This is a genomic window from Caulobacter sp. AP07, assembly GCF_000281955.1.
GTDB lineage: Bacteria > Pseudomonadota > Alphaproteobacteria > Caulobacterales > Caulobacteraceae > Caulobacter.
The window spans coordinates 1-44,066 of the sequence record NZ_AKKF01000149.1; the positions used below are offsets into that span (position 1 = coordinate 1).

Below are 44,066 nucleotides of genomic sequence, written 5' to 3' on the forward strand. Positions count from 1 at the left end.
GGCGGGCCTCCGCAGGACGAACCTGAACCGATCGCCGCATCGAGGGACGGGTGGCGCGACGGCCGGTTGCAGGAATGGTTTAGGCCTTCACGGCTGAATGGCGGCTGAATGGAAATGGCGCCTGAATGTCAGCCAAACCTGGTCGCCCGGAATGACGGTGGAGAGGGTGGTTACAGCGCGCCCTGCTCCCGCAGCGCCCCGATCGCCTCGGGCGAGAAGCCCCAGTCGGCCAGGGCCCCGTCGTTGTCGGCGCCGATCTTCGGCGGCGGCCCCTGGATCGCGCCCGGCGTGGCCGAGAAGCGTGGGGCCGGGGCCGGCTGGGTGACGCCGGCGACCTCGACGAAGGTCTGCCGCGCGGCGTTGTGGGGATGGGCCGGGGCCTCGTCCATGGTCAGGACCGGAGCGAAGCAGACGTCGGTGCCGTCCATCAGGGCGCACCATTCGTCGCGGCTCTTGGTGGCGATGACGGCGGCCAGCTTGTCGTGCAGCTGCGGCCATTCCTCGCGGCTCATCTGGTGCTGGAACTGCGGGTCGGTGATCCCCGTCTTTTCAAGCAGCAGCAGGTAGAACTGCGGTTCGATCGAGCCGATCGAAATCCACTTGCCGTCACCGCACTGGTAGGTGTCGTAGAAGTGCGCGCCGCCGTCGAGCAGGTTGGAGCGCCGCCCCTCGCCCCACATGCCGCCGGCCTTGAAGCCGTAGAACATGGCCATCAGCGAGGCCGCGCCGTCGCTCATCGCGCAGTCGATCACCTGGCCCTGGCCGGTCTGGCGGGCATGGATCACCCCGGCCAGCAGGCCGAACGCCAGATAGAGCGCCCCGCCGCCGAAATCGCCGACCAGATTGAGCGGCGGCACCGGCTTGTCCTGCGTACCGATCGCCGCCAGGGCCCCGGTGATGGCGATGTAGTTCATGTCGTGGCCGGCGGCCTTGGCGTAGGGTCCGGTCTGGCCCCAGCCGGTCATCCGGCCGTAGACCAGCCTGGGATTGCGGGCCAGGGCCACGTCCGGTCCCAGGCCCAGCCGCTCCATGACGCCCGGCCGGAAGCCCTCGATGATCCCGTCGGCGCCTTCCATCAGCTTCAGGCAGGTCTCGACCGCGGCCGGCGACTTCAGGTCCAGCGCCACCGAGCGCCGGCCCCGCGCCGTGACGTCGGCCGGCGAACTGCGCCCCGAGCCCTTGCGGTCGATGCGCACCACGTCCGCGCCGAGGTCCGACAGCAGCATGCCGCAGAACGGCCCGGGGCCGATCCCGGCGAATTCCAGCACCTTCAGGCCGGACAGCGGTCCCTGCGCCATGACGTTCCTCCCGGCCGACTCTCGCGGCGTTGTCTCGCTCGAACTAGAACGACCCTGACGTTCGGTCACGCAAGCGAGATGTCAGTTTCGCCCCTGCGGCGATGCGTACCTATGAGCGCCAGCGGCCTCTGCTATGTTGCGACGTCGAATCTCGATGACGCCGCGTCGTCGGGCGATAGCCGGTATCCGGGGCGGAGGCTTGAGTTGGCGGTGAACGCCCGAATCCTGATCGTGGCGCGCGACGACTCCCGCGCGGGACCGCTGTCCGAAGGGCTCGACAAGCTCGGGTGGCGGACCATCACCGCGCGTGGCCCCTATGCCGCCCTCGCCGCGCTGGGCGACCTGAACATCGAGGCGGTGATCGTCGACCTGGAGAGCGCCGGTCCCGACGCCCAGTCCCTGTCGCGTCGCCTGAAGGCGGCCGTGGCCCCGCGCCGCCTGCCCGTCATCGCCATCGGCGAGCCGGGGACCGAGCCCAACCACCAGGCCTTCGACCTGACCCTGTCGCCGCCGCTGCACCCCTCGCAGGCCGTGCTGCGCCTGGAGTCCCTGGTCCGCACCGCCATCGCCGAGGAGGAGTTCGAGCTTCGCCTGGCGACCTTCGGCGATCGCGGCCGGCGGCTGGACCTGCCCGAGCCCCAGGCCGAGCCGTTCCGCATCCTGGCGATCGGCGAGCCCGCGCCGCAGTTCCTGGCCTTGTCCAACGCCCTGACCCGCAGCGGGGCCGATGTGGTCGGCGCCTTCACCGCCTACACCGCCTTCGACTACCTGCACGAGCGAGCCTTCGACGCCGTGGTGCTGTGGGCCGGCGACAACCAGCAGGAAGCGCTGTCGATCGCGGCGGGCATGCGGCGCAACACCCGCCTGTTCCACATCCCGGCCCTGCTCTACCTGAAGGCCGAAAGCTACGTGACCATGTCGGAGGCCTTCCATCGCGGGGTGTCCGACGTCGCCTCGCCGGAAACCCCCGAGATCGAGACCGCCAAGCGGGTCGTCGAGCTGGCGCGCAACTACCGCCGCGGCGAGTCGATCCGCGGCGCGCTGGAGAAGGCCCGCAGTTCGGGCCTGATGGACGCCGCCACCGGCCTGTTCACCCGCGACCTGTTCGCCGCCCATCTGGTGCGGCTGGCCGGCGCGGCTCGCGAGCGGGCCCGGCCGCTGTCGATCTGCGTGCTGCGCGTCGCCGACAAGCCCGACACCGTCTGGGCCCGGCAGAACGGCTGGCTGGACCGCGCCATCCCGCAGATCGGCTCGATGGTCGGCCGGCTGGTGCGCGTGGAAGACACCGCCGCCCGCCTGGCGCCGGAGGTCTTCGCCCTGGCCCTGCCCGCCACCAACCAGGCCTCCGGCCGCGCCGCCGCCGAACGGATCGCCGCGGTGATCGGCTGCACGGCCTTCGACGCCGGCGACGACCGCGCGCCCTTCGTCTGCGAGTTCGACATCGGCGTCGCCCAGATCGAGGCCGGCGAGAGCGCGGTCCACGCCTTGGAGCGGGCGGCGGCGCGGGCCCTGCAGCGCGACAGCGCCTGAAGGCTTGTCGAAGGGGCGTGACGCCTCTACGTGCGTCGCGGAACAGAGCATCCGAGAGACCGCGCCATGGGCCAGCCCCTGTTGATCGACCTCGTCGCCGACGTCGTCTGCCCCTGGTGCTATCTGGGCTGGCGGCGCGTGAAGTCCGCGGTGGCCCTGCGGCCGGACGTCGAGCCGCTGATCGTCTGGCGGCCCTATCAGCTGGACCCGACCCTTCCCGAGCAAGGCGTTGATCGCAAAGCCTATATGGCTGGCAAGTTCAAGGACCCGCTCAAGCTGAAGGCCGTGCACACGGCCCTGGTCGAGGCGGGGGCCGAGGAAGGCATCGTCTTCGATTTCGAGGCCATCGCCCTGTCGCCCAACACCAGCGCCGCCCACCGGCTGATCCGCTGGGCGCATGGGGCGGGCCGGCAGGACGCCGTGGTCGAGGGCCTGTTCGCCGCCTACTTCACGCAAGGCCGCGACATCGGCGATCCCCAGGTGCTGGCCGACATCGGCGAGGCGGCCGGCATGGACCCGGTGGTGATCCTGCAACTGCTGTCGGAAGGCGCGGACAAGGAAACCATCGCCCGCGAGCACGCCATGGCCGTCCAGGGCGGGATCACCGGCGTGCCGTTCGCGATCTTCGGCGGCAAGCTGGCGATCGTCGGCGCCGAGAGCCCGGAGAACATCGCCGAGGCGATCGACAAGGCCCTGGAAGCCGCCTGAGGCCGTAGCGGCGGACGGGGACAGGCCCATGGGCCTGTCCCCCAGCCATGCCCCTACCCTTCCAACGTCGCCTTCATCGCCGCGCAACCGGCCTCCATCAGTCCGGCGACCTGCGGCGCGGCGTCGTGCGGCAGCAGGTCGGCGGTCCAGACGATGCGGCTGCCCTGCCCTTCGGCCAGCACCTGCATGGCGCCGTTGTGGTGGCTGAGCAGCTGTGTCCCGACCACGGCCCAGACCAGGCGGCGGGCGTCGTCGTCGACCGCGACGATCAGCTCCTTGGCGACCAGGCCGTTGGCGAAGGTGACGATCCGCGCCTCGCCCTCGACCTTGGTGTCGGTCAGGACTCCGGGACACAGCCGCTGGTGCACGGCGCCCCAGTCGCGCACCGCGTCCCAGACCTGCTGCGGCGCGACGTCGATGCTGACCCGCTTGACGATGGTGGCCATCGGAAATCTCCTTTCGAGGTTTCCCTGACTCTGACAGGTCGGCGCGCCTCGGGCTGGCGGGATCCGGACGCGGTCATCTCAGTCGCGACCGGGCTGTCGGGGTCAGGCGCAACCGCTGGATCACGCCCTTGGTCGAGGTCACGCCGAAGCCGTCGACCAGGTCGGTTCGGGATGCGCCAAAGCTAAAATCTATAGCCCATGCGCGCGCCAAAGGTGCGCTTGTCCGGCAATCCCAGGAACAGGACATTCAACGTCGACACACCGGGGGAAACAATTGGCGGCGCGGCCGCCGTGAAGCACGGGGGGCAGGCGCCACTCGCGGCGTAAGCTCCATCCCCGGTACGCGCCGCTTCTATCAGGTGATCATCGTTGAACAAGTTCTTGACGTAGAAAGAGACCTCAAGGTTGCGATCGTTCAAGACGCTGAAGTGCGCATTTACGAGGCTGCGCCCACCGATCCACGCTATATTGGTCGGATCGATGAAGAACTTGCTGCGATATTCGTAGTCCAAGCCCACGACACCGCTCCAGTGATCCGATAGCTCGTGCCTGTAGGTGGTCGACAGACTGAAGGTCAAATGCGGCGTGTGGTCGAGTTCATTGCCAATGACGTCGGTGTTGTTGCGGATCAATAGACCATTAGGCGAATATACGTATGCAGAAATTTTATTGTGAACATAGTTGAAAGTGCTCGAAATAGTGAGCTTCTCAGTGGCGGAAAATTCAGACGTCAATTCGACGCCTCTTAGAGCAACCTTCCCGGTGTTTTTGACGACAGTGGTCGAGCCGTTGGCGCCGTTGGGGTTGACATAAAACGCCGTATTCGACACCTGGCCGTTGCTCCAATTCATGGAGTAGGCCGCTATTCTCGTGCGCAGGCGGCTATCGAACCACGTCCCCTTATGGCCGATTTCGAAGTTGGTCAGCTTTTCTTGCTGAAAGGGGATGTTGATGTTGGTGCTGGCCAATTGATCCAACACCGATTGTGGAAGACCAACGAGCGCCGCATTGAAGCCGCCCGGCTGATACCCTTGTGAGAACGTCGCATACAGCAGTGAGTCCGGAGCGACCTTGAAGTCCGCGGTCACACGCGGCGAAAAGCTTTCGAATACATCGTGAAGCCGGTTCGTGAGTGTCGGGAAGGTTTGTTGCCGGGCGATCCCGTCCCATTGATAACGTGCCTCGGCATTCAGCGTCAGGCGATCGGTCACATCGAAATAGACGCCGGCGAAGACCGCCGGCGTACTTATCGTGGTCTTGATGCCTCCGCCGGATGCATTGGCCAAACGACCGGAATTTTGAATGCCGAAGCCCGCCGTCGGTGGCCCCCAAACTCTGTAATAGCTGGCTCCCAGCGTCGCGCGAAGACGCCGGTCCTGCGGACTGGAGACCCGCACCTCTCCGCTGAAATCGTTGACAATGCTGGCGGCGCTGGCCGCCAGTTGGAGCGTCGGTGGTCGGAAGCAAGCGGCGTTCGCCGCGCTGGTCGATGGCGCGGCGCAAGCGGCGGCGCGCGCTGCGGGGTCCGACAAGTACATCGGATTGGGCACGTTGGATAAGTCTCGGCCCAGCAGTGCGCGAAATTGTTCGGTCTTTGTATTGTTGTAGGAAACTTGCGACGCCAGCAACCAACCGGAATCGGGCGTGAATTCCCCCTTGATCAGGACGTGATTGACCACGCGCTTCAGGCCGAAATGGTCGAGCCAGGTGAGGTTGAACGGAACCGGATACCCTCGGGCGTTATTGACCAGTTCATTGCGGGTCAGCGTGTCCATATAGACATGGTCGCCGATGTAAGCCGGATTGAGACCGGACAACCTTGGTAGCGCGCCGCACCAGTAGCCGCCGCCCGTGCCGCCGAGATTGCAGTTGAACGTCGGACCCGTGGCGACGTTGCCGATCGCCGCGAGAGCGGGCGCGCCATCCTCATCGCGGGTGTAGGAATAGTAGGTGGAGAATTTGAGGGTGTCGGTCGGTGTGGCGGCCAACGCGACTGACACGAAGGTCGTTGTTTCCTTACCCAGAGATTGCCCGTTGACGCCGCTCTTGTATTGGCCACCGAAGCTGTAGCGATGGGCGCTGACGCGCGCCGTAAGACGATCGCGAACGATGGGCCCCTCCACGGAGCCGGAATAGTCCTGCCCATCATCGCTGGAGAGATCGACAATGGCCTGGCTGCGGAAATCGTTGCCCGGCGTTTTGGTGATGTAGTTGATCGCTCCTGCGAAGGTGGACCGGCCGAAGTACACGCTTTGCGGGCCGGTCATGACTTCGACACGCTGAAGGTCGGTGAAGTCCGGCGTCCCGGTGCCGGCGTAGGGCGCGCCGTCGATGAACACCGTGCCCAGGCTGGTGGCGAGGCCGCGAAACACCAAGCGCGGACGCGAACGGTCCGACACCGAACCGATGCCCTGAGACTCGACGAACAGGCCGGGCGTGAAAGCCGCAAGGTCGGTGAGGGTCTTCAATCCCGCGTTCTCGATGGTCGCCGCTGACACCACCGAGACCGCGACTGGCACGTTCATCAAGTTCTCTTCACGCCGGCGCGTCGTGACCTTGATGAGTCCCAACTGCTCAATGTCCAGGGATGCCAGGTCGTCGATCGACTCGGCCTGGACATCGCAAGATTGGGTCGCGAAATATAGGAACGCCGCGGCGGTGCATTGAGCAAACCAGTGGTTTGTTTTCATCATTGCCCCTCCCATAGGTTTCCTAGGGAAAGAATGCCCGCGCGAAGCGCCCACAACCACGACGACAGTCGTCGCTTGCCCACGTCCCGTCAAGTTAGGTGGGGCATGCGGTTTGAAGACCGCTAGAGGCTGTAGCTCGCTCGTAGCTCCGCATGAACGTTGGCGCGGACGGGCGCCGTCGTCGCGTCGGCTCCGCGGTCCACGCCCTACAAACTCCACGCGGTTTTCGTCGAGAATTGGGACGGCGACGCTCCGCGCGCCTTCTTTCCCTAGGCCTTGGCCAGCTTCACCAACTGCGACAGGATCTTCTCCGCCGCGTCCAGCCGGGCCGCCGGGGTCTCCCACTCGCCCTTGATCACCAGCTTCTGGTCGGGACGCACCTTCCAGATGATGGCGTTCTTGGCGACGAACTGCACCAGGGCCAGAGGATTGGCGAAGGTGTCGTTGCGGAAGCTGGCGACCGCGCCCTTGGGGCCGACGTCGATCTTGGCGACATTGGCCTCGCGGCACATGCCCTTGATGGCCACGACCTTCAGCAGGGAGTCGGTCTCGGGCGGCAGCGGGCCGAAACGGTCGATCAGCTCGGCGGCCAGGGCCTCGCGGTCGGCGGCCCGTTCGGCTTCCGACAGGCGACGATAGAGCGACAGGCGCACGTTGAGGTCGGGCACATAGTCGTCGGGGATCATCACCGCCGCGCCGGTGTTGATCTGCGGCGACCAGCCCCGGTCCTCGATCAGGGCCTCGGCCCCCTGGCGCTCGCGCAGCTCGGCCACGGCGTCCTCCAGCATCTGCTGGTACAGCTCGACGCCGATCTCCTTGATGTGGCCGCTCTGCTCGTCGCCCAGCAGGTTGCCGCCGCCGCGCTGGTCCAGGTCGTGGCTGGCCAGCTGGAAGCCCGCGCCCAGGCTGTCGAGCGACTGCAGCACCTTCAGGCGCTTCTCGGCCGACAGGGTGATGGTCTTCTCGTTGGGCGTGGTCAGGTAGGCGTAGGCCCTCGCCTTCGACCGGCCGACCCGGCCCCGGATCTGGTAGAGCTGGGCCAGGCCGAACATGTCGGCGCGGTGGACGATCAGGGTGTTGGCCGACGGGATGTCGAGCCCACTCTCCACGATAGTGGTCGCAAGGAGCACGTCGTACTGCCCCTCGTAGAAGGCGGTCATTACGTCTTCCAACTGGGTCGGGGCCATCTGCCCATGCCCGACCACGTACTTGACCTCCGGCACCTGGACGCGGAGGAACTTCTCGATGTCCTCCAGGTCCTTGATGCGCGGCACCACGTAATAGGCCTGGCCGCCGCGATACTTCTCGCGCAGCAGGGCCTCGCGCAGGGTCACCGGGTCGAAGGGGCTGATATAGGTGCGCACCGCCAGGCGATCGACCGGCGGGGTGGCGATGATCGACATCTCCCGGATGCCCGACAGCGCCATCTGCAAGGTGCGCGGGATCGGCGTGGCGGTCAGGGTCAGCATGTGCACGTCGGCGCGAAGCTCCTTGAGCTTCTCCTTGTGCTTGACCCCGAAGTGCTGCTCCTCGTCGACGATGACCATGCCCAGGTCCTTGAACGACACCTGCTTGGACAGGATGGCGTGGGTGCCGACCACGATCTCGAACTGGCCGTTGGCCAGGCCCTCGCGGGTTTCCGACGCCTCCTTGCCGGTCACCAGGCGCGACAGGCGGGTGACCTTGACCGGCCAGCCCTGGAAGCGGTCCTTGAAGGTCTTGTAGTGCTGGCGGGCCAGCAGGGTGGTCGGGCAGACGATGGCCACCTGCTTGCCGCTCATCGCCACCACGAACGCGGCGCGCAGGGCGACCTCGGTCTTGCCGAAGCCGACGTCGCCGCAGATCAGCCGGTCCATCGGCTTGCCGGAGGAAAGGTCCTCCAGCACGTCGGCGATCGCCGACAGCTGATCGTCGGTCTCCTCGTAGGGGAAGCGGGCGCAGAACTCGTCGAACACCCCGTGCGGCGGGTCGGTCTCCTCGACCGACTTCAGCTGGCGGGCGGCGGCGATCTGGATCAGGCCCTCGGCCATGACCCGCAGCCGTTCCTTGGCCTTGGCCTTGCGCCCCTGCCAGGCCGCGCCGCCCAGCTTGTCCAGCTGGACGTTCTCGCCGTCGGTTCCATAGCGGGTCAGAAGGTCGATGTTCTCGACCGGCAGGTAGAGCTTGGCCTCGCCGCCATACAGCAGGTCCAGGCAGTCGTGCGGCGCGCCCTGCACGTCGAGGGTCTTGAGGCCCTCGTAGCGGCCGATGCCGTGGTCGACGTGGACCACCAGGTCGCCGGGCGTCAGGGCGCTGGCCTCGGCCAGGAAGTTGGCGGCGCGGCGCTTCTTGCGCGGCCGGGCCAGGCGGTCGCCCAGGATGTCGGTCTCGGAGATCACTGCCAGGGTGTCGGTCTCGAAGCCGTTGTCGAGCGGCAGGACCACGCGCTGCGGGATCTTGGGGTCGTTGGCCTTGGCCGCCTGCCAATAGGCGGCGTAGGGGATCTTGGTCAGGCCATGGTCGGCCAGCATGGTCCCCAGGCGTTCGGACGAGCCGTCGGACCACGAGGCGAACAGCACCCGCTTTCCGGCAGCCGTCAGGTCGCGGGCGTGGGCGGCGGTGGCCTCGAACAGGTTGACGCTGTCCTGGGCCCGCTCGGCGGCGAAGGCGCGCCCCATCTGGGCGCCCATGTCGACCACGTCCAGGCCCTGGGGCTGGAACGGGGTGAACTGGCGGTTGGAACGGTCGGCGATGGCCGCGTCCCACTCCTGGGCGGTCAGGTAGAGGGCGTCGGGCTTCAGCGGGCGATAGGCCGAGCGCCGGTCGGCCGAGGCGCGGGCGTCATAGGCGTCGGCGATCATCGCCAGGCGCTCGTCGCGGCTCTCGGTCACCTGGTGGTCGACGCCGATCAGCGCGCCGTCCGGCAGGTAGTCGAACAGGGTCGCCATCCGTTCGTAGAACAGCGGCAGCCAGTGCTCCAGGCCGGCCCGGCGACCGCCCTCGCTGACCGTGGCGTACAGCGGGTCGTCGCCGGGCGCGCCGAAGATGCGGACATAGCCCGATCGGAACCGCGAAATGCCGTCGGCGTCGAGCAGCGCCTCGCTGACCGGCAGCAGCTCGATGGACTTCAGCTGCCGGGTCGAGCGCTGGGTCTCGGGATCGAAGGCCCGGATGCTTTCCAGGGTGTCGCCGAACAGGTCCAGGCGCACCGGCTCCTCGGCGGCCGGCGGATAGACGTCGATGACGCCGCCGCGGATGGCGAACTCGCCGCGCTCGGAGACGGTGGAGGCGCGGCTATAGCCGTTGATGGCGAAATAGCGCTCCAGGTCGGCGACGTTGACGACATTGCCGACCCGGGCCGCGTAGCTGGCGCGCAGCAGCACGGTCTTCTCGGGCACGCGCTGCAACAGGGCCGGCGCGGCGGTGACCAGGATGGCCGGCTTGTCCTTGCCCAGGCCCAGGGCCAGGCGGTGCAGGGTCGCCATGCGGGTGGCCGCGACCCCAGCCGATGGGCCGATGCGGTCATAGGGCAGGCAGTCCCAGGAGGGGAACAGCACCGCCTCGATCTCGGGGGCGAAGAACTTCAGGGCGTCGATGAAGGCGCTGGCTCGGGCGGTGTCGCGGGCCACGAAGGCCGTCAGGCCGCCGCGCGCCCGGGCGATGTCGGCCATCACCAGGGCGTCGAAACCTTCCGGCGCGCCGGCGAGGATCAGGCCCCCGGCGGCCTTGGCGATCTGTTTGGCGTCGTAGGCCATTCAACTCTTCGAATGCTGAGCCAGCGACAACGCCGCCGGTGTGAATGCTGTTGCTTGGCGTGGCCCCCGACTTCGTCGGAATGAGCGGATCGGAGGCTAAGCCCCGTCTCCGATCGGCCGCACCGCATGAGCTTCATAACGGAAAGTCTTGATCAGGTTCAGGACTTCGGTGTCGAACTTGGCCGGCGTCGGCTCCTGGCCGACGATCCACGCATAGATCTCGCGGTCGGACTCCTCCATCAGCGCTTCGAAGGCGTCGAGCTGGTCGGGGGTCAGGTTGGGGCCATGGGTGTCCGCGAACGGCCCCAGAATGAGGTCCGCTTCCCGAAATCCGCGATGCCAGGCCCGGAACTTCAGCCGCCGAAGGCGGGAGTCGTGATCGATGCTCATGTGACCGGGGATATAGAGCGCCCAAGGCTCGCGCGCTAGCGCGCAAGAGACCTCGCGCGCTGGCGCGCGACGCATTGACCGTGACCGACCCGCCCTATAGGCGCGGGACATGGCTTCACTGATGATCCAGGGCTGCGGTTCCGACGTGGGCAAGTCGACCCTGGTCGCCGGGCTTTGCCGGCTGTTCGCCAATCGTGGCCTGATCGTGCGGCCGTTCAAGCCGCAGAACATGTCCAACAACGCCGCGGTCACCGCCGACGGCGGCGAGATCGGCCGCGCCCAGGCCCTGCAGGCCCTCGCCTGCCGCACGCCGCCGACTGTCCACATGAACCCGGTGTTGCTGAAACCGCAAAGCGACGTCGGTTCGCAGGTCATCGTGCGCGGCAAGGTGGTCGGAACCTACAAGGCCCGCGCCTTCCAGGGCCTGAAACCCGACCTGTTGCAGACCACCGTCGAGAGCTATCGCCTGTTGGCCGCCGAGGCCGACCTTGTGCTGGTCGAGGGGGCCGGCAGTCCGGCCGAGACCAACCTGCGCGCGGGCGACATCGCCAATATGGGTTTCGCCCACGCCGCCGACGTGCCCGTCGCCCTGGTCGGCGACATCGACCGGGGCCATGTGATCGCCGCCCTGGCCGGCGCCCACCTGGTGCTCGACGCGGCCGACCGCGACCGCATCAAGGGCTTCATCATCAACAAGTTCCGCGGCGATCCTTCGCTGTTCGACGACGGCCGGCGCGAGATCGCCCGCCGCACCGGCTGGCCGGACCTGGGCATGGCGCCATGGCTCTATCCGGCCCGGACCTTGCCCGCCGAGGACGCCGTGGTGCTGGAGCGGCCCGTTCGGGCCAGCGGCGACCAGCGGGCGCGGATCGTCGCGCCGATGCTGTCGCGGATCGCCAATTTCGACGAGTTCGATCCGCTGCGCGCCGATCCGGCCGTGGACTTCGCTTTCCTGCCGCCGGGAACCCCGGTGCCCGGCGACGCCGACCTGGTGATCCTGCCCGGGACCAAGGCCACCCTGGCCGACCTGGCCTTCCTGCGGGCCCAGGGCTGGGACATCGACATTCTGGCCCACGCGCGACGGGGCGGCCGGGTGCTGGGGGTCTGCGGCGGCTACCAGATGCTGGGCCGGACGGTCGCCGATCCGCAGGGGATCGAGGGGGCGCCGGGCTCGGCGGCGGGTCTGGGCCTGCTCGACGTCGAGACCGTGCTGCTGGGCGACAAGGTGCTGCGCGCCGTGTCCGGCCGGCTCATCGCGGGCGACGCGCCGTTCTCCGGCTACGAAATGCATATCGGCCGCACGACCGGCCCAGGAACGTCTCGCCCGCTGCTGGCCATCGACGGCGGCGCGTCCGACGGCGGCGCGTCCGACGGCGCGGTCTCGGCCGACGGCCGGGTGGCGGGGGCCTATGTCCACGGCCTGTTCGAACGCGGCGAGGCCCGCGCCGCCTTGCTGGCCCCGTTGGGCGTCGCCATCGGGCCGGGCGACCACGCGGCCAAGGTCGACGCGGCGCTGGACGAGATCGCGGCGATGCTCGAGCAGGCGCTGGACATCCCGGCGATCGCGCGGATCGCGGGGCTTTAGAGCCATTGTCGTCCCGGTCTGCGCTTCGCTTCGCCCGGGATGACAAGTTAGGGTAGCAAAGGACGATTCCCGACGAGGCCCGCCGCATGACGACCGCCCGCCCCCGCCGCGCGATCTCCGCCTTGCGCGACTTCCTGCGCAGCGAATCGGCCGGCGGCCTCTTGCTGATGGGCAGCGCCGCCCTGGCGCTGATCATCGCCAACTCGCCCCTGGCCGAGGACTATTTCCACGCCCTGCACGTCAAGGTCGCGGGCCTGAGCATCGCCCACTGGGTCAATGACGGCCTGATGGCGGTGTTCTTCCTGCTGGTCGGGCTGGAGATCAAGCGCGAGATGGTCGACGGCGAGCTGTCCAGCTGGTCGCGGCGGGTGCTGCCGGGCGTCGCCGCCCTGGGCGGCATGGTGATCCCGGCCCTGGTCTATGTGGCGATCAACCGCGAGGCGCCCGACAACCTGCGCGGCTGGGCCATTCCGGCCGCCACCGACATCGCCTTCGCCCTGGGGGTGCTGTCGCTGCTGGGATCGCGGGTCCCGGCTTCGCTGAAGATCTTCCTGGCCGCCCTGGCGATCATCGACGACCTGGGCGCCATCCTGATCATCGCCATCTTCTACACCGACCACCTGACCCTGTGGGCGCTGGGCGGGGCGGCCGCGACCCTGGCGGTGCTGGCAGCCATGAACCGGCTCAAGGTCGCCAGCCTGTGGCCCTACCTGCTGGTCGGGGCGGCGCTGTGGTTCCTGTTCCTGAAGTCCGGCGTCCACGCCACCCTGTCGGGCGTGATCCTGGCCATGACCATTCCGATCACCAAGTCGCCGGCCCGGCCCGACGACGAGGATTCGCCGTTGCACCGGCTGGAGCACGGGCTCAATCCGTGGGTGGCCTATCTGGTGGTGCCGGTGTTCGGCTTCGCCAACGCCGGCGTCGCCCTGGGCGGCGTGGGCGCGGCGGCCCTGGTCGCGCCGGCCACGCTGGGCGCGGCGCTGGGCCTGTTCGCCGGCAAGCAGATCGGCGTCTTCGGCTTCAGCCTGGCGGCCATCAAGCTGGGCTGGGCCCATCGGCCCAGCGGCGCGTCCTGGCCACAGCTGTACGGCGTGGCGGCCCTGTGCGGCATCGGCTTCACCATGAGCCTGTTCATCAACAACCTGGCCTTCGCCGCGCCCGTGCTGCAGGACGAGACCAAGATCGGCGTACTGGCGGGGTCGGTGCTCTCGGCCCTGCTGGGCTGGCTGGTGTTCAGCCTGTCGCGCAAGCCGGCCGCCGCGTGATCGGCCCTATGGCGCCGGCCGGTCGGCATGCCCACATCCGTGGGGCCCAGTCTTCCCGCTCCGGAGCCTCCGCCATGCGCGCCGCCATGCTTTCCGCCGCCCTGCTGCTGAGCCTGGCCCAGACCGCCCTGGCCACGCCCGCCCTCGCCGCGCCGGTCGTCGCCGAGATCAAGGTCTCGGTCGGTCCCGACCTGGCCAAGAAGGCCGATACGATCGGAACCCGCGAGTTCGACCTCCTTGCGACCGATCTGAAGCGATCGATCGCGCGCAAGCTGCCGCCGCGTCCGGGCGGCGGAACCCTGACCCTGGTCATCGAGGACGCCAAGCCCAACCGCCCGACGGCGCAGCAGATGTCCAAGACGCCGGGCCTTTCGATGGAGAGCTTCGGCGTCGGCGGAGCCCGGATCAGCGGCGTCTATGTCGCCCCCGGCGGGGCCCGCACGCCGATCGACTACAGCTGGTACGAAAGCGATATTCGCCAGGCGCGTTACGGCGCAACCTGGAGCGACGCCGAGACCGCCTTCGACAAGCTGGCGGTCCGGCTGTCCAAGGATCAATTCGGTCCGCGCTGAAACACGGGTTTCCGGCGGCGCTTGCCAGCGGACCCGACACGGCGTCTGATCACTGTTCATAAACGCGGGGGTAGCCCGCTCTCGGCGAGGAAGCATGACCGGACGGCGCTCATCCTGGACCCTGGCGGCCTTCGCCGCGCCCTGCCTGCCGCTGGCGGCCCTGGGCCTGCCCCTGGTGGTCTATCTGCCCGAATACTACGTCAGTGAACTGGGCCTTTCGCTGTCCGTGGTGGGCGCGGCCTTCCTGCTGGTGCGCCTGGCCGACATCATCCTCGACCCGATCCTCGGCGGCATGATGGACCGCACGCGCACGCGCATCGGCCGTTTCCGCCCCTGGCTGGCGGCCGCCGCGCCCGTGCTGATGATCGCCGCCTACGCCCTGTTCATGGCCAAGCCCGGGGTCGGACCGGTCTATCTGTGGGCCTCGCTGGTGGTCTGCTACATCGGCTATTCGATGGCCGTGCTGGCGCACACCGCCTGGGGCGCGGTGCTGTCGCCCGACTACCAGCAGCGGTCGCGGATCTATGGCTGGTGGGGCGCCGGCAACGTGGTCGGCATGATCCTGGTGCTGCTGCTGCCGCCGCTGCTGGCCATCGTCTTCAAGGGCGACCACGCGGCCGGGATCCGGTCGATGGGCTGGTTCATCATCATCCTGCTGCCGCTGACCTTCTTCCTGGCCATGGGCGTGGTCGGCGAGACCAACGTCCCGCCGGTCAAGCACGCCGCCGGCCTGCGGCAGTACCTGGCGCTGATCAAGCGGCCGTCGGTGCAGAAGCTGCTGGCCGCCGACCTGCTGATGGGCCTGGCGCCGGGCATCGCCGGGGCGCTGTTCTTCTTCTTCTTCGAGCGCATCAAGGGCTTCAGCAAGGCCGAGGCCGGCGTCCTGCTGCTGATCTATTTCGTCGCCGCCCTGCTGGGATCGCCGATCTGGCCGGCCCTGGCCAAGAAGGTCGGCAAGCACAAGTCCCTGGCCATCGCCTCGGTGGCCTACGCCGTGTTCCAGCTGGCCGTGGTGTTCACGCCCAACAACCAGGGCCTGTTCACGTTCAATGTCTCCAACGTGATCAGCATGGTGATCCTGGTCCTGGCCGGCCTGCCCTACTCGGCCGCGCCGCTGCTGGTGCGCTCGATGATGGCCGACATCGGCGACGAGGAGCGGCTGCACGCCGGCGTCGACCGCACCGGCCTGCTCTACGCCGTCGTCAACGGCACGGTGAAGCTGGGTCACGCCCTGGCGATCGGCGTGTTCCTGCTGCTGTCCTGGCTGGGTTTCGACCCCAAGATTCCGAGCGCCCAGGGCGACGCGGCCCTGATCACCCTCTACGCCGTCGCTCCGGCGGCCCTGGGCCTGCTGGTGTGCGCGATCATCCTGCGCTATCCGCTGGACGCCGCCGCCCACGCCGAGATCCGCCGTCAGCTCGACGAACGGGACGCGGCCGAGCCCCTCCCCAGCCCGAGCCCGGAACCGCATGTCTCACCCCTCCTCGCTCCCAATCCCGCCGCTGAATGAAGAGAACGGGAGCCACCCGCTCTTCACCCTGATCGACATCATGGCCAGGCTGCGCGACCCGAACGGCGGCTGCCCGTGGGACCTGGAGCAGACCTTCGCCACCGTCGCGCCCTACACGGTGGAGGAAGCCTATGAGGTGGCCGACGCCATCGAGCGCGGCGACCTGTCGGACCTGAAGGAAGAGCTGGGCGACCTGCTGCTGCAGGTGGTGTTCCATTCGCGGATGGCCGAGGAACAGGGGTCGTTCGACCTGGCCGGCGTGGCCGCGGCGATCAACGACAAGATGATCCGCCGCCATCCCCATGTGTTCGGCGACCACGCCTACGAGAACCAGGACGCCCAGACCGCCGGCTGGGAGGCGCTGAAGGCCCAGGAGCGCCAGGCGAAAGCCAAGGGCGGGGTGCTGGACGACGTGCCGGCCGGCCTCCCCGCCCTGACCCGCGCCGTCAAGCTGACCAAGCGCGCCGCCCGGGTCGGCTTCGACTGGCCGTCGACCGACGAGGTGCTCGACAAGCTGGCCGAGGAGATCGCCGAACTGAAGGTCGAGATCGCCGCCGGCGACAAGGCCAAGGCCCGCGAGGAGCTGGGCGATCTGCTGTTCGTGGTCGCCAACCTGGCCCGCAAGCTGGACGTCGAGCCCGAGGACGCCCTGCGCGCCACCAACGCCAAGTTCGTGCGCCGGTTTTCGTTCATCGAGGCCGAGTTGGCCAAGGACGGGCGGACGCCGGACCAGTCGGACCTGGCGGAGATGGATGGGCTTTGGGACGCGGCGAAGGCGGCGGAGAAGGCGAAGTAGGCCGGACTTGCCCCCTCCGCGCCTGCGGCGCTCCTCCCCCATAGGGGGAAGAGTTCAGGCGTGCGAACTCCGCCCCCTATGGGGGCGGACAGGCGGCGTAGCCGCCAGGTGGGGGCAAGTGGGGACCCTACTCCCCCGTCGCCATCACCCAGACGTTCGGGAACTGCCGCTCGAACCGGCCCAGGGCCTGGGCGTCGAGGCGGGCGATCAGGCGGACACCGCCTTCGGCTTCCTCCTCGCGGCTCTCGACCCGGCCGTTGCGGTAGATCCAGGCCAGGGCCTCGCCGTCGCCGGCCGCCAGCCGCACCGCGACGGGCGGGGTGTCGTCGATCAGGGCCCCGACCCGCTTGAGCAGCTCGACGCAGCCCTCGCCGGTGACGGCCGAGACCGCCGCGGCCCCCCGGCGTCGGGCCTGGCCGTCGAGGATCTCGCGGGCCTCGCCGTCGACCAGATCGATCTTGTTCCAGACCTCGAGGATGGTCTTGCCGTCCTCGGTGGTGACCTTCAGCTCGGCCAGCACCGCCTGGACGTCGCGGGCCTGGGCGTCGGTGTCGGGATTGGCCACGTCGCGCACGTGCAGCACGACGTCGGCCTCCTGCACCTCCTCCAGGGTGGCGCGGAACGCCTCGACCAGCTCGTGCGGCAGGTCGGAGATGAAGCCGACGGTGTCGGACAGGATCGCCGGCCGGCCGTCGGGCAGCTTCACGTTGCGCAAGGTGGGGTCGAGGGTGGCGAACAGCATGTCCTGGGCGACGACGGTCGCGTGGGTCAGGCGGTTGAACAGCGTCGACTTGCCGGCGTTGGTGTAGCCGACCAGGGCGACGGTCGGATACGGCACCTTCTTGCGCTGCGAGCGGTGCAGGGTGCGGGTGCGCCGCACCTCGTCCAGCTCGCGCTTGAGCTTGAGGATGTTGTCGCGGATCAGGCGGCGGTCGAGCTCGATCTGGGTTTCGCCGGGGCCGCCGGTATTGCCGGTGCCGCCGCGCTGGCGCTCCAGGTGGGTCCAGGTGCGGACCAGGCGCGAGCGCTCGTAGTCCAGCCGGGCCAACTCGACCTGCAGCTTGCCCTCGCGGGTGCGGGCGCGACGGGCGAAGATCTCGAGGATCAGCCCGGTGCGGTCCACGACCTTGACGTTGAGGGCCCGTTCCAGATTGCGCTGCTGGACGGGCGTCAACTGGTCGTCGAACACCGCGACGTCGATCTTCTCGACCTCGCAGAGCGCCGCGAACTCCTCGATCTTGCCCTTGCCGAACAGGGTGGCGGGGGTGACCAGGCGCAGGGGCGCGATCATCGTCTCGACGACGTTCAGGTCCAGCGCCAGGGCCAGGCCGACGGCCTCTTCGAGGCGCGCGTTGGGATCACGCGCCTCGAGAGCCGATTGGCCGCGCGTCGGGCGCACGGGATGGATCACGAACGCCCGAAGGACGGGCGTCGCGTGGTCGATGGATTTCGAAGTTGATTTGGTCAAACGGCCCTAAATCAATATTTGGAGCGTGGCGACGCCACGCTCTGGGAATCAATCGTCTTGATCAGCGCTCGGCTCGTACAGTTGCACGGGCTGGGCCGGCATGATCGTCGAAATGGCGTGCTTGTAGACCAGCTGGGACTGGCCGTCGCGGCGGAGCAGAACGCAGAAGTTATCGAACCAGCTGACCACGCCCTGCAGCTTCACACCGTTGACCAGGAAGATCGTCAGCGGCGTCTTGGACTTGCGCACGCTGTTCAGGAAAGTGTCCTGAAGGTTCTGTTTTTTTTCGGCAGACATTGGGGGTTCCCCTCTTATTGTTTCGGAGGGCCACACGCCCCCCACACAAACAAGTTCAGACTAGAGCATTTTTCGTCGGTTGGTATGACCAATCCGCACGGAAAATGCGCCAAAAGGTAGCGAAGTTTAAATCGCGGCCTCTTTCGCGCGCTGGATATAGAGAGCCCGAAGCCGCGTCGCCACCGGTCCGGGCTTTCCGTCGCCAACAGCGACGCCGTCGATGCTGACGATCGGCAGCACCAGGGTGCCGGCGCCGGTGATGAAGGCCTCCCGCGCGGCCTTGGCTTCCTCGACCGTGAACGGCTGCTCGGTGATCGGCAGGCCTTCGCCGGCGATCACTTCCATCAGGCTGGTGCGGGTGATGCCGCGCAGGATGTTGGCCTGGGTGTCGCGAGTGCGCAGGCGGCCTTCCGAATCGACGATCCAGGCGTTGGACGAGGCGCCTTCGGTAACCAGGCCCAGCTCATCGACGAACCAGGCCTCGACCGCGCCGCGCTGGCGCGCCGCCTGCTTGGCCAGGGCGTTGGGCAGCAGGCCGATCGACTTGATGTCGCAGCGGCCCCAGCGGTTCTCCGGCACGGTGACCACCGAGAGGCCGCGGGCGGCCTTGGCCTCGGCGGCGGCGCGGTCGACCGACTTGGCGGTGACCACCACGGCCGGCGGCACGGCGGGGTTGGGGAAGGCGTGGTCGCGCGGGGCGACGCCGCGCGTGACCTGCAGATAGACCAGGCCGTCGCGCACCTTGTTGCGGCGGACAGCCTCACGCAGCACGACGGTCAGGGCCGCCTGGCTCATCGGATGGGCGATCTGCAGTTCGTCCAGGCTGCGCCACAGCCGGGTGAAATGGCCGGCCGCGTCGGCCAGCTTGCCGTCGAACACCGCCCACACTTCGTAGACGCCGTCGGCCAGCTGGTAGCCGCGATCCTCGATATGCACGGCGGCCTGGCCGTGGCGCACGAACCGACCGTTGACGTAGGCGAAACGCGACATTTCAAGTTCCCAAAAGCCAGATGGATCACAAAACTTCCGTCATCCCCCGACTTGTTCGGGGGACCCAAGCGGCGCCAACCGATAATCCTGGATCAGTTCGGCTTGGGTCCCCCGCATAAAGCGGGGGATGACGACGGTGGGGTGCAGCCCCCTTACTCTTCCTCTTCCACCCGCGCACCCGCGACACCGAGAGATTTCAATTTTCGGTGCAGGGCCGAGCGCTCCATGCCGATGAAGTTGGCGGTGCGCGAGATGTTGCCGCCGAACCGCAGGATCTGGGCGTTGAGGTACTCGCGCTCGAACAGCTCACGCGCCTCGCGCAGCGGCAGGGCGATGATCCGCTCGGCCCCGATCGCCCCGGCGTTGCCGCCGGAGGGCTGGTCGTTGGCGTTGAGCATCTCTGCGGTGATCAGGTCGCCCGGCTCGCCGGCCGCCAGGATCAGCATGCGCTCGACGTTGTTGCGCAGCTGGCGGACGTTGCCGGGCCAGGCCTGGACCTGCAGGGTCGCCAGGGCGTCCTCGCCCAGCCGCCGCCGCTGCAGGCCGGTGGCCTCGCAGATGCGGTCGACGAAATAGCTGATCAGCTCGGGGATGTCCTCGCGGCGCTCGGACAGCCCCGGCACCCGCACCGGCACCACGTTGAGGCGGTGGAACAGGTCCTCGCGGAACCGGCCGGCGGCGATCTCGTCGCGCAGCTCGCGCGAGGTCGAGGAGATCACCCGCACATCGACCTGGACGTCGTTGTCGCCGCCTACCCGGCGGAACCGTTGCTCGACCAGCACCCGCAGGATGCGGCTCTGGGTCTCGCGCGGCATGTCGGCCACCTCGTCGAGATAGAGGGTGCCGCCGTGGGCGCGTTCGAACACCCCGATCTTGCGCGGCCGGCCGTTCTCGCCCTCCTCGCCGAACAGTTCGACGTCCAGGCGCTCGGGAGCCATGCCCGCGGCGCTGACCGCCACGAACTCGTTGCGCAGCCGGGTGCTGGAGCCGTGGATCAGCCGCGCCACCAGCTCCTTGCCCGAACCGGGCGGGCCCGAGACCAGCACGCGGCTGTTGGCCGGGGCGACCTTGGCGATCAGCTGGCGCAGGGCCTGGGCGGCCGCCGACTTGCCCATCAGGCCGTCGGAGCTGAAGCTCTGCACCCGCAGGCGGCGGTTCTCGCGCTTCAGGTTGGCGGCTTCCAGCGCCCGCTCGACCACCAGCAGCAGCCGGTCGGACTTGAAGGGCTTTTCCAGGAACTCGTAGGCCCCGCGCTTGATGGCGCTGACGGCGGTCTCGATGTTGCCGTGACCGGAAATCATGATCACCGGCAGGTCGGGGTCCAGGGCCTTGACCATGTCGAGCAGCTCCAGCCCGTCCATGCCCCCGCCCTGCATCCAGATGTCCAGCACCAGCAGCGCGGGCTTTCGGGCCCGCAGCGCGGCCAGGGCCTGGTCGGAATCGGCGGCGACACGGACGGCGTAGCCCTCGTCCTCGAGGATGCCGGCCACCAGTTCGCGGATATCGACCTCGTCGTCGACCACAAGCACGTCAGCGCTCATATCATCTCCTCTACGCCATTCGGTGCGTTGGCGGCGGCGAGCCGCGCGGTCGTGGGGAACTTCAGGATGACCCGGGCGCCGGTTCCATGCAGCGCGTCGGTCAGGACCAGCTCACCCTCGTGGTCCTCCATGATCCGTTTGACGATCGCCAGGCCAAGGCCGGTGCCCTTCTCGCGGGTCGTCACATAGGGTTCGGTCAGCCGGTCGCGGTCGCGGGCCGGCAGGCCCACCCCGTTGTCCTCGACGATGAGACACAGGGCGTCCTCTTCCGACACCAGGCTGGCGACGATGCGGCCCGGCGGTTCCGGCGAGGCCAGGCGACGCGCGCCGACCGCCTCGCCTGCGTTCTTGAGGATGTTGGTCAGGGCCTGGCCGACCATCCGGGCGTCGCAGCTGACCCAGACCTCGCCGCCCGGTTCCTCGATCAGGACCTCGGTCTCGGCGTCGACGAAGCGCTGGGCGAACACCGCCTGGCGCAGCATCTCGGCCAGGTCGGCGGGCGCGAAGCGCGGCGCGGGCATGCGGGCGAAGGCCGAGAACTCGTCGACCATCCGGCCGATGTCGCCGACCTGGCGGATGATGGTCTCGGTGCAGCGGTCGAAGGTCTCCAGGTCGCTGGTGATGTCCTTGCGGTACTTGCGACGGATGCGTTCGGCCGACAGCTGGATCGGGGTCAGCGGGTTCTTGATCTCGTGGGCGATGCGCCGGGCGACGTCCTTCCAGGCGGCGTTACGCTGGGCGGCCACCAGGCGGGTGATGTCGTCGAAGGTCAGGACCAGGGTCTCGGCGGCGTGGCCGGCCCCGCGGAAGCGCAGCCGCCGCGTCTCGCCGCCGCGCATCACATCGATCTCGACCTCGGCGTTGGGACGGCCGCCGCTGATCTCCTCGACCACGGGCTCCAGTTCCGGCGCCGCCTCGGCCAGGGACTTGCCCACGGCGTCGTCGTTCAGGGCCAGCAGGTCGCCGGCCCGGCGGTTGAGCGCGGTGATCCGGCCCTCGGCGTCCAGGCCCACCACCCCGGCGCTGACGCCCGACAGCACGGTCTCGATGAACTGGCGACGCGACTCGGCGTCAAGGCTGGCGACCCGCAGGGCCGCCTGCTGAACCTGCAGGTCGGTGGTCATCATGTTGAAGGCGACGGACAGGGCGCGGATCTCCTCGGGCCCGTGCTCGACGTCGACCCGCGCGTCCAGGTCGCCCGCCGACACCCGGCCGGCCGCCTGGACCAGGCCCGAGACCGGCGCGGCGATCGAGTTGGCGGCGGCGATGCCCACCCAGACGGCGGCGACCAGCACCAGCAGCGCGGTCTCGATATAGCTCAGCCCGAAGATCACCTGGATGCGCGCCTGGTTCTTGGCGGCCTCCCGATACGAGATCAGCGACTCCTCGGACTCGATCAGGTGGGCCAGGATGCCCTTGTCGATCGGTCGGGCCACGTAGAGATAGGCGTCGGGAAAGCCCTTCAGGCGATAGAGCGCCCGGAACAGGTCCTCGGACACGAAGCGCTGCGAGGTGATCTCGCCGGTGTCGGTCCACTTGAAGCTCGAGGGCGGCGGGGCCAGGAACGGCGGGGCGTCGTCGCTCTCGGCCCGGGCCAGGATGCGGCCGTCGCGGTCCAGCACATAGGCCGACGAGAAGCCGTTGTCGTCGGACAGGCTCTTCAGGAAATGCCCGAAGGCCACGGGCGAGTCGGCCAGGGTCGGGGCGGCCTGGTTCAGGGTGCCGGCCATCGGCCCGACGTGCTGGCTGATATAGGTGGTCTGTTCGCTGACATAGGAGCGGGCCACGGTGGCCGAGTTCTCGACCACCGTGCGCACGCGCTCGCTGAACCAGGCGTCGACGCCGCGATTGACCAGCACGCCGAAGAACAGGGCGACGATCACCGCCGGAGCCACCGCCGCCACCGAGAACAGGCCCACGAACCGCAGGTGCAGGCGCGCGCCGGCGTCGCTGGCCCGGGCGTCGACCAGGTCGAGCAATCCCCAGCCGACGACGCCGGCGATGCAGAGGATCAGGGCGAGGTTGAGCCCCAGCACGACCAGGATGACCGTGGTGGCGGGGCCGATCGGGCCGGTGGTCGGCGGCGACGAGGCCAGACCCACCGCCGTGGCGGTCAGGGCGACGGCCACACCGTAGGCGACGCCCAGGGTGTAGCGCGACCGCAGCAGGCCTCGCCACCAGGCCCGGCTGAACCGGGTCGGCGGTCCTTCAAGCTCCAGTACGGATGCAGCGGACGCCATTGACCAAGTTTAAGGGGAGGTGTGCCCCAAACTCAACAGGTATGTGCCTATAAAGCTTCAGCCTGGGGTGCAACCTTGCGTGACCGCCCCATGCCGGGGGCTCTAGCGGCGCCCCCGGGTCATTTCCACGCCGAGATCCTGGATCTTCTTGCGCAGGGTGTTGCGGTTCAGCCCGAGGATCTCGGCCGCCCGCACCTGGTTGCCGCGGGTCGCCGACAGGGTCAGCTGGATCAGCGGCCGTTCGACCTCCTGCAGCACCCGGTCATAGAGCCCCGCCGCCGGCACGCCGTCCGGCTGGTCGGCGAAGTGCGACGACAGGTGACGCTCGACCAGGCTGGCCAGGGTGACCGGCCCTTCGTCAGCATGAGCGGTCGGGGTGTGGTCCTGCAGTTCGCGGTCGACGATGCGGGCGGTGATCAGCTCCTCGGCATAGAGGGCGCACATCCGGCGGATCAGGTTTTCCAGCTCGCGCACATTGCCCGGCCAGGCGTGGGTCTTCATGCGGTCCAGCGCGCTGGAATCGATGGTCTTGGCGGGAAGACCTTCGCGATTGGCGCGCAGCAGGAAGGTGCGGGCCAGGTCGGGGATGTCCTCGGTGCGGTCGCGCAGCGGCGGCAGGCGCACGGGGGCGACGTTGAGGCGGAAGAACAGGTCTTCGCGGAACAACCCCTGCTGGATCAGGCCCCGCAGGTCGCGATTGGTGGCGGCGATGATCCGCACGTTGGGGCGGCGGCCGGTCTTAGGGTTGAGCACCGGCTCGGTGCCGTCGATCACCCGCAGCAGGCGGGTCTGGGCGTCCAGCGGCATGTCGCCGATCTCGTCCAGGAACAGGGTGCCGCCGTCGGCCTCGATCAGCCGGCCCTGGTCGCCCTCCCCGCGCCCGAACAACTCGGTCTCGACCCGCTCGCGCGGCACGGCGGCCAGGTTGATGACCACGAACTTGCCGTCGCGGCGACGACCCAGTTCGTGCAGGGCGCGGGCCACCAGCTCCTTGCCGGTGCCGCTCTCGCCGAGGATCAGCACCGTCAGGTCGGCGCCGACCAGGCGGGCGATGGTGCGGTAGACCTCCTGCATCGGGGCCGAACGGCCGATCAGCGGCAGGCGCTCGTCGCGCATGGCCCGGGCCTGGGCCTTGGAGGCCTCGGCGTCGGCCGGCCGCGACAAGGCCCGGCGGGCGGCGGCGGTGACATCGTCCAGGTCGAAGGGCTTGGAAATGTATTCGAACGCCCCCGCGTCGGCGGCGTTGACCGCCGTCAGCAGGGTGTTCTGGGCGCTCATCACGATGATCGGCAGCTTGGGCCGCTCCTTGCGGATGCGCGGCAGCACGTCGAAGACGTTCTCGTCGGGCATCATCACGTCGGTGACGATCAGGTCGCCCTCGCCGTCCATGACCCACTTGAGCAAGGTGGTGGCGTTGCCCGTCGCCCGGACCTGATAGCCCAGCCGGGTGAAGGCCTGGCTGAGCACCAGCCGCACGGAGCTGTCGTCGTCGGCGATCAGGATCTTCTTGTTGGCGGCGTTCATACGCGGGCGTCTCCGGTGGACCGGTCGAGGGAAAGCTTTTCAGTCGCCATGGGCAGCAGCACGCGGAACACGGTGCGGCCGGGCTCGGATTCGAAGTCGATCAGGCCGCCGTGGCTGGTCACCAGCTTGGTGACCAGGGCCAGGCCCAGGCCCGTGCCGTTGGCCTTGGTGGTGACGAACGGCTGGAACAGGTGGTCGCGCAGGCTCGGGGGCACGCCGGGACCGTTGTCCTGGATGCGGATCTCGATCGGCGCGCCGGCGGTGGCCTTGCCGTCGGCCCCGCGCACCCGCACGCCGGGACGCCAGGCGGTGTGGATCGACAGGATGCCCTGGCCGTCGCCCCGGGCGTGGGCGGCCTCGGCGGCGTTCTTGACCAGGTTCAGGAACACCTGGATCAGGTGGTCCTCGTCGCCCCAGACCGGCGGCAGCGAGGGGTCGTAGTGCTCCTGCAGCGCCAGGCCGTCGGCGACGCCGTTGACCACCAGGGCCCGGACACGGTCCAGCACCTGGTGGATGTTGACCGCCTCGCGCGGGCCCGGGACCTCGTCGGAAAAGGCCTCCATGCGATCCACCAGCCGGCGGATGCGATCGGTCTCGTCGACGATCAGCTGGGCCAGGGGCTGGTCGGCGGCGCTGGCGCCGGTCTTCAGCAACTGGGCCGCGCCGCGGATGCCGGCCAGCGGGTTCTTGATCTCGTGGGCCAGCATGCGGCCCAGGCCGACCACCGAGCGCAGGCCGGCGGCGTCCGAGGCCCGCTCGACGCCCAGCACGCCCTTGACGTGCAGGGTCAGCATCACCGAGCCGTCGCCCAGCGGCGCGGCGGCCCCGTCGGCCTCGAACGGCGGCTGGCCGAACAGGTTGACCTCGACCCCGTGCTCGCGGACCAGGGCCCCCTCGAACAGGGCGCGGTCCATCATCGAGACCAGCACCGAGCCGGGCGGCAGGGCGGCGCGGAACCGGCCGCGGGCCAGCAGCGACAGGCCCTGGCCGAACAGCGCCTCGGCCGCCTCGTTGACCGCCACCAGCGCGCCGTCGCGGTCGACGACCAGGGCGGGCTCGGGGCTGAGGTCGAAGGCGGCGACCTTCAGGCCGTCGGCGATCTTGGCGGGAACGACCCGGGCGTGATCGGTCATGCCGCCAACCTCCGGTCGTCAAGCCACAGGGCCGCCAGGCCGTCCTCGATCGCGGCGGGGTCTTCCAGCCGGCACAGGACGCCACGCGCCGCCCGGCGCGCCTCGGCGTCGGCCGGCCACGGCGCGGCGTCGACATAGGAGGCCAGGTGCTTGCGGAACATCTTCAGCCCCAGCTCCTGGCCGTAGAAATGGAGGCTGCGGCGGAAATGGGTGACGGCGATGGCCAGCCGCTCGTCGGCGTCCGGCTCACGGAAGCCCTCGCCGTCCAGCGCCGCCTCGATGGCCTGGGCGATCCAGGGGCGGCCATAGACGCCGCGCCCGATCATCACCCCGTCGGCGCCCGACTGTTCGAGGGCCAGGCGGGCGGTGTCGCCGTCGATGATGTCGCCATTGACCAACACCGGCACGGAGACCGCCGCCTTGACCGCCGCCACGGCGCTCCAGTCGGCCACGCCCTTGTAGAACTGGCAGCGGGTGCGGCCGTGGACGGTGATGGCCTGGGCTCCGGCGTCGACGGCCCGGCGGGCGATGTCGGCGGCGTTGCGGCTGTCGTCGTCCCAGCCCAGGCGCATCTTGACGGTGACCGGCACGTCGACGGCGCTGACGGCGGCGGCCACCAGGGCCTCGGCCAGGTCGGGTTCACGCATCAGGGCCGAGCCCGAGGCGACGCCGCCGGTGACCATCTTGGACGGGCAGCCGAAATTCAGGTCGATGATCTGGGCCCCGGCCTCGGCGGCCATCCGCGCGCCCTGGGCCATGAACGTAGGATCGCGGCCGACCAGTTGGACGACCATCAGCGGCAGGCCGTCGCCGACCGCCGCGCGGCGCACGGCGTCGGGCCGGCCGCGCGCGAACTCGGCGCAGGCCACCATCTCCGTCGCCACATAGGCCGCGCCGAGGCGGGTGGCGGTTTCCCTGAAAGGCAGGTCCGAGACACCGGTCATCGGCGCGATCCACACACGCCCAGGCACCTCGACCTTACCGACCGCGAGACTTTTGCTCATTTTATAGACATCCCCATCGCACTCTTTTTAGGCATATTGTGCGGCGCCGTAAAGCCTCCATCTCTGGACAAGTTTCGACGGGGGGCTAAACACCCCTCATGAATTTTTCAGCCGTCATCGTCGCCGCGGGTTCGGGAACACGAGCCGGCCCAGGCCAGGCCAAGCAATGGCGCGATTTGGCGGGCAAGCCCGTGCTCCGCTGGTCGGTGGAATCCCTGCTGAACGCCGGCGTAAAAAACCTTGTGATCGTGGCCGATCCCGGGGCGCGCAAGGCCTTGAAAGACGCGCTGGGCGATCTTTCGGGCTGGATCACAACCCCAGGAGGCGCGACCCGCGCGCTGTCGGTTCAGGCCGGTTTGGCGGCTCTCATCGATCGCCCTGCGGACGAACCGGTGCTGGTCCACGACGCGGCCCGCCCCTTTCTCGGCGCCGCAACAATCGCGAGTGTTCTGCTGGCGCTCACGGATGCCGATGGCGCGATTCCAGGCTTGCCGGTGGCCGATACGCTGAAAAGCGGGGCGGCCGACGCGGCCATGGTCACAAAACCGCGGGATAACCTCTGGCGCGCCCAGACCCCCCAGGCCTTCCGCCGCGACCGCCTGCTGGCCGCCTACGCCGCCTGGAGCGGCCCGGGCGAACCGACGGACGACGCCCAGGTGGTCGAGCAGAACGGCGGCCGCGTGGTGGTGGTCCCGGGCGACCCGATGCTGATGAAACTGACCTATCCGGAGGACTTCGCCATGGCCGAACGACTGGCGGGCGCGGCCCGTATCACCCGCATGGGCCAGGGCTTCGACGCCCACCGCTGGGGGCCCGGCGAGTCCGTGTGGCTGTGCGGCGTCGAGATCGCCCATGACGAGACCTTGATCGGCCATTCCGACGCCGACGCCGGCCTGCACGCCCTGACCGACGCCATCCTCGGCGCGATCGGCGAAGGCGACATCGGCGACCACTTCCCGCCTACCGATCCGCAATGGAAGGGCGCGTCGTCGGACAGGTTCCTGATCCACGCCGTTGATTTGGTTCGCCAACGTGGCGGGAGCCTGGTCAATGTCGACGTGACCCTGATCTGCGAGCGGCCGAAGATCAAACCGCACCGGGCGGCGATGCGAGCGCGGCTGGCCGAGATTCTCGACCTTCCCCTCGACCGGGTCAGCGTCAAGGCGACCACCACCGAGGGCATGGGTTTCACCGGCCGCGGCGAAGGCCTGGCGGCCCAGGCGATCGCGGTCGTGGAGACGCCCGCGTGAAGACCGGGAATGCGGGTGGGAACACACACTCATCCCATCCGCGTTGCCACAGGACCCCTGCCCGTGGTGTGAGTGTGTGTCCCCGATCGATGCGCCGAGTCCGCCGATGTTCCCCCTAGAGATCGAGACCCTCGCCCGCCTGCTGATCGACGAGGCCCGGCAGAAATCGCTGCGCCTCGTCACCGCCGAGAGCTGCACCGGCGGCCTCGTGGCCGGGGCGATCTGCGCGATCTCCGGGGCGTCCGACGTCTTCGAGCGCGGCTTCGTCACCTACACCAACCGGGCCAAGTCCGAGATGCTGGGCGTGCCGGGCGACCTGATCGCCGACCATGGCGCGGTGTCGGAGGTGGTGGCGCGAATGATGGCCGAAGGGGCGCTGGAGGCCAGCAACGGCCATGTGGCGGTGTCGATCACCGGCGTCGCCGGCCCCGGCGGCGGCTCGCCGCTGAAGCCGGTCGGCACGGTGCATCTGGCGGTGGCCCGCGCCAACCGCTCCGTCGTCCATCGCCACGAGCGCTTCACCGGCGGAACCCGCGAGGCGGTGCAGTTGGCGGCGGTGCGCACGGCGCTGGAAATGCTGCGCGAAGCGGTGGCCTAGGTGCCGGAAGCCGCGCCCAGCGACTGGCGGCGGTTTGTCGGCATGGGGCTGTCGCGGGCGGCCCTGGCCAAGGCGGCGGCCCGCAAGACCGAGTGGCGCCACGCCATCCGGGTGTCGTCGGCGGTCGTGGTCGCCTACGCCCTGGCCACCTTGCTGCGCCTGCCCCAGGGCTATTGGGCGGTATTCACCGCCGTGATCATCGTCCAGGGCAGCCTGGGCGCGACGATCACCGCCTCGATCGAGCGCTTCATGGGCACGGTGGTCGGGGCCGTGGTCGGGGCCGGAGCGGCCATGCTGCACGCCCGCTGGCCCGAGGCCGGCGGACCGATCCTGGCGATCACCGCCGCCCTGCTGGCCTTCCTGGCCGCCGTGCGCCCGGCCCTCAAGGTGGCGCCGATCACCGCCGTGATCATGCTGATCGGCACGACCACCCACATGGACCCGCTGGTCGCCGCCTTCCTGCGGGTGGCCGAGATCACGGTCGGCAGCGTGGTCGGCATCGCCGCCACCCTGCTGATCTTCCCGGCCCGCGCCCACGCCTCGGTGGTGGAGAATGTCGACAAGGTCGCCGGTCTGCTGGCCGATCTGCTCGACCACTACGCCCTCAAGCTGCGCGGCGGCGAGACCACGATCGACGCCCGCGACCACTACGACGAAACCCTCAAGGCCCTGGCCAGGCTGCAGACCGCCATGGCCGAGGCCGAGCGCGAGAGCGCCAGCAAGCTCAGCGACCATTCGGTGACCGACGCCCTGCCCCGCACCCTGTGGCGGCTGCGCAACGACTGCGTGATGATCGGCCGGGCGCTGCGCGACACCCTCCCCGCCCCGGGCCTGACCCTGCAATCGGCGGCGATGCTGGGCGCGTGCGCCGGCTTCCTGCGGGCCTGCGCGGCCCTGCTGTCGGGCGGTGCGCGCCCCGACCGCATCGCCTTCGCCCAGGCCCATCAGGCGTTCCAGACCGCCGTCGAGACCCTGCGCGAGACCGGCGGCACCCGCGCCCTGGCCTTCGACGACGCCGCCCGGGTGTTTGGCCTGGTGTTCTCAATCGAGAACCTGTTCGGCAACCTCGGCGACATCGAGGAGCGGGTCGAGGAGACGGTCGGCAAGCGGGGGTAGGCAAAGCCCGGCCCGGCCACTAGCTAGAGGTCATGACCTCCCTCGCCCTCACCGTCTTTCAAGGTCGCTCGGGCGACAGAAATCCACGCGGCATGACCGGCGCGCTCGCGGTGGGCGCCGCGCTGGAGGCGCGACTGGGCGTCGCCGCCGCCACGGTCGGCGTCCAGGCCCCGCCCCTGGCGACGGGCTGGTCCGAAGAGCTGGAGGCGGCTCGTCCCGGCCTGGAGGCCCTGGCCGCCCGCCTCGACGCGGTGCTGGCCGAGGGCGCGTCGTCGCTGGTCGCCCAGGGCCGCTGCGCCGCCTCGCTGGCCACCCTGCCCGCCGTCAAGCGTCATCACCCCGAGGCGCTGATCGTCTGGTTCGACGCTCACGGCGACTGCAACCTGCCCAGCCAGTCCGCGACCGGCTATCTCGGCGGCCTGGTGCTGACCGGGGCCGCCGGCCAGTGGGACACCGGCCTGGGCCGGGGCCTGGACCTGGCCGATGTGGTGCTGGTCGGGGCGCGTGACCTGGACCCGCCCGAACTGGCCCTGATCGCGGCGGGCGCGCCGCACCTGGTGGCCGCCGGTCCGAACCTCGCCGAGCGCCTGGCCGCCGCGATCGGCGACCGGCCGGTTTATGTGCATCTGGACTGCGACGTCCTGAACCCCGGCCTCGCGCCGACCGAGTACAGCGTGCCCGACGGTCTGGACTTCGCCGACCTGAAGGCCGCCTGCGTGGTGCTGGCCCGCAACCGGGTGATCGGCCTGGAGATCGCCGAGTTCGAGGCCAGTTTCGCGGAAACCGGCGCGGCGGGGGATGTCGGGGCCTTGCTGGACGCGCTGGCGCCGCTGCTGGAGCGGCTAGCCCGCTAGATACGGCTTGTAGCTCTTTTCCTCGACGATCTCCGACCCGGCCAGGGCGTTGATCGCCCGCTTCACGGCGGCGCGGCGGTCGTTGTCGATATAGACGCGGCGGGCCAGTTGGACGAAGGACGGGCCGAAGTCCTGGCGGCGCTCGTGGTCGCGCTTGCCGTCCTCGATGTCCCACAGGGCGGCGTTGATCTGCGTCAGCTCGTCGGTCAGGCGCTCCAGGTCAGGCGAGCCCACCAGCTCCCGGACGGCGGTCTCCTCGAGCAGGACCAGTTCGGCGCGGACATTGGCCTCCTTGACCGGATCGCCGATCCGCGTGGCCTTGACCCGCAGGATGGTGATCTTGTCGATCAGCTCGCCGGCCGAGATGGGGGCTAGGATGGGCATTCAGGAGTCTCCGGCGATCAGGCGCAGCAGGGCGGCCTCCACCACCTGGGGCGGCAGGGCGGCCATGTCCTGTCCGTAGTCCTCCGCGACCAGCAGCTCAAGGCGCCGGGCGGCGGGACGGAACTTCACCGCCTTGCGATGGTCCTTCTGCAGCGACAGCAGCGGCGCGCCGCCGGCCGCCAGCATGTGGCCCGGGCCCGCGTCGTTGGCCACTGCGGCGGTCAGCCGTCCGGCCAGGGCGATGGCCAGCAGCGGTCCCTTCACGGCGGGATGGCCGTCGGTGCGGTCCTTCTCCGGGAACAGCGCCGACGGCACGGCCTCGCGCGCCGCCTGGGCGTCGACCGCCTCGTCGGGGCCGAAGAAGAACACCGCCTTGCGGCCCGAGACTTCCAGGCGACGGGCCAGGTCGAGATAGCGGTCCAGCGGCCAGCGCTTGTCCTGGCCGCCCGCGCCGGGCGCCAGGCCGACATAGGTCGGACCGTCGGGCAACAGCGCCCGGGCGGCCGCCAGGGCGTCGGAATTGGTCAGGACCAGGGGCCGGGGCGCGCCCGCGCCATCGGTGGCCAGGGCCAGCAGGCGGCCCAGGCGATCGACCACGGCCGCCGGCCAGCCGGGTTTCCGCGCCTGGGCGGCGGCGGAGACGAACAGGCCGCGGACGGCGCGCCGGGCCACCAGGCTGCGGCGCAGGTTCTCCTGGGTGTCGATCACCAGGTCGAAGGTCCGTCCGCCGAACGGCTTGACCCACGGCAGGGCGTCCAGCATCCCGGCTCCGGTCGGGCCGGCGGTCAGAATCTCGTCGACATAGCCGGCCACGACGCCCTTCAGCGGGCCGGCATAGACCGTCTCGCCCTTGCCGGCGCACCAGGTGATCCGGGCTTCCGGAAAGGCGGCGCGCAGGCCGGCGATGAAGGGAAGCTTGATCAGGCCGTCGCCGATCACCTCGCCCATCGAATAGATCAGGACAGTCTGGACCATGGCCCGGCTTAGGCCGCCCCGCCGCTTCGGGTCAACGCCCGGTGCGCAATGTGAGTATTCACTTGCATGCACCCCTGGCCGTGCTAGCTTCCCCTCATGAGCGCCAAACCCAGGATCGAACGCGCCGCCCTCGAGGTCTTCGTCGACCGCGGCGTCGACGCGGCCACCACCAAGCTGATCGCCGCCAGGGCCGGAGTGTCCGAGGGCGCGATCTACCGCCACTGGAAGAGCAAGGACGAGCTGGCCCTGGGCCTGTTCATGACCACCCACGGTCGGCTGTCGGACCTGATCACCGCCAAGGCCGAGGCCGAGACGGGGATCAAGGCCAAGGCCGCCGCCGTGGTCCGGGCCTATTGCACGGTGGCCGACGAGGACTGGCTGCTGTTCGCGTTCCACCTGCTGCAGCTGCACCACTTCCTGCCCTACTACCAGGAGGACGGCCGCGACCCGGTGACCATGGTCGAGGCCCTGATCAAGCGGGCGATGATCGACACCGAGCTGCCCCCCGGCGACCCGCGTGTGATCGCCGCCATGGCCATCGGCGTCATCACCCAGACCGCCCAGAACAAGGCCTATGGCCGGCTGGGCGCCGACGCCCTCTCCGCCCACGCCCCGCTGATGACCGCGGCCGTCCAGGCCGTGCTTTCCGCCCGCTAACCCTTACCCACCCCAAGTTCTCCAGGGATATCGAACCATGCGCAGCGCGCTGTTCAACGCCTACTACTGGGTTCTGTCGATCTTCTACGGCCTGTCGGCCGCCCTCTCCGCCCTGCTGCCCGGCCGCCGGCCGATCGCCTTCGCCCTGCGGCTCTACAGCCAGCGGATGCTGTGGGCGCTGCGAACCTTCGCCGGCGTGAAGATCGAGCTGAAGGGGCAGGAGAACCTGCCGCAAGGCGCCTTCATCATCGCCGCCAAGCACCACAGCTGGGGCGACGGCTTCGTGATGTTCGCCAATGTCGAGAACCTGTCGTTCGTCACCGGCGACCACCTGGAGCGCTTCCCGCTGGTCGGGGCGATCCTCAAGAAGTTCGGGGCCATCGTGGTCGACAGCTGCGGCGGTCCGGAGGCCCGCAAGGCCCTGTCGGAAAGCGCCGCCCAGGTCGCCGCCGAGGGCCGTCGCATCCTGATCTATCCGGAGGGCCACCTGGCCGCGCCGGGCGAGCGGTTCCGCTATCGCACCGGCGTCTATTACATGAGCCAGGACTTCAACCTGCCGGTCGTGCCGGTGGCCACCAACCTCGGCTGCTTCTGGAAGCAGACGGACAAGGCCAAGACCGCCGGCCAGGCCACGGTCGAGTTCCTGCCGCCGATTGAGCCGGGCCTGTCGAAGGCGCAGTTCATGGCCAAGATGGAAGAGGTCATCGAGACCCGGACCAACGAGTTGATCGCCCAGGCGACGGGCCAGCCGGTGAGGCCGTCGGTGCTGGTGGAGTGGAATGGGCGCAAGAACGTGGCGCCGGCGGTCGAGGCCGCCACCGCGAGCCTTCTCCCGTAGGGAGAAGGAGGGGCCCGCGCCGTCAGGCGTGGGAGGATGAGGGGGTTAGGTTGTTTCAGATCCGGGCAGGGCGTTGGGGATGGGCGGTTGACGGCGTCACCCCTCACCCTCCCACCGCTGCGCGGCGGGCCCCTCCCTCTCCCCTCCGGGAGAGGGTTAAAACTCCACCGGGCAGTCCGCCGGCACGGGCACGAACGTCCCGTCGGCCCGGCGCTTGTCGAAATGGTTCGTGGCGCAGCCGACCGAGCACAGAATCCCCTGGTCCGACCAGTAGGACGGCCCGTGGCTGGGGTCATCGCCGTGACAGGCGAAGCCCGGCCGGCCCCAGGCCAGGCCGCATTCCACGCAGGACGGCGTCCGCGCCAGCATCAGTCCTGCGCCTCGGGCGCGGGCTGGATGGTGACGCTCTCGCCGCAGCCGCAGGCGTCGGTCTCATTGGGGTTGTTGAACACGAACTTCGACGACAGCTTGGTGGTCTCGTAGTCGATCGTGGTGCCGATCAGGAACAGCACCGCCTTGGGGTCGATCAGGATGGTGACGCCCTGGTCCTCGACCACCTCGTCGATCGGCCCCTTCTCGACGGCGTATTCGAAGACGTATTCCGACCCCGCGCAGCCGCCGTTCTTCACGCCCACCCGCAGGCCGGCATAGGGCTTGCCCGGCTCTTCGAGCGCCTTGCGGTCCATGATCTCCTTGACCCGCGCGGCGGCGGCCGGGGTCAGGGTGACGACCTTGGGGCGCGGGCGGCGCGGACGGGCGGTGACGGCGGCTTCCATGGGCTTCAAACCAATCAGAACATGTTCAGTTGCAGCTTGGCCTCGTCGCTCATCCGCGAGGGATCCCACGGCGGCTCGAAGACCAGGTCGACATGGCACGACCGGATGCCTTCCAGCTCCATGACCGCGTCGCGCACCCAGCCGGGCATCTCGCCGGCCACCGGGCAGCCCGGGGCGGTCAGGGTCATGTCGATGGCCACGTCCTTCTCGTCGGACACGTCCACCTTGTAGATCAAGCCGAGTTCGTAGATGTCGACCGGGATTTCCGGGTCGAACACCGTCTTCAGCTTCTCGACCAGTTGGTCGGTCAGGCGATCCAGCTCGGCTTGCGGCAGGGCGGAAACGGTGACGGGGGCGGTCTGATCGGTCATGGGGCTCAACTGAAGAAACTGCGGGCCTTGGCCAGCGCGCTCACGAACGCGTCGGCCTCGGCCTCGGTGTTATATAGGGCGAAAGAAGCGCGGGCGCTCGCGGTGAGGCCGAACCTTTTCATCAGCGGCTCGGCGCAATGGGTGCCGGCCCGCACGGCGACGCCGTAGCGGTCGAGCACCTGGGCCACGTCGTGGGGATGGGCGCCCTCGACCACGAAGGTCAGCACCGCCCCCTTGCCCGGCGCCGTGCCGAGGATGCGCACGCCGTTGACGCCGGCCAGTTGGTCGACCACCCGCTGGTAGAGCGCATGCTCATGGGCCAGGGCGGCGTCGCGGTCCAGGGTTCCCAGCCAGTCGATCGCCGCGCCCAGGCCGACGGCCTCGAGGATGGCCGGGGTGCCGGCCTCAAAGCGGTGCGGCGGCTCGGCATAGGTGACGCCTTCCAGGGTCACGTGGCCGATCATCTCGCCGCCGCCCTGGTAGGGCGGCAGGGCGGCCAGGCGCTCGGCCTTGCCGTAGAGCACGCCGATGCCGGTCGGGCCGTACAGCTTGTGGCCGGAGAACACGTAGAAATCGACGTCCAGCGCCTTCACGTCGACCTTGGAATGGACGATGGCCTGGCAGCCGTCGAGCAGCACCGGCGCCCCGGCCGCGTGGGCCAGGCGGACGATCTCGGCGGCGTCGTTGATGGTGCCCAGCACGTTCGACATGTGGCTGATGGCCACCATCTTCGTGCGCGCGTTCAGCAGGCCCTTGAAGGCCTCCATGTCGAGAAGGCCGTCGTCGGTGACGGGAACGAACCTCAGCACCACGCCGTAGCGTTCGCGCAGGAAGTGCCACGGCACGATGTTGGCGTGATGCTCCATCACCGACAGCACGATCTCGTCGCCGGCCTTCAGCGACCGCCCGAAGGTGTCGGCGACCAGGTTGACGCCCTCGGTGGCGCTCTTGGTCCAGATGATTTCCGACGGCTCGGCGTTGATGAAGCGCGCCACGGTTTCCCGAGCGTCTTCATAGGCCTGCGTCGTTTCGTTGGCCAATGTGTGCAGGCCGCGATGGACATTGGCGTAGCTGGTGCGCGCCAGGCTGGTCATGGCGTCCAGCACCGCGTCCGGCTTCTGGGCGCTGGCGGCGCTGTCCAGATAGACCAGCGGCTTGCCGTTCACCTGGCGGGCCAGGATCGGGAACTGGGCGCGGATGGCCTCGACGTCGAAAGCCACTATTGCGCCCTCCCCAGCCGCTGGGCCACCCAGGCCGCGGCGATGGCGCGCGCGCCGTCGTGCTCGATACGCTCGACCACCTCGCCCAGGAAGGCCTGGGTCAGCATGGCCCGGGCCTCGGCCTCGGGAATGCCGCGCTGGCGGGCGTAGAAGATCGCCTCGTCGTCCAGGGCCCCGATGGTGTTGCCGTGGGCGCAGGCGACGTCGTCGGCGAAGATCAGCAGCTCGGGCTTGGCGTCGACCTCGGCCTTGTCCGACAGGATCAGGGCGTGGTGGCCCATGCGGGCGTCGGTCTGGTCGGCGCCGGGCTGGACGACGATCCGGCCCTGGAACACGCCGCGCGCCTGGTCGGTGACCACGCCCTTGGTCAGCTGGCCGGTGACGCCGTCGACGCCGCCGTGGGTGACGACCGTGGTCTGGTCGGCGTGGCGCTGGTGGTCGAGGACATAGACGCCGTCGAGCCGCACATTGGCGTGGGCGCCGGGATGGTTGACCCGGGTCTCAACCCGCTGGCGGCGGGCGCCCGAGGTCAGCACGGTCTGGACGTAGGTCGCGCCGGGGGCCAGATCGACCTCGGCGGTGACGATGTCGATGGCCTCGGCGTGGTCGTCGACCAGCACGATGCGCTCGACACGGGCGCCCTCGCCCACCGCGATGTCGAGGGTGACGTCCGACATGTAGCCCGCCGCCTGGCCCTCGTGACTTTCCAGCAGGACGAGGGTGGTGTCGGGCTCGACCACGATGGCGTAGGTGGCGGCGTGGCCCGCGCCCTCGGTGGCGGAGACGAAGCGCAGGGCGACGACGTCGCCGGCGCCGCTGGCGGCGGCGTGACGCTGGCGGCCGTTGACGAACAGGATGGTGTCGGCGGCCAGGGCGTCGAACGGTCCCGGCGCGATCTCGCCGTCAAAGGCCGGCGAGGCCGGCGGCGCGGTGCGGATCAGGCCGCGCAGGTCGGTCCAGCGCCAGTCCTCGTCGCGCCGCGACGGCAGCTGGGTCAGGTCGCCGGTCTTCAGGGCCAGGGCGAGCGTCATGCGGCCGCCACCGTGTACTTGTCGTAGCCCTCGGCCTCGAGCTGGTGGGCCAGCTCCGGGCCGCCCGAGGCGACGATGCGGCCGGCGGCCAGCACGTGGACGCGGTCGGGTTTGATGTAGTCGAGCAGGCGCTGGTAGTGGGTGATGACCAGCATGCCGCGATCGGGGGCCCGCAGGGCGTTGACGCCTTCCGAGACGATCTTCAGGGCGTCGATGTCCAGGCCCGAATCCGTCTCGTCGAGGATCAGGAACTTGGGCGAAAGCATCGCCATTTGAAGGATTTCCATCCGTTTCTTCTCGCCGCCCGAGAAGCCGACATTGAGGCCACGCTTGAGCATCTCGAAGTCGATCTTCAGGGCCGCGGCCTTCTCCTTGGCCAGCTTCAGGAAGGCCGGGGCGGCGATCTCGTCCTCGCCGCGCGCCCGGCGCTGGGCGTTGAGGGCGGTGCGGATGAAGGTCAGGGCCGGAACCCCCGGAATTTCCAGCGGATACTGGAACGACAGGAACACGCCCTTGGCGGCCCGCTCGTTGGGCTCCAGGGCCAGCAGGTCCTCGCCGTTCAGGCTCGCCGAGCCCTCGGTGACCTCGTAGCCGCCACGCCCCGTGAGCACATAGGACAGCGTCGACTTGCCCGCCCCGTTCGGCCCCATGATGGCGTGCACCTGGCCAGCCGGCACGTCGAGCGTCACGCCCTTGAGGATGGGTTTGTCGCCGACGGTGGCGTGGAGGTTTTGGATGGAGAGCATCAGCGCGGGTACTTTTCTTCGTTCGTCATGTGCAGGCGGAGGTAGCGTTGGTCTTCGTAGCCGAGGACCACGGCGACCGGATCCCAGTCGAGTTCGAGCTGCGCCACGCTGTCGGCGCGCTCGCTGAAAAACAAGATCGTGCCTGTGGTCCCAGCGGGCACGATGTAAGGCGATGTGGGGTCATTCTCGGGCGCGATGTCGCGCAGCAGGACGACATCATCATAGGCCCGCACGGGTTTGCCGTCGGCGCCCAGGAATGCGCCATCCTGGGTCCAACTGCCTGCTTCCTTGTCGAGATCGAAGACGCCGTCCTTGATCACGCCGTCGCGCCGCTCAACCGCGTCGCGATCGCCAGCCAGGCGCCCGTCCGCGCGGCTCAGCCGCTCCAGCAACTCGATCCGATTGCCGAACGGGTCTTCGACATAGACGCGGTCGTAGCCTTCGAGCGGCTCATCGTCCTTCAACGCGTAGCCGCCCTCGGCCAGCCGCGCCTTCAGCGCCGGCAGATCGGAAACCAGCAGCCCCGGATGCGCCTTGCGGGCCGGGCGGAAGTCGGCCTCGACGCCCAGGTGAATCTTCAACATCTCGCTCTCGAACCAGCAACCGCCCCGCTTGGCCAAGTGCGGCGGCTTCGGCGTTTCGGGCAGGCCGAGCACGTCGCCATAGAAGCCGCGCGCGGCGGCTTCACCGCCGGCCGGCATGGCCAACTGGACATGGTCGAGCGCCAGCAGCATCAGCCGACGCTGCCTTCCAGCGAGATCGCCACCAGCTTCTGGGCCTCCACCGCGAATTCCATCGGCAGCTGCTGCAACACGTCCTTGACGAAACCGTTGACCAGCAGGGCCACGGCCTCCTCCTGCGAAAGCCCGCGCTGCATCACATAGAACAGCTGGTCGTCCGACAGCCGGGTGGTGGTGGCCTCGTGCTCGAACACCGACTGGCCGTTGCGGGCCTCGATATAGGGCACGGTGTGGGCGGCGCAGGTCTTGCCGATCAGCAGGCTGTCGCACTGGGTGAAGTTGCGCGCGCCCTTGGCTTTCGGGTGGGCGCTGACCAGGCCGCGATAGGTGCTGGTCGACTGGCCGGCGCTGATGCCCTTGGCGACGATCCGCGAGCGGGTGTTGGCGCCCAGGTGGATCATCTTGGTGCCGGTGTCGGCCTGCTGGTGGCCGTTGGTCACGGCGATCGAGTAGAACTCGCCCGAGCTGCCCTCGCCGCGCAGCACGCACGACGGGTACTTCCAGGTGATCGCCGAGCCGGTCTCGACCTGGGTCCACGACACCTTGCTGCGGTCGCCGCGGCAGTCGGCGCGCTTGGTGACGAAGTTGTAGATGCCGCCCTTCCCCGTTTCCGGGTCACCCGGATACCAGTTCTGGACGGTGGAATATTTGATCTCGGCGTCCTCGAGCAGCACCAGCTCGACGACAGCAGCATGAAGCTGGTTCTCGTCGCGCATCGGGGCTGTGCAGCCCTCGAGATAGGAGCAGTAGGCGCCCTTGTCGGCGATGATAAGAGTCCGCTCGAACTGCCCGGAATCCTTGGCGTTGATGCGGAAATAGGTCGACAGCTCCATCGGGCAGCGCACGCCCGGCGGGATGTAGACGAACGACCCATCCGAGAAGACCGCGCTGTTGAGGCAGGCGAAATAGTTGTCCGACGTGGGCACGACCGAGCCGAGGTACTGCTTGACCAGCTCCGGATGCTCGCGGATCGCCTCGCTCATCGAGCAGAAGATCACCCCGACCGCCGCCAGCTCCTTCTTGAAGGTGGTGACGACGCTGACGCTGTCGAACACCGCGTCCACCGCGTAGCGCGGCGCGCCCACCACCCCGGCCAGGACTTCCTGTTCCTTCAGCGGGATGCCCAGCTTGGCGTAGACGGCCAGGATCTCGGGATCGACCTCGTCGAGGCTGGCGATCCCGGCCTTCTCCTTGGGCGCGGCGTAATAGTAGCTGTCCTGGTAGTCGATCGGCGGATGGGTGACGTTGGCCCAGGTCGGTTCTTCCAGCTCCAGCCAGCGGCGATAGGCCTCCAGCCGCCAGTCGAGCATCCACTGCGGCTCTTCCTTCTTGGCCGAGATGAAGCGCACGATGTCCTCGGAGAGGCCCTTGGGGGCGAACTCCTGGTCGATGTCCGACGTAAAGCCGTGCTCGTACTTCTCGAGCGCCGCGACGGTATCAATGGTCTGTTTGACCGCGGCCATTACGCCACCTCCCGGCGACGGGCGCCGATACGCGAATAGGCGGCGAGCCAGGCGTCGCCGCAGGAAATCCAGTCTTGCGCCGTGCTCGCCCAGCCGCCGCTGACCCGCAGGGCGAAGGGGGCGAGGTCGGACCGGCCCATGGCTTCCACCACGCGGCTGGCCTTGACCTTGCCCGAAGAGCAGGCGCTGCCGGCGCTGACCATCACGCCCGCCAGGTCCAGGTTCATCACCTGGATCTGCGAGCCGAAGCCTTCGGCCGCCAGACAGAGGGTTTGAGGCAGGCGGTCCGCGCCCTCCCCGAGCGTCACGCCGCCAGCCGCCTTGATCCGTTCGGCCAAGGCGTCGCGCCATATCGCTTGATTGGCCATCCGGGGCAAGTCGGAGGCGGCCGTTTGCGCCGCCGCGCCGAACCCGGCGATGCCCGCGACGTTCTCGGTGCCGGCCCGGCGGCCGCGCTCCTGGCCGCCGCCGTGCTGCTGGCGCACCAGCGTGGCGCGCGTGCCGGCCACCAGGGCGCCGACGCCCTGCGGCCCGCCCAGCTTGTGGGCCGACAGCGCCATGGTGTCGGCGCCCAGGGCGGTGAAGTCGATGGCGATCTTGCCGGCCGCCTGGACGGCGTCGACATGCAGCCAGCCCTCGGCGTCGCGCACCAGGGCGGAAGCTTCCGCGACGGGCTGGACGACGCCGGTCTCGTTATTGGCCAGCATCAGGCAGACCAGGGCCCGGCCCGGCTTGCACAGCGCCTCGCGCAGCCAGTCCAGGTCGGCCACGCCCTCGGCGTCGATCGGCAGGACCTCGACCGGCAGGCCGGAGGCGGCGGCGGTCGCGGTGACGGCGTCGTGCTCGCCGGCGCTGACGATGATGCGGTTGAAACCGGCGAAGGCGGCGCTCTGGATGGCCAGGGCGTTGGCCTCGGTGCCGCCGCTGACGAAGGTCACCGAGCCAGCCACCACCCCGACCAGGGCCGCGACCTGGGCGCGGGCGGTCTCGACCAGGTCGCGCGCGGCCCGGCCGCTGGCGTGCACCGACGAGGGGTTACCGCCCAGGTCGAAGGCGCGCAGCATCGCTTCCCGCGCCTCGGGGCGGAGCGGCGCGCTGGCGTTGTAGTCGAGATAGATCGTGGGCTTGCTCACGCCGCCGCCTTCTCCCGTGTCGCGCGGGCCTTGCCCGAGAGCTTGCCCTCCAGGACGTCGGCGACCGAGACGCTGGCCAGATAGCCGTGGATCTGGCGGCCCATCTCTTCCCACAGGTCATGGGTCAGGCACTGGGCGCCCCCGGCCATGCAGCCCTTGGGCGCGCCCTTGCCGACCCCGCCCTTCGACAGGCCGCAGCGGGTGGCGCGCAGGGGTTCGTCCACGGCCAGGACGATGTCGGCGATGGCGGTGTCGCGGGCCTCGCGCGCCAGGCGGTAGCCGCCGCCCGGACCGCGGGCGCTGACCACCAGGCCCTTGCGGCGCAGGCGGGCGAAGAGCTGTTCGAGGTAGGACAACGAGATCTGCTGGCGGGCGGCGATCTCGGCCAGGGCCACGGCGCGGCCCTCGGCCTCGCCCTGGCGACGCGCGAGGTCGGTCATGGCCATGACCGCATAGCGTCCCTTGGTGCTCAGGCGCATGCGCCTTACCTCCTTGCAGATTCCGCGCGCATAGGCTTAGGCGTGTGTTACAAGCCGCGACTTCGCGCCGGGCCTGGTTGGTCACGACGCGCGTTGCGGATTTAGGAAGACCAAGCGCAGTGGTCAAGTATTCCTTCGCCTTTAACGGCTGAGGGAAGCGACCCCGTCGCCCCTTTTTGGATAGGGACCTTGTATGCCTGACGTGATTTTGACCGGAGCCTCCGGCCGTATCGAGGGCCGCTATTCGCCGGGCAAGACCGACAATGCGCCGATCGCCCTGATCCTGCACCCGCACCCCAAGGCGGGCGGGCACATGAACCATCCGGTGTCGGTGCAGCTCTACCACCTGTTCATGAAGCGCGGTTTCGCGACCCTGCGCTTCAACTTCCGCGGCGTGGGCCGCAGCCAGGGCGAGTTCGACGCCGGCATCGGCGAGCTGGCCGACGCGGCCACGGCCCTGGACTGGCTGCAGTCCAACAACCCGGCCGCCGCCCAGACCTGGGTCGCCGGCTACAGCTTCGGCGCCTATATCGGCATGCAGCTGCTGATGCGCCGCCCCGAGACCGACGGCTTCATCTCGGTGTCGCCGCCGACCAACATGTACGATTTCAGCTTCCTGGCCCCCTGCCCGGCCTCGGGCCTGATCCTGACGGGCGCGGCCGACACTGTCGTGCCGCCGGTCGAGGTCGAGCGCGTGGTCTCCAAGCTGCGCACCCAGAAGGGCATCGTCATCGACTACGAGGTGGTCGACAAGGCCACCCACTTCTGGGCCGAGCACCTGCCCAGCGTCGAGCGCAGCGTCGGCGACTATCTCGACAAGCGCCTGGCGATGACCCCGATTCCGTAGGGTCGGGCCGTGAGTTATCGCAGGTTACCGGTACCATAAGACTTGCGATCCTGGACAACTCACCGTCATCCTGCGCCGAACGACGTTTGGGGAAGATGACGGTGAGCCAGACCATACGCCCGTTCCTGATGTTCCAGGATGGCCGGGCCGAAGCGGCGATGACCTTCTACGTCTCGCTGTTTCCCGATAGCGAGGTCCTCGACATCGACCGCCACGGCCCCGGCGGTCCGGGCCCCGAAGGCTCGGTGACGCGCGCCCGCTTCAGGATCGGCGGTCAGGAGATCTTCTGCTCCGACAGCTTCGTGAAGCACGCCTTCGACTTCACCCCCTCGACCTCGCTGTTCGTTGACTGCGCGTCGGAAGACGAAATCGCGCGCCTGGTCGCCGCCCTGGGCGACGGCGGCGGCGAACTGATGCCGCTGGGCGACTACGGCTTCAGCCGGCGCTTCGCCTGGGTCAACGACCGCTACGGCGTCTCCTGGCAGCTCAACCTGGCCTGACAACGATCGTCGCACGTCCTATATATTCACCATCTGAGGAATTATTGGGATGCCGGGCATGCACTACGACATCGTCATCGTCGGCGGCGGGGCCGGCGGGCTGGAACTGGCGGCGCGGCTGGGGCGAAAGCTCGGGCGCCGGTCCGGCAAGGAACGGGTGCTGCTGATCGACCGGTCCAGTTTCCATATCTGGAAGCCCAGCCTGCACGAGGTCGCCGCGGGGACGCTCGACGTTCACCAGGAGGGCCTGTCCTATTCGATCCTGGGCCGGAGCAACCACTTCAGCTTCCTGCTTGGCGACCTCGACAGCTTTGACCCAGTCGCCAAGCGCCTCACCCTCAAGCCCATAGTCGGCGAAGGCGGCAAGGTGCTGGTCGACGAGCGCGGCGTCACCTTCACCTGGGGCGTGCTGGCGATCGGCAGCGGCTCCAACCTGTTCGGCACTCCCGGCGCCGAGCAGGCCCACCTGCTGGAGCGCACCGAGGACGCCGAGGCCTTCCACACCCGGCTGCTGGCCGCCTTCATGAAGGCCTCGTTCTCGCCCGAGAAGACCATGAGCGTGGCCATCGTCGGCGGCGGGGCCACCGGGGTCGAATTGTCGGCCGAACTGATCGAGGCGCATCGCGAACTGCTGGACAGCATCGGCGGCGAGCAGCGTTTCCGCCTGGACATCGCCATCGTCGAGGCCGCCCCGCGCATCCTCGGCGGCCTGCCCGAGAAGATCTCCGACCAGGCCACCGTCGCCCTGGAGCGCAAGGGCGTGCGGGTCCACACCGGGGCCAAGGTGGTGGCCGTCCATGCCGACCGGCTGGAGACCAGTCTCGGCGAGGTGCCGGCCGACCTGATCGTCTGGGCCGCCGGGGTCAAGGCCGCGGCGACCAACGCCGACTATGGCCTGGAAACCAACCGGACCAACCAGTTCGTGGTCAACGACCGGCTGGAGACCTCGGCCCCGGACGTCTGGGCCCTGGGCGACTGCGCCGGCGCGCCCTGGAAAGACGGCCAGCTGATCCCGGCCCGCGCCCAGGCCGCCCACCAGCAGGCCAGCTACCTGGCCAAGACGCTGATCGCCCGGCTGGGCCAGCGGCGGGTCGAGACGCCCTTCGTCTATCGCGACTTCGGCTCGCTGGTGTCGCTGGGCGAGAACAAGGGCGTCGGGGCCCTGATGGGCGGCCTGGGCGGCCCCAACTTCTTCGTCGAGGGCCTGATCGCCAAGTGGGCCTACACCTCGCTGCACCTGGACCATCACCGGGCGATCCTGGGCACGCCCAAGACGGTGGTTCTGGCCCTGGCCAGACTGCTGCAGCAGCGGGTGGCGGGACGATTGAAGCTGCACTAGTCGGCGGCGCGGTCCTAACCCCTCTCCC

Annotated in this window: 41 protein-coding genes; 16 read left to right on the forward strand and 25 right to left on the reverse strand. The window is 69.1% G+C overall.

Features of this window, described 5'->3' with window-relative positions:
* Positions 1 to 170 precede the first annotated feature (170 nt).
* The gene (locus PMI01_RS12190) at positions 171 to 1,298 is read right to left on the reverse strand and encodes a CaiB/BaiF CoA transferase family protein (protein ID WP_007668717.1); all 1,128 of its coding nucleotides are present in this window, start codon (positions 1,296 to 1,298) and stop codon (positions 171 to 173) included.
* 204 nt (positions 1,299 to 1,502) lie between these two features.
* Here PMI01_RS12190 and PMI01_RS12195 point away from each other — a divergent pair, with 204 nt between their 5' ends.
* Positions 1,503 to 2,828: a diguanylate cyclase domain-containing protein gene (locus PMI01_RS12195; protein WP_007668718.1), complete on the forward strand. Its 1,326-nt coding sequence runs from the start codon at positions 1,503 to 1,505 to the stop codon at positions 2,826 to 2,828.
* A gap of 66 nt (positions 2,829 to 2,894) precedes the next feature.
* Complete coding sequence (locus tag PMI01_RS12200) at positions 2,895 to 3,536, forward strand: DsbA family oxidoreductase (protein ID WP_007668719.1); 642 nt, start codon at positions 2,895 to 2,897, stop codon at positions 3,534 to 3,536.
* A 53-nt stretch (positions 3,537 to 3,589) separates the two neighbouring features.
* On the opposite strand, the gene PMI01_RS12205 is transcribed toward PMI01_RS12200, so the two are convergent.
* The 4 genes from PMI01_RS12205 to PMI01_RS12220 form a co-directional block, all read right to left on the reverse strand.
* Entirely contained in the window at positions 3,590 to 3,982 is a 393-nt protein-coding gene (locus PMI01_RS12205) for an SRPBCC family protein (protein WP_007668720.1), read from the reverse strand.
* A 182-nt stretch (positions 3,983 to 4,164) separates the two neighbouring features.
* Positions 4,165 to 6,672: a TonB-dependent receptor gene (locus PMI01_RS12210; protein ID WP_157223767.1), complete on the reverse strand. Its 2,508-nt coding sequence runs from the start codon at positions 6,670 to 6,672 to the stop codon at positions 4,165 to 4,167.
* A gap of 269 nt (positions 6,673 to 6,941) precedes the next feature.
* Complete coding sequence (gene mfd, locus PMI01_RS12215; protein WP_007668722.1) at positions 6,942 to 10,406, reverse strand: transcription-repair coupling factor; 3,465 nt, start codon at positions 10,404 to 10,406, stop codon at positions 6,942 to 6,944.
* Between the two features lie 96 nt (positions 10,407 to 10,502).
* Positions 10,503 to 10,796 (reverse strand): FAD assembly factor SdhE, encoded by a 294-nt coding sequence (locus PMI01_RS12220; RefSeq protein WP_007668723.1) that lies wholly within the window; start codon positions 10,794 to 10,796, stop codon positions 10,503 to 10,505.
* A 109-nt stretch (positions 10,797 to 10,905) separates the two neighbouring features.
* Between PMI01_RS12220 and PMI01_RS12225 the strand changes: the two genes are divergently transcribed.
* The 5 genes from PMI01_RS12225 to mazG all read left to right on the forward strand — a co-directional run bounded on the left by PMI01_RS12225 (position 10,906) and on the right by mazG (position 16,524).
* Positions 10,906 to 12,381 (forward strand): cobyric acid synthase, encoded by a 1,476-nt coding sequence (locus PMI01_RS12225; RefSeq protein ID WP_007668724.1) that lies wholly within the window; start codon positions 10,906 to 10,908, stop codon positions 12,379 to 12,381.
* Positions 12,382 to 12,467: 86 nt separating this feature from the next.
* Positions 12,468 to 13,646 (forward strand): Na+/H+ antiporter NhaA, encoded by a 1,179-nt coding sequence (gene nhaA / locus PMI01_RS12230; RefSeq protein WP_007668725.1) that lies wholly within the window; start codon positions 12,468 to 12,470, stop codon positions 13,644 to 13,646.
* A 74-nt stretch (positions 13,647 to 13,720) separates the two neighbouring features.
* Positions 13,721 to 14,218 (forward strand): hypothetical protein, encoded by a 498-nt coding sequence (locus PMI01_RS12235; protein WP_007668726.1) that lies wholly within the window; start codon positions 13,721 to 13,723, stop codon positions 14,216 to 14,218.
* Positions 14,219 to 14,312: 94 nt separating this feature from the next.
* Positions 14,313 to 15,728: an MFS transporter gene (locus tag PMI01_RS12240; protein ID WP_007668727.1), complete on the forward strand. Its 1,416-nt coding sequence runs from the start codon at positions 14,313 to 14,315 to the stop codon at positions 15,726 to 15,728.
* On the forward strand, positions 15,688 to 16,524 hold the full coding sequence (mazG, locus tag PMI01_RS12245) for a nucleoside triphosphate pyrophosphohydrolase (RefSeq protein ID WP_007668729.1): 837 nt from the start codon (positions 15,688 to 15,690) through the stop codon (positions 16,522 to 16,524). Before PMI01_RS12240 ends, mazG begins: the two co-directional genes overlap by 41 nt.
* A gap of 127 nt (positions 16,525 to 16,651) precedes the next feature.
* On the opposite strand, the gene hflX is transcribed toward mazG, so the two are convergent.
* From hflX to dusB, 8 genes are all read right to left on the reverse strand, one after another.
* The gene (gene hflX, locus PMI01_RS12250) at positions 16,652 to 17,992 is read right to left on the reverse strand and encodes a GTPase HflX (protein ID WP_007668731.1); all 1,341 of its coding nucleotides are present in this window, start codon (positions 17,990 to 17,992) and stop codon (positions 16,652 to 16,654) included.
* 48 nt (positions 17,993 to 18,040) lie between these two features.
* On the reverse strand, positions 18,041 to 18,289 hold the full coding sequence (gene hfq, locus PMI01_RS12255) for an RNA chaperone Hfq (protein ID WP_007668735.1): 249 nt from the start codon (positions 18,287 to 18,289) through the stop codon (positions 18,041 to 18,043).
* 126 nt (positions 18,290 to 18,415) lie between these two features.
* Complete coding sequence (locus tag PMI01_RS12260) at positions 18,416 to 19,279, reverse strand: D-amino-acid transaminase (RefSeq protein ID WP_007668737.1); 864 nt, start codon at positions 19,277 to 19,279, stop codon at positions 18,416 to 18,418.
* A 152-nt stretch (positions 19,280 to 19,431) separates the two neighbouring features.
* On the reverse strand, positions 19,432 to 20,820 hold the full coding sequence (locus PMI01_RS12265; protein WP_007668739.1) for a nitrogen assimilation response regulator NtrX: 1,389 nt from the start codon (positions 20,818 to 20,820) through the stop codon (positions 19,432 to 19,434).
* Complete coding sequence (locus PMI01_RS12270) at positions 20,817 to 23,060, reverse strand: sensor histidine kinase NtrY-like (protein ID WP_007668741.1); 2,244 nt, start codon at positions 23,058 to 23,060, stop codon at positions 20,817 to 20,819. The genes PMI01_RS12265 and PMI01_RS12270 overlap by 4 nt, the downstream gene beginning before the upstream one ends.
* Positions 23,061 to 23,162: 102 nt before the next feature.
* The gene (locus PMI01_RS12275) at positions 23,163 to 24,584 is read right to left on the reverse strand and encodes a sigma 54-interacting transcriptional regulator (RefSeq protein ID WP_007668743.1); all 1,422 of its coding nucleotides are present in this window, start codon (positions 24,582 to 24,584) and stop codon (positions 23,163 to 23,165) included.
* A complete protein-coding gene (locus PMI01_RS12280; RefSeq protein ID WP_007668744.1) occupies positions 24,581 to 25,717 on the reverse strand; it encodes a two-component system sensor histidine kinase NtrB in 1,137 nt (378 codons plus the stop codon). The genes PMI01_RS12275 and PMI01_RS12280 overlap by 4 nt, the downstream gene beginning before the upstream one ends.
* Positions 25,714 to 26,721, reverse strand: coding sequence for a tRNA dihydrouridine synthase DusB (dusB, locus tag PMI01_RS12285; protein ID WP_007668746.1), 1,008 nt, complete (start codon positions 26,719 to 26,721; stop codon positions 25,714 to 25,716). The genes PMI01_RS12280 and dusB overlap by 4 nt, the downstream gene beginning before the upstream one ends.
* 98 nt (positions 26,722 to 26,819) lie before the next feature.
* Here dusB and PMI01_RS12290 point away from each other — a divergent pair, with 98 nt between their 5' ends.
* The 4 genes from PMI01_RS12290 (at position 26,820) to PMI01_RS12305 (ending at position 30,539) form a co-directional block, all read left to right on the forward strand.
* Positions 26,820 to 27,971, forward strand: a complete 1,152-nt coding sequence (locus tag PMI01_RS12290) for a bifunctional 2-C-methyl-D-erythritol 4-phosphate cytidylyltransferase/2-C-methyl-D-erythritol 2,4-cyclodiphosphate synthase (RefSeq protein ID WP_007668749.1) — start codon at positions 26,820 to 26,822, stop codon at positions 27,969 to 27,971.
* Positions 27,972 to 28,077: 106 nt separating this feature from the next.
* The gene (locus PMI01_RS12295) at positions 28,078 to 28,569 is read left to right on the forward strand and encodes a CinA family protein (RefSeq protein WP_007668752.1); all 492 of its coding nucleotides are present in this window, start codon (positions 28,078 to 28,080) and stop codon (positions 28,567 to 28,569) included.
* Positions 28,570 to 29,685: an FUSC family protein gene (locus tag PMI01_RS12300; protein ID WP_035036006.1), complete on the forward strand. Its 1,116-nt coding sequence runs from the start codon at positions 28,570 to 28,572 to the stop codon at positions 29,683 to 29,685. It abuts the gene before it with no gap.
* A 92-nt stretch (positions 29,686 to 29,777) separates the two neighbouring features.
* On the forward strand, positions 29,778 to 30,539 hold the full coding sequence (locus PMI01_RS12305; RefSeq protein WP_202948081.1) for an arginase family protein: 762 nt from the start codon (positions 29,778 to 29,780) through the stop codon (positions 30,537 to 30,539).
* Here PMI01_RS12305 and PMI01_RS12310 read toward each other — a convergent pair.
* A complete protein-coding gene (locus PMI01_RS12310; protein WP_007668761.1) occupies positions 30,528 to 30,923 on the reverse strand; it encodes a DUF6165 family protein in 396 nt (131 codons plus the stop codon). The two genes, PMI01_RS12305 and PMI01_RS12310, sit on opposite strands and share 12 nt — an antisense overlap.
* Positions 30,924 to 31,898 carry a glycosyltransferase family 9 protein gene (locus tag PMI01_RS12315; protein WP_007668764.1) on the reverse strand — a complete coding sequence of 325 codons (975 nt, stop codon included), beginning with the start codon at positions 31,896 to 31,898 and terminating at the stop codon, positions 30,924 to 30,926.
* A gap of 96 nt (positions 31,899 to 31,994) precedes the next feature.
* Between PMI01_RS12315 and PMI01_RS12320 the strand changes: the two genes are divergently transcribed.
* Complete coding sequence (locus PMI01_RS12320; protein WP_007668766.1) at positions 31,995 to 32,555, forward strand: TetR/AcrR family transcriptional regulator; 561 nt, start codon at positions 31,995 to 31,997, stop codon at positions 32,553 to 32,555.
* Positions 32,556 to 32,592: 37 nt separating this feature from the next.
* Positions 32,593 to 33,393, forward strand: a complete 801-nt coding sequence (locus tag PMI01_RS12325) for a lysophospholipid acyltransferase family protein (protein WP_007668768.1) — start codon at positions 32,593 to 32,595, stop codon at positions 33,391 to 33,393.
* Positions 33,394 to 33,549: 156 nt separating this feature from the next.
* Here PMI01_RS12325 and PMI01_RS12330 read toward each other — a convergent pair whose 3' ends face one another.
* The 10 genes from PMI01_RS12330 to PMI01_RS12375 are packed head-to-tail and all read right to left on the reverse strand — an operon-like array spanning position 33,550 to position 41,352.
* On the reverse strand, positions 33,550 to 33,762 hold the full coding sequence (locus PMI01_RS12330; RefSeq protein ID WP_007668771.1) for a hypothetical protein: 213 nt from the start codon (positions 33,760 to 33,762) through the stop codon (positions 33,550 to 33,552).
* Positions 33,762 to 34,169 carry a HesB/IscA family protein gene (locus tag PMI01_RS12335; RefSeq protein ID WP_007668775.1) on the reverse strand — a complete coding sequence of 136 codons (408 nt, stop codon included), beginning with the start codon at positions 34,167 to 34,169 and terminating at the stop codon, positions 33,762 to 33,764. Before PMI01_RS12335 ends, PMI01_RS12330 begins: the two co-directional genes overlap by 1 nt.
* A gap of 14 nt (positions 34,170 to 34,183) precedes the next feature.
* Entirely contained in the window at positions 34,184 to 34,540 is a 357-nt protein-coding gene (locus PMI01_RS12340; RefSeq protein WP_007668778.1) for an SUF system Fe-S cluster assembly protein, read from the reverse strand.
* Positions 34,541 to 34,545: 5 nt separating this feature from the next.
* Positions 34,546 to 35,763 (reverse strand): aminotransferase class V-fold PLP-dependent enzyme, encoded by a 1,218-nt coding sequence (locus tag PMI01_RS12345; protein ID WP_035036009.1) that lies wholly within the window; start codon positions 35,761 to 35,763, stop codon positions 34,546 to 34,548.
* Entirely contained in the window at positions 35,760 to 36,791 is a 1,032-nt protein-coding gene (gene sufD / locus PMI01_RS12350; protein ID WP_007668783.1) for a Fe-S cluster assembly protein SufD, read from the reverse strand. Before sufD ends, PMI01_RS12345 begins: the two co-directional genes overlap by 4 nt.
* Positions 36,788 to 37,537, reverse strand: coding sequence for a Fe-S cluster assembly ATPase SufC (gene sufC / locus PMI01_RS12355; RefSeq protein WP_007668786.1), 750 nt, complete (start codon positions 37,535 to 37,537; stop codon positions 36,788 to 36,790). Before sufC ends, sufD begins: the two co-directional genes overlap by 4 nt.
* Positions 37,537 to 38,271 (reverse strand): VOC family protein, encoded by a 735-nt coding sequence (locus PMI01_RS27880; RefSeq protein WP_007668787.1) that lies wholly within the window; start codon positions 38,269 to 38,271, stop codon positions 37,537 to 37,539. Before PMI01_RS27880 ends, sufC begins: the two co-directional genes overlap by 1 nt.
* A complete protein-coding gene (gene sufB / locus PMI01_RS12365) occupies positions 38,271 to 39,740 on the reverse strand; it encodes a Fe-S cluster assembly protein SufB (protein ID WP_007668789.1) in 1,470 nt (489 codons plus the stop codon). The genes PMI01_RS27880 and sufB overlap by 1 nt, the downstream gene beginning before the upstream one ends.
* Complete coding sequence (locus PMI01_RS12370) at positions 39,740 to 40,873, reverse strand: cysteine desulfurase family protein (protein ID WP_007668796.1); 1,134 nt, start codon at positions 40,871 to 40,873, stop codon at positions 39,740 to 39,742. The genes sufB and PMI01_RS12370 overlap by 1 nt, the downstream gene beginning before the upstream one ends.
* The gene (locus PMI01_RS12375) at positions 40,870 to 41,352 is read right to left on the reverse strand and encodes an Rrf2 family transcriptional regulator (protein ID WP_007668800.1); all 483 of its coding nucleotides are present in this window, start codon (positions 41,350 to 41,352) and stop codon (positions 40,870 to 40,872) included. Before PMI01_RS12375 ends, PMI01_RS12370 begins: the two co-directional genes overlap by 4 nt.
* A gap of 193 nt (positions 41,353 to 41,545) precedes the next feature.
* Between PMI01_RS12375 and PMI01_RS12380 the strand changes: the two genes are divergently transcribed.
* The 3 genes from PMI01_RS12380 to PMI01_RS12390 all read left to right on the forward strand — a co-directional run bounded on the left by PMI01_RS12380 (position 41,546) and on the right by PMI01_RS12390 (position 44,038).
* Positions 41,546 to 42,199: an alpha/beta hydrolase gene (locus PMI01_RS12380; RefSeq protein ID WP_007668804.1), complete on the forward strand. Its 654-nt coding sequence runs from the start codon at positions 41,546 to 41,548 to the stop codon at positions 42,197 to 42,199.
* 95 nt (positions 42,200 to 42,294) lie between these two features.
* A complete protein-coding gene (locus PMI01_RS12385; RefSeq protein ID WP_007668806.1) occupies positions 42,295 to 42,699 on the forward strand; it encodes a VOC family protein in 405 nt (134 codons plus the stop codon).
* Between the two features lie 58 nt (positions 42,700 to 42,757).
* A complete protein-coding gene (locus PMI01_RS12390) occupies positions 42,758 to 44,038 on the forward strand; it encodes an NAD(P)/FAD-dependent oxidoreductase (RefSeq protein ID WP_035036015.1) in 1,281 nt (426 codons plus the stop codon).
* The last annotated feature ends 28 nt before the right edge of the window (positions 44,039 to 44,066 follow it).

Excerpts from the sequence above, each read along its gene's own strand:
- PMI01_RS12200 (WP_007668719.1), top strand. The coding sequence starts at position 2,895 with ATGGGCCAGCCCCTGTTGATCGACCTCGTCGCCGACGTCGTCTGCCCC.
- PMI01_RS12340 (WP_007668778.1), bottom strand. The coding sequence starts at position 34,540 with ATGACCGATCAGACCGCCCCCGTCACCGTTTCCGCCCTGCCGCAAGCC.
- PMI01_RS12335 (WP_007668775.1), bottom strand. The coding sequence starts at position 34,169 with ATGGAAGCCGCCGTCACCGCCCGTCCGCGCCGCCCGCGCCCCAAGGTC.
- PMI01_RS12375 (WP_007668800.1), bottom strand. The coding sequence starts at position 41,352 with ATGCGCCTGAGCACCAAGGGACGCTATGCGGTCATGGCCATGACCGAC.
- PMI01_RS12295 (WP_007668752.1), top strand. The coding sequence starts at position 28,078 with ATGTTCCCCCTAGAGATCGAGACCCTCGCCCGCCTGCTGATCGACGAG.
- PMI01_RS12210 (WP_157223767.1), bottom strand. The coding sequence starts at position 6,672 with ATGAAAACAAACCACTGGTTTGCTCAATGCACCGCCGCGGCGTTCCTA.
- sufC (WP_007668786.1), bottom strand. The coding sequence starts at position 37,537 with ATGCTCTCCATCCAAAACCTCCACGCCACCGTCGGCGACAAACCCATC.
- mazG (WP_007668729.1), top strand. The coding sequence starts at position 15,688 with ATGTCTCACCCCTCCTCGCTCCCAATCCCGCCGCTGAATGAAGAGAAC.
- PMI01_RS12205 (WP_007668720.1), bottom strand. The coding sequence starts at position 3,982 with ATGGCCACCATCGTCAAGCGGGTCAGCATCGACGTCGCGCCGCAGCAG.
- PMI01_RS12220 (WP_007668723.1), bottom strand. The coding sequence starts at position 10,796 with ATGAGCATCGATCACGACTCCCGCCTTCGGCGGCTGAAGTTCCGGGCC.
- nhaA (WP_007668725.1), top strand. The coding sequence starts at position 12,468 with ATGACGACCGCCCGCCCCCGCCGCGCGATCTCCGCCTTGCGCGACTTC.
- PMI01_RS12190 (WP_007668717.1), bottom strand. The coding sequence starts at position 1,298 with ATGGCGCAGGGACCGCTGTCCGGCCTGAAGGTGCTGGAATTCGCCGGG.
- dusB (WP_007668746.1), bottom strand. The coding sequence starts at position 26,721 with ATGAGCAAAAGTCTCGCGGTCGGTAAGGTCGAGGTGCCTGGGCGTGTG.
- PMI01_RS12265 (WP_007668739.1), bottom strand. The coding sequence starts at position 20,820 with ATGAGCGCTGACGTGCTTGTGGTCGACGACGAGGTCGATATCCGCGAA.
- PMI01_RS12330 (WP_007668771.1), bottom strand. The coding sequence starts at position 33,762 with ATGCTGGCGCGGACGCCGTCCTGCGTGGAATGCGGCCTGGCCTGGGGC.
- PMI01_RS12305 (WP_202948081.1), top strand. The coding sequence starts at position 29,778 with ATGACCGGCGCGCTCGCGGTGGGCGCCGCGCTGGAGGCGCGACTGGGC.
- PMI01_RS12240 (WP_007668727.1), top strand. The coding sequence starts at position 14,313 with ATGACCGGACGGCGCTCATCCTGGACCCTGGCGGCCTTCGCCGCGCCC.
- PMI01_RS12225 (WP_007668724.1), top strand. The coding sequence starts at position 10,906 with ATGGCTTCACTGATGATCCAGGGCTGCGGTTCCGACGTGGGCAAGTCG.
- mfd (WP_007668722.1), bottom strand. The coding sequence starts at position 10,406 with ATGGCCTACGACGCCAAACAGATCGCCAAGGCCGCCGGGGGCCTGATC.
- PMI01_RS12310 (WP_007668761.1), bottom strand. The coding sequence starts at position 30,923 with ATGCCCATCCTAGCCCCCATCTCGGCCGGCGAGCTGATCGACAAGATC.
- PMI01_RS12260 (WP_007668737.1), bottom strand. The coding sequence starts at position 19,279 with ATGTCGCGTTTCGCCTACGTCAACGGTCGGTTCGTGCGCCACGGCCAG.
- PMI01_RS12385 (WP_007668806.1), top strand. The coding sequence starts at position 42,295 with ATGACGGTGAGCCAGACCATACGCCCGTTCCTGATGTTCCAGGATGGC.
- sufD (WP_007668783.1), bottom strand. The coding sequence starts at position 36,791 with ATGACGCTCGCCCTGGCCCTGAAGACCGGCGACCTGACCCAGCTGCCG.
- PMI01_RS27880 (WP_007668787.1), bottom strand. The coding sequence starts at position 38,271 with ATGCTGCTGGCGCTCGACCATGTCCAGTTGGCCATGCCGGCCGGCGGT.
- PMI01_RS12325 (WP_007668768.1), top strand. The coding sequence starts at position 32,593 with ATGCGCAGCGCGCTGTTCAACGCCTACTACTGGGTTCTGTCGATCTTC.
- PMI01_RS12280 (WP_007668744.1), bottom strand. The coding sequence starts at position 25,717 with ATGACCGATCACGCCCGGGTCGTTCCCGCCAAGATCGCCGACGGCCTG.
- PMI01_RS12390 (WP_035036015.1), top strand. The coding sequence starts at position 42,758 with ATGCACTACGACATCGTCATCGTCGGCGGCGGGGCCGGCGGGCTGGAA.
- PMI01_RS12315 (WP_007668764.1), bottom strand. The coding sequence starts at position 31,898 with ATGGTCCAGACTGTCCTGATCTATTCGATGGGCGAGGTGATCGGCGAC.
- PMI01_RS12275 (WP_007668743.1), bottom strand. The coding sequence starts at position 24,584 with ATGAACGCCGCCAACAAGAAGATCCTGATCGCCGACGACGACAGCTCC.
- PMI01_RS12270 (WP_007668741.1), bottom strand. The coding sequence starts at position 23,060 with ATGGCGTCCGCTGCATCCGTACTGGAGCTTGAAGGACCGCCGACCCGG.
- PMI01_RS12320 (WP_007668766.1), top strand. The coding sequence starts at position 31,995 with ATGAGCGCCAAACCCAGGATCGAACGCGCCGCCCTCGAGGTCTTCGTC.
- hfq (WP_007668735.1), bottom strand. The coding sequence starts at position 18,289 with ATGTCTGCCGAAAAAAAACAGAACCTTCAGGACACTTTCCTGAACAGC.
- PMI01_RS12235 (WP_007668726.1), top strand. The coding sequence starts at position 13,721 with ATGCGCGCCGCCATGCTTTCCGCCGCCCTGCTGCTGAGCCTGGCCCAG.
- PMI01_RS12380 (WP_007668804.1), top strand. The coding sequence starts at position 41,546 with ATGCCTGACGTGATTTTGACCGGAGCCTCCGGCCGTATCGAGGGCCGC.
- PMI01_RS12290 (WP_007668749.1), top strand. The coding sequence starts at position 26,820 with ATGAATTTTTCAGCCGTCATCGTCGCCGCGGGTTCGGGAACACGAGCC.
- sufB (WP_007668789.1), bottom strand. The coding sequence starts at position 39,740 with ATGGCCGCGGTCAAACAGACCATTGATACCGTCGCGGCGCTCGAGAAG.